The 57,671-nt window shown below is 72.6% G+C and carries 40 protein-coding genes, 1 tRNA gene and 3 pseudogenes (1 of these 44 running past the window's edge); 21 read left to right on the plus strand and 23 right to left on the minus strand.

The genetic code is table 11. The annotated features are described in order from the left end of the window. Window positions 1-565 precede the first annotated feature (565 nt). Together AB0B02_RS30750 and AB0B02_RS30755 are read right to left on the minus strand one after the other, a co-directional pair. Window positions 566-4,456, minus strand: a complete 3,891-nt coding sequence (locus AB0B02_RS30750) for a trypsin-like peptidase domain-containing protein (protein ID WP_357306343.1) — start codon at window positions 4,454-4,456, stop codon at window positions 566-568. Beyond that, window positions 4,443-4,754, minus strand: coding sequence for a trypco2 family protein (locus AB0B02_RS30755; RefSeq protein ID WP_357306346.1), 312 nt, complete (start codon window positions 4,752-4,754; stop codon window positions 4,443-4,445). Before AB0B02_RS30755 ends, AB0B02_RS30750 begins: the two co-directional genes overlap by 14 nt. A gap of 348 nt (window positions 4,755-5,102) precedes the next feature. Between AB0B02_RS30755 and AB0B02_RS30760 the strand changes: the two genes are divergently transcribed. Further along, window positions 5,103-7,094: a GIY-YIG nuclease family protein gene (locus AB0B02_RS30760; RefSeq protein WP_357306349.1), complete on the plus strand. Its 1,992-nt coding sequence runs from the start codon at window positions 5,103-5,105 to the stop codon at window positions 7,092-7,094. Window positions 7,095-7,834: 740 nt separating this feature from the next. On the opposite strand, the gene AB0B02_RS30765 is transcribed toward AB0B02_RS30760, so the two are convergent. After that, a complete protein-coding gene (locus AB0B02_RS30765) occupies window positions 7,835-8,707 on the minus strand; it encodes a hypothetical protein (RefSeq protein WP_357306352.1) in 873 nt (290 codons plus the stop codon). Window positions 8,708-8,897: 190 nt separating this feature from the next. Between AB0B02_RS30765 and AB0B02_RS30770 the strand changes: the two are divergent. From AB0B02_RS30770 to AB0B02_RS30780, 3 genes and pseudogenes are all read left to right on the plus strand, one after another. Continuing rightward, window positions 8,898-9,790 (plus strand): annotated as a pseudogene (locus AB0B02_RS30770) (IS5 family transposase). 18 nt (window positions 9,791-9,808) lie between these two features. Next, a pseudogene (locus tag AB0B02_RS30775) lies at window positions 9,809-10,651 on the plus strand (DNA methyltransferase); the annotation flags it as partial. 279 nt (window positions 10,652-10,930) lie between these two features. After that, the gene (locus AB0B02_RS30780) at window positions 10,931-12,676 is read left to right on the plus strand and encodes a recombinase family protein (RefSeq protein WP_357306355.1); all 1,746 of its coding nucleotides are present in this window, start codon (window positions 10,931-10,933) and stop codon (window positions 12,674-12,676) included. Here the strand turns inward: AB0B02_RS30780 and AB0B02_RS30785 are convergent. Continuing rightward, window positions 12,658-12,741 (minus strand) — tRNA-Leu (locus AB0B02_RS30785). The two genes, AB0B02_RS30780 and AB0B02_RS30785, sit on opposite strands and share 19 nt — an antisense overlap. Window positions 12,742-12,940: 199 nt before the next feature. Here AB0B02_RS30785 and AB0B02_RS30790 point away from each other — a divergent pair. From AB0B02_RS30790 to AB0B02_RS30815, 6 genes and pseudogenes are all read left to right on the plus strand, one after another. Beyond that, window positions 12,941-13,381: pseudogene (locus tag AB0B02_RS30790) on the plus strand (tetratricopeptide repeat protein); the annotation flags it as partial. A 1,704-nt stretch (window positions 13,382-15,085) separates the two neighbouring features. Then, entirely contained in the window at window positions 15,086-15,973 is an 888-nt protein-coding gene (locus AB0B02_RS30795) for a fibronectin type III domain-containing protein (protein WP_357306420.1), read from the plus strand. Between the two features lie 205 nt (window positions 15,974-16,178). Continuing rightward, entirely contained in the window at window positions 16,179-18,743 is a 2,565-nt protein-coding gene (locus tag AB0B02_RS30800) for a fibronectin type III domain-containing protein (protein ID WP_357306424.1), read from the plus strand. A gap of 28 nt (window positions 18,744-18,771) precedes the next feature. Further along, window positions 18,772-19,767, plus strand: coding sequence for a MoxR family ATPase (locus tag AB0B02_RS30805; RefSeq protein ID WP_107156932.1), 996 nt, complete (start codon window positions 18,772-18,774; stop codon window positions 19,765-19,767). 2 nt (window positions 19,768-19,769) lie between these two features. Further along, window positions 19,770-20,924: a DUF58 domain-containing protein gene (locus AB0B02_RS30810; RefSeq protein ID WP_357306359.1), complete on the plus strand. Its 1,155-nt coding sequence runs from the start codon at window positions 19,770-19,772 to the stop codon at window positions 20,922-20,924. Next, window positions 20,918-23,230, plus strand: a complete 2,313-nt coding sequence (locus tag AB0B02_RS30815; RefSeq protein WP_357306362.1) for a DUF3488 and transglutaminase-like domain-containing protein — start codon at window positions 20,918-20,920, stop codon at window positions 23,228-23,230. The genes AB0B02_RS30810 and AB0B02_RS30815 overlap by 7 nt, the downstream gene beginning before the upstream one ends. A 185-nt stretch (window positions 23,231-23,415) precedes the next feature. On the opposite strand, the gene AB0B02_RS30820 is transcribed toward AB0B02_RS30815, so the two are convergent. After that, window positions 23,416-24,216 (minus strand): SDR family oxidoreductase, encoded by an 801-nt coding sequence (locus AB0B02_RS30820; protein WP_357306365.1) that lies wholly within the window; start codon window positions 24,214-24,216, stop codon window positions 23,416-23,418. 1 nt (window position 24,217) lies between these two features. Beyond that, on the minus strand, window positions 24,218-25,198 hold the full coding sequence (locus tag AB0B02_RS30825; protein ID WP_281938854.1) for an LLM class F420-dependent oxidoreductase: 981 nt from the start codon (window positions 25,196-25,198) through the stop codon (window positions 24,218-24,220). A gap of 143 nt (window positions 25,199-25,341) precedes the next feature. On the opposite strand from AB0B02_RS30825, the gene AB0B02_RS30830 reads away from it, so the two are divergent. Continuing rightward, on the plus strand, window positions 25,342-26,553 hold the full coding sequence (locus tag AB0B02_RS30830) for a low temperature requirement protein A (RefSeq protein WP_357306368.1): 1,212 nt from the start codon (window positions 25,342-25,344) through the stop codon (window positions 26,551-26,553). Window positions 26,554-26,659: 106 nt separating this feature from the next. After that, window positions 26,660-27,544 carry a DUF1028 domain-containing protein gene (locus AB0B02_RS30835; protein ID WP_281938850.1) on the plus strand — a complete coding sequence of 295 codons (885 nt, stop codon included), beginning with the start codon at window positions 26,660-26,662 and terminating at the stop codon, window positions 27,542-27,544. A gap of 144 nt (window positions 27,545-27,688) precedes the next feature. Here the strand turns inward: AB0B02_RS30835 and AB0B02_RS30840 are convergent, their stop codons facing one another. From AB0B02_RS30840 to AB0B02_RS30850, 3 genes are all read right to left on the minus strand, one after another. Then, window positions 27,689-28,360, minus strand: a complete 672-nt coding sequence (locus AB0B02_RS30840; protein ID WP_357306372.1) for a maleylpyruvate isomerase N-terminal domain-containing protein — start codon at window positions 28,358-28,360, stop codon at window positions 27,689-27,691. Between the two features lie 9 nt (window positions 28,361-28,369). After that, entirely contained in the window at window positions 28,370-29,251 is an 882-nt protein-coding gene (locus AB0B02_RS30845) for a phosphatase PAP2 family protein (protein WP_281938848.1), read from the minus strand. Window positions 29,252-29,597: 346 nt separating this feature from the next. Continuing rightward, window positions 29,598-32,495: a glycoside hydrolase family 48 protein gene (locus tag AB0B02_RS30850; protein ID WP_357306376.1), complete on the minus strand. Its 2,898-nt coding sequence runs from the start codon at window positions 32,493-32,495 to the stop codon at window positions 29,598-29,600. An 838-nt stretch (window positions 32,496-33,333) separates the two neighbouring features. Here AB0B02_RS30850 and AB0B02_RS30855 point away from each other — a divergent pair. Further along, complete coding sequence (locus AB0B02_RS30855; RefSeq protein WP_357306379.1) at window positions 33,334-34,848, plus strand: GH1 family beta-glucosidase; 1,515 nt, start codon at window positions 33,334-33,336, stop codon at window positions 34,846-34,848. Window positions 34,849-34,941: 93 nt separating this feature from the next. On the opposite strand, the gene AB0B02_RS30860 is transcribed toward AB0B02_RS30855, so the two are convergent. From AB0B02_RS30860 to wrbA, 4 genes are all read right to left on the minus strand, one after another. Further along, window positions 34,942-35,355, minus strand: coding sequence for a roadblock/LC7 domain-containing protein (locus AB0B02_RS30860; RefSeq protein ID WP_217628637.1), 414 nt, complete (start codon window positions 35,353-35,355; stop codon window positions 34,942-34,944). Between the two features lie 5 nt (window positions 35,356-35,360). Further along, window positions 35,361-37,979: a nitrate- and nitrite sensing domain-containing protein gene (locus tag AB0B02_RS30865; protein WP_357306383.1), complete on the minus strand. Its 2,619-nt coding sequence runs from the start codon at window positions 37,977-37,979 to the stop codon at window positions 35,361-35,363. Window positions 37,980-38,080: 101 nt separating this feature from the next. Continuing rightward, entirely contained in the window at window positions 38,081-39,481 is a 1,401-nt protein-coding gene (locus tag AB0B02_RS30870; protein ID WP_357306386.1) for an FGGY family carbohydrate kinase, read from the minus strand. Window positions 39,482-39,640: 159 nt separating this feature from the next. Then, window positions 39,641-40,258: an NAD(P)H:quinone oxidoreductase gene (gene wrbA, locus AB0B02_RS30875; RefSeq protein WP_281938840.1), complete on the minus strand. Its 618-nt coding sequence runs from the start codon at window positions 40,256-40,258 to the stop codon at window positions 39,641-39,643. A gap of 89 nt (window positions 40,259-40,347) precedes the next feature. Between wrbA and AB0B02_RS30880 the strand changes: the two genes are divergently transcribed. Continuing rightward, window positions 40,348-40,839, plus strand: a complete 492-nt coding sequence (locus AB0B02_RS30880; RefSeq protein WP_357306389.1) for a GNAT family N-acetyltransferase — start codon at window positions 40,348-40,350, stop codon at window positions 40,837-40,839. 172 nt (window positions 40,840-41,011) lie between these two features. On the opposite strand, the gene AB0B02_RS30885 is transcribed toward AB0B02_RS30880, so the two are convergent. From AB0B02_RS30885 to AB0B02_RS30895, 3 genes are all read right to left on the minus strand, one after another. Then, window positions 41,012-41,566: a hypothetical protein gene (locus AB0B02_RS30885; protein WP_357306392.1), complete on the minus strand. Its 555-nt coding sequence runs from the start codon at window positions 41,564-41,566 to the stop codon at window positions 41,012-41,014. A 10-nt stretch (window positions 41,567-41,576) separates the two neighbouring features. Continuing rightward, window positions 41,577-45,665: a polymorphic toxin-type HINT domain-containing protein gene (locus AB0B02_RS30890; protein WP_357306395.1), complete on the minus strand. Its 4,089-nt coding sequence runs from the start codon at window positions 45,663-45,665 to the stop codon at window positions 41,577-41,579. 146 nt (window positions 45,666-45,811) lie between these two features. Beyond that, window positions 45,812-46,267, minus strand: coding sequence for a hypothetical protein (locus tag AB0B02_RS30895; protein WP_281938832.1), 456 nt, complete (start codon window positions 46,265-46,267; stop codon window positions 45,812-45,814). A 261-nt stretch (window positions 46,268-46,528) separates the two neighbouring features. Here AB0B02_RS30895 and AB0B02_RS30900 point away from each other — a divergent pair, with 261 nt between their 5' ends. Further along, window positions 46,529-47,632 (plus strand): winged helix DNA-binding domain-containing protein, encoded by a 1,104-nt coding sequence (locus tag AB0B02_RS30900; protein WP_357306398.1) that lies wholly within the window; start codon window positions 46,529-46,531, stop codon window positions 47,630-47,632. Between the two features lie 120 nt (window positions 47,633-47,752). Here AB0B02_RS30900 and ugpC read toward each other — a convergent pair whose 3' ends face one another. From ugpC to AB0B02_RS30920, 4 genes are read right to left on the minus strand one after another with little or no spacing between them, the layout of a single operon-like run. Next, the gene (ugpC, locus tag AB0B02_RS30905) at window positions 47,753-48,961 is read right to left on the minus strand and encodes a sn-glycerol-3-phosphate ABC transporter ATP-binding protein UgpC (RefSeq protein ID WP_281938828.1); all 1,209 of its coding nucleotides are present in this window, start codon (window positions 48,959-48,961) and stop codon (window positions 47,753-47,755) included. A gap of 9 nt (window positions 48,962-48,970) precedes the next feature. Next, the gene (locus AB0B02_RS30910; protein WP_357306401.1) at window positions 48,971-49,807 is read right to left on the minus strand and encodes a carbohydrate ABC transporter permease; all 837 of its coding nucleotides are present in this window, start codon (window positions 49,805-49,807) and stop codon (window positions 48,971-48,973) included. Window position 49,808: 1 nt separating this feature from the next. Beyond that, on the minus strand, window positions 49,809-50,804 hold the full coding sequence (locus AB0B02_RS30915; protein ID WP_107156912.1) for a sugar ABC transporter permease: 996 nt from the start codon (window positions 50,802-50,804) through the stop codon (window positions 49,809-49,811). Beyond that, window positions 50,801-52,084, minus strand: coding sequence for an ABC transporter substrate-binding protein (locus AB0B02_RS30920; RefSeq protein ID WP_281938823.1), 1,284 nt, complete (start codon window positions 52,082-52,084; stop codon window positions 50,801-50,803). Before AB0B02_RS30920 ends, AB0B02_RS30915 begins: the two co-directional genes overlap by 4 nt. 206 nt (window positions 52,085-52,290) lie before the next feature. Between AB0B02_RS30920 and AB0B02_RS30925 the strand changes: the two genes are divergently transcribed. The 5 genes from AB0B02_RS30925 (at window position 52,291) to AB0B02_RS30945 (ending at window position 54,417) form a co-directional block, all read left to right on the plus strand. Next, a complete protein-coding gene (locus AB0B02_RS30925) occupies window positions 52,291-52,869 on the plus strand; it encodes a DsbA family protein (RefSeq protein WP_281938821.1) in 579 nt (192 codons plus the stop codon). Between the two features lie 28 nt (window positions 52,870-52,897). Next, window positions 52,898-53,173, plus strand: coding sequence for a hypothetical protein (locus tag AB0B02_RS30930; protein ID WP_281938818.1), 276 nt, complete (start codon window positions 52,898-52,900; stop codon window positions 53,171-53,173). After that, complete coding sequence (locus tag AB0B02_RS30935; protein ID WP_281938816.1) at window positions 53,170-53,457, plus strand: ribbon-helix-helix domain-containing protein; 288 nt, start codon at window positions 53,170-53,172, stop codon at window positions 53,455-53,457. Before AB0B02_RS30930 ends, AB0B02_RS30935 begins: the two co-directional genes overlap by 4 nt. 205 nt (window positions 53,458-53,662) lie before the next feature. Continuing rightward, complete coding sequence (locus AB0B02_RS30940) at window positions 53,663-54,094, plus strand: hypothetical protein (RefSeq protein WP_281938814.1); 432 nt, start codon at window positions 53,663-53,665, stop codon at window positions 54,092-54,094. Window positions 54,095-54,141: 47 nt separating this feature from the next. Continuing rightward, entirely contained in the window at window positions 54,142-54,417 is a 276-nt protein-coding gene (locus AB0B02_RS30945) for a hypothetical protein (protein WP_281938811.1), read from the plus strand. Window positions 54,418-54,459: 42 nt separating this feature from the next. Here AB0B02_RS30945 and AB0B02_RS30950 read toward each other — a convergent pair whose 3' ends face one another. From AB0B02_RS30950 to AB0B02_RS30960, 3 genes are all read right to left on the minus strand, one after another. Then, window positions 54,460-55,167, minus strand: coding sequence for a hypothetical protein (locus AB0B02_RS30950; protein ID WP_281938810.1), 708 nt, complete (start codon window positions 55,165-55,167; stop codon window positions 54,460-54,462). A gap of 368 nt (window positions 55,168-55,535) precedes the next feature. Continuing rightward, a complete protein-coding gene (locus AB0B02_RS30955) occupies window positions 55,536-56,321 on the minus strand; it encodes a DUF4184 family protein (protein WP_357306408.1) in 786 nt (261 codons plus the stop codon). A gap of 22 nt (window positions 56,322-56,343) precedes the next feature. After that, complete coding sequence (locus tag AB0B02_RS30960) at window positions 56,344-57,027, minus strand: HAD family hydrolase (protein WP_281938807.1); 684 nt, start codon at window positions 57,025-57,027, stop codon at window positions 56,344-56,346. Between the two features lie 148 nt (window positions 57,028-57,175). On the opposite strand from AB0B02_RS30960, the gene AB0B02_RS30965 reads away from it, so the two are divergent. After that, window positions 57,176-57,671, plus strand: the 5' portion of a protein-coding gene (locus tag AB0B02_RS30965; protein ID WP_357306412.1) for a hypothetical protein. The gene runs 833 nt beyond the window's last position; the window shows 496 of its 1,329 coding nt (coding positions 1-496); the start codon lies at window positions 57,176-57,178; its stop codon lies off the right edge, out of view.

Here is a 57,671-nt window from a genome sequence, read left to right on the forward strand (position 1 = left end):
ACACCCCCCGGATCATCCGAACGACAGGGGCAGGAAGTCATACCGGGCCGGGCGACCGAGGGTCCCCGGCTGGGGACGATCAAAAAGGTAACGGGGTGACTCCATACAACCTGCGGCAACGGCGGCAAGTCTGGCCGCGGCTGCGGGTGCCAGCCAGAGACGCCAAGGGGTAGAGGCCCGAGCCAGACGATCAGGCGTCACCCAAAGGCCGAAATCCAATGCGCTAAATCGTCAGGATCGACCTTGCCATCGCCACTGGTCCTCATCACGAGTGTGGCGAACGCAGCCGCAGCGCCTGGAACCGTGGAGGCACGCTGGAGCACCGGCCGCATTCCGTCTCGTGCGTCTTCCCACCTCGCCCTCCAGCTCTCGCGAGCACTCTCAATATCGATTCGCTGGACGACGGCGTCGAGAACCTCAGCGTTCAACTCGTCCGCGACATCTATGAATCGGTCGATTCCGGCCAGGTCGTGTTTCTGCGGCTTGCTGAACGCCGCTAAAAGTTCGTCAGAAATCTGGCCGAGCCATTGCAACGCGGCTTCGCGATCAGTAGCGGTTATGGCCTCTAAGTCTGCGGTGATACGGGCCCACCCTGAGCCGCGTGGAGCATGAACCTCGACGCCCGCCCATTGCGTATCGACTGCACCGCGAGGTCGGGGTAACGCCTGACGAGGATAGAAGGGAGCGGCTTAATCTCGTTCTCGTACTCCGCTAGAAAACCGCGCACGACGGCTTTACCTCGCCCTCCCCATGACAGGTGGTAGAGCCAATAGTCGATAGCTCCGTACGGACTACCTTCCATTCCTCCCTCTTCGCGTGCTTCTCCAACGATACGCAAGAGCCAGTTGCTGGACAACGCAATTGCGATCTCGTCCGTGATGTCCGTCGACAGGTACGCCAGCCAGGCTAAGAGCAAGTCGAGGTTGTGGAGTTGGTGCCTCTTCTTCCGATCCAGCGACCGTGCAGCGGCCCTCCAGTCAACTTCCTTCATTGCTGCGAGGACACTGGCCGCCAGCTCGCGGAGGGCTGGCTCCTTGGCGTTCATGAAGGCGGAGCGAGCAGCGTCCGACTCGTCGGGCTCGCGGTCATGATGATCTTCATCATCATCGCGTGCCGATGGGGCGTCTGCGAGCATCGCCACGATAGTCATCGTGCCGAATACCCAGCTCGCGAAGTTGCTCGCCGCGTCCGCGAGATCACGTTCCATCGCGCCACGTATCTCACCGCCACACGCCTCGAAAGCTATCTTTGCCGTCTGCGGCGCGATGGACGCGAGCGCATTGATAAGCTCGTATACTTCGAAGGGGTGGGAGTGCGAGTCTCGGTCAGACAACCAGCCAATGAGAAGCTCCGCGTCAATTGCGTTCTCGAACTCGTCGCTCCATGCCAGCAGGTCACCGCCTCTCCAGTCCGGGCGGAGCTCCTGGATGATGTGCGTCCAGTCCGACGCTGCCCGGCGGCTCCCAGCAACGGAGAGCCGCTCGGCGATGGCACGGGCCGAGGCAGCATCGCGAATCCGCACGTAGGCCGCTTCGTGTCTTGAGCGGAGCCCGCTCAACGTCCACCGATAGCCGTTGACCTCATCGGACGTCAGGTCAGGGAGCCATCTGATGATGCTGTCTGCGAGCTCATCTGCCGCAGTGTCGGAAAGTTGGCGCAGCCACTCCGAAGCCCAGACCAGATTGAGGGCCACGCCGCGTTCGCTGCCTGGCGCTGCCGCGAGGCACTGGTGGAGAAGGTGCGCCGAGACCGCTTCGTCGACGATAGAGTTCGCCCACTGATAACGATAGACATCCATTCGCTCGAAGACCCGAAAGAGCCAGAACTTGCCCGCGACTTCGATGGCATCGTCGAGCAAGGCTGCTCGCACGCAAGCTCGCACCGTCGGCCCGATTTCGGCCGTTTCGCGTTGTCCAAGATTCTGCAAAGCTCGTTCAGCGATACGGATATGCGCGGCGCGAATCCGGCCGTCATGTTCGCGGATGAGCTTCTCGTTCGTCAGGAGGAACAAGGCGCGGTCGATACGGTTCCGCTGCAAGACACCACCGGGAGCGAACCGAATGCTCGCATGTCGTACCGCAGCCGCCACGAGCTCTTCCCGCGTTACTCCCGCGTCACGGCTTGTCATCTGCGCGATGCAGATGAAAGCGAGCACGAGCGCCGCAGCTACGTCCTCAACCGCCCGATCCAGCGCGCCGATGATGCGGCGCTCACCGCCGGATGCGACGAACATGTAGAGCCAAGGCTCGGTGGCCGTGCGCACCGCGAGATCCAGGCGCTGCTCGGGCGTATCGGAAAATACCGACCATCGGACTCGGTCGTCGAGTTGGGTGAGCAGCGGGCCAACCATCTCGATGTTGGCTCGGCAGTACTCGTGCAGAACTTGCATCGATTGAGCCGCGAGAAGCGTTTCGTCATCCCGCGCCTCGAGCCGCTCGGTCGAGACCAACAGGATGGCGTGGGTGTCGTCAGCGGACGATTCAAAGTCAGCGACCACGCCACGATCGATGGCCTGAGCGTCGTCGACCACTGCAAGCACGGGACCATTCAGGCGCCGGAACTCCTCAACATCGGCCGCTGAAGCGACTCCGGCCTGTTTCAGTTCGATCACCTTCCAGCCCTGACGGTTGAGCCGGCGTGCAGCATGAAAGGCAGTAACGGACTTCCCCGTGCCGCTCGACCCCGACAATGTTGCGAACCGCGAAGCAAGTAGCCGCTCCGCAAGTCTCGGAGCAGCCGGCAACTCTGGGCAGGCCTCCACATCCGTTGGGCGAAGACGTTCTCCTCGCAGTGCTGCCAGAAAACTCCTGCTTTGCAGGAACGCGACGTATTTCCAGGCTTTGAAAGGCTCGGGCGGTGCAAGTTGTGAGGCAAGCGCCGCAAGGGCCGAATCGGCGGTACTTGCGATTGCTCCCTCGCCGGTGGCAGACAATCCGACGCGAACAACGGGCCATCGCTTCTCGAGTGGCGCAAGTAGCGATTCGACGACGGCCGCATCGCGGCCGCCGTACCCAACCACGACAAGCGTTCGTGGTCGATCCGAGAGCTGGACGACTTGGTTGAGCACCTCGGTTGGAACCTGTCCGTCTTCGTCTGGGAGCACCCAGTCGTCGTGATGAGGACGCGCAGCGTCCCCGTGCGGCTTGTGGAGGAGGCCGGCCGGCAATCCCACTCCGTACATCCGCTCGTGTGCTCGTTCAAGGCAGGTGTCCCAGTTGTACGAGACCACCACCTCGACGTGGCCCGTGTTCACGAGGCGGGCCAAGTCGAAATGGGCGCCCGACGGTTCCCGATCGCTGTCAAGCGCCGCGAAGGCTGTTTGGAAGGCGCGCCGCGCGAGCGGGAACTCTCGAACAATCTGCCATCCAACCTGGAGCACGTCAGGCCCGGATGACAGAATCTCCTTCGCGCTCCCGGGGGCGCTCATTCGTGCGCGTAGCTCTGCAAGCGCATCGGGAACATCGTCGATTGCCTGCCAGAGCAGCGGCGGCAACTGCGCTGTCATCGGGTAGCGGCCCGACGAGACTTCTGCGCCGATAACGACAAGAGCGCCGAAGGAACGAACCATTCCTACCGCGTGCGCCAGTTGCGCGTCTACATGGGTGAACGCCGCGTTACGACGTACTGGCGGCAACAGGCGATCCTCGACTGCCAGCGCCGTTAAGAACCCGCCAGAAGGCCTGGCCCGGGACGGCCCCGTAGGGGCCCCCTCGACCAAGGCGAGGACGTCCGCAAGCACTTCCGCACCGTCAGGAAAGCCGAGGATGCTCGCTGGCTCGCTATTCTCGAGTGATTCCAGCCGTACGGCGGTTAGCCGGCTCAGACCTTCCTGACGGTGGTGTGCCGAAACAACGCCTACGATGTGGTCCGCGACCCACACCGCAGTCCCGGACATCGCTTCCCAGGGCGACACAGCCAGATCCGGATCTTCGGCGGGCGGATCAACAGTGATTTCCAGGGTGCCCGACCTGGGATTGGATAGCCCTGCGACAGTACCCACTGCATGATGCGCTTCTCGGATCCGACTGCCATCTGGATACCTGCGCAGCTTCCACCGCGGAAAGCCGACCAGGTGTGCCTCCACACGCTCGGCCCGGCGCGCGAGACGGCCGAACCGCACCGGCACCACCTCGGACGGGCCATCGACCCGCTCCAGTCGCAACAGCACCACGTCTGCCGACGGATCACACCAGGCGACAGTCGTAGGCGCTGACCACTCGCCCGGCTGGTCAGCGTCGAACCGGACCGTCACCTCCATGACATCGCTCACGACATGGGCCGCTGTGAGAACCAGCCGATCACGAACACGGTAGCCCGAACCACGCTGCGCAGATCCGTCCCTGCGGATGCACATCACCTCGGCGACTCGCCGCCCGTCTAGGCCCATCGAGCGCTCGCCGGCTGAGAGCGTTACGCCATCAGTCATCGCGTGCCACGGCCGCTCACCGCTCGCCATCCTCGGAACGCCCTGCGATCAGAGGCGAGCGCTCCGGGGCATCAGCCAACCGTGGATGCAGAGTCAAGTGGATCCGCTGCGTGACCGTCGATGCCCGCCGCCCACCCATCTCCGCCTCCACCACCAGGAACTTGGCCTTCACTCCAGGCTCGGTGGACTTCTCAACTGCCACCGTGAGCTCCAACTCCACCGGCCCAACCTCGAACCGTAGGTCGGTCCGTTCCCCGGCCCACATTGCTCGACTCAGCTCATGCCGTAGTTGCCAGAGCAGGTCAGCTAGCTCGATTCCACCGTCCACGCCGGAGCCCTCCTACGCTATCCATCGCATGCCCACAGCAAGTCAACCTCATTCGCGCCATCACCAGCGTGCCCACTCCCGGAGCAAACGGGCACGAGCAACGAGCTGACGAGCTGACGACGGCGGCAGAAGCCGGGTTTGCCCTAAACATCCATAACCCGTGCGACCGATGGGCATACCTTTTGCGAACGACAACGTGCGCCGCTTCCGAGGGCGAGGCCGTGCGCGCGGTTGACAACCGGGCGAGTGCCGCTGCTGCGGCCGCCGGGCCGAGCATCCCAGCCAAGGAGCGTCACACGCGCCAGGCAGCATGAGCACGAAGCCGGACCACGGACAGAGGAGGACCCGGTGGCCGAGACCGCTGCAGAGGCGACCACCGGCACAGTTTACGTGCTCAAAGACCCCCGCGACCTGCGCGTCTGCTACGTCGGCGCGACCACCGCCCCGCTCGCCACTCGACTCAAGGGGCATCTCACCTCACCTGCATCGGATGCGCTGCGGGCTTGGATCGCCGAACTCAAAACGGTCGGTCTCGTGCCGATGGTCGAACCGCTCCGGAAAAACGTGCCCGTCGCCGGGCTCGCCGCAGCGGAGACTTACGAGATCCACGCCAGGACGCTGCGTCGCGAGCCGCTGCTGAACGTCAACGGTAAGGCCGCGGCACTGAGGATTCTCGCCGAACGCGAGGCGGAGAAGGCTCGTCGGCGCGAGTTGACCCACTGGCGGAGCACCGCCGCTCGGATCCGGGCAGTCACCGGTCCGTTGGCTCCCGGCTTCGACACTGCGGTCATCCTGTCCGACGAGACATGGGAGGCGATCCAGGAAGTCGCCGCTGTTCATGCGGCAATGGAGGAAGCCCAGGCGCAGCCGCCAAAACCTCTACACGAGATTTCTGACCCTGACCGCTACCTGCCGGAGAGCGCGCGGTTGCTCGGGGAGTTCGGCCGCGCGGTCCGGGAGGCCGAAGGTCTCGTCCTGGCCGACGCGTACCACCAGATCGGTCTCGCCGACGCCTGGGGATGCTGGGAGAAGCAGGTCCGGAACTGTTTGGAGGCGGTGGCGGGAATCAAGCACTTCACGAGTCGCTACGAGGCGGGCCGCTACCTCGCTCTCGTCCGGTGGTACCTCGCCGTCATGCCACCGTGGCGACAGCTCGCGTATCGCTGCGGCATTCCTGCGGCCGGCCCCGAGTTTCATGCCTGGGTCACCGATGAGGAGGACGTCCGCGAAGCCCTGCGAATCGCGGAGAAATGTGAGCCCTTCGTCGGCCGTGCCGCCGACGCCATCAACGGCGACAACCCATACGAACCCGGGCTCCTCGACATCCTCGACGCGCTCACCTCCGTGTACAGCCGCCGGCGACTCGAACCCGATGCCGTCGGGCCTGTACTGCGCCTCTTCGCCCGCCGCGGCTGCCTCGACAAGAAGATGGCTAAGGCCCTACTCACCGTTGACCCGCACGCCCTCGACCACATCTACGGACCCGACCACGCCACCCGCATCGACCATGACCTCGACCTGTCTGCCGGGACCGCCGCCCAGGTCATTCGCCACCTCGGCGGAATCTTGGAACACAACGACGGCCTGCGCACCCTCGTCAAACGGGTCGACGCCCAGCTCCCCGTCGCAGTTCTGCCCGACATCGCCGACGACTGCGTCCACACGCCCGGCGCCCGCGCCATCGTCGCCGCCCTCATCACGGCACCTCCGGAGCGGGGCATCTCACCAGTCGCGGTGTTCGAGGAAGCGGCGCTCATGGTCGACCTCCAAGCGGATGGCTGCCTCTGCTGTTCCAACCAGTTCGTCATAGAAAGCCCGCTCTGGCGAACCCTCCGCCAGTGTTGCCGCAACGGCGCGACTCCGGTCGCGCTGCTCGATGTCCTGGGGGAATGGTTCACCAACCGGGCCTCCCCATCCGTCGCTGAGTACAGAGCGGTGAAGGCCGCGACGGACTTCCCGGCGACAACGCTCGCCGTGCTCTTCCGCAGCGCGAAGGACTCGGACGACGAAGTCCGAGTGCACCCAGACGAACGTACGCTGAGCGTGCTCCAGAACTACGCCGAGTGCCCTGATGTGCTGCAGCGAGTTGCTTTCCAGCGCCCGGTCCAGCGTTTCCCGGACGTCGTCGTCGAACGTCACCGCCACCGCCGCGAAGAGCGCTCCACAGTCATCGACGCTAGCGTCGTCGATGTTCTCGGCGACCCAGTCCAGGGCCTCCCACAGGAAGTCGCGGAAGCGCGCGGTACTGCGGAACCGAAGAGTCTCCTGCCATTCGGCCGGCAAGGCACGGTGCCCGTCGGCCTGCTGTTCCGCGTCTGGCTTCGCCCGGCGCTTCAGTAGTCGCATGACCGCCTCGGGTTGCACTGCCGAGAGGCCGGCCAGGAAATCTTGGACCTCGTACTGCTCGATTGTGGCGGATCCGGCTATTCCGGCGAGGAGCTGTTCACGGTCTGCGGCGTCGACATCGTCGTATGACAGATAGCCGTGCTCTCCGAAGGCGGAGAGCACCTCCTCGGCCACGGCCGGCGAGTGCTGGAAGGAGACCGACAGGACAAGGTTCGCGGCGCTGGCCCGGTCGTACTCGCCTATCCAACGCACCGCCTGCAAGGCCAGGCGTCGAGTTGTCTCGTCCTCGTGGTTTAGCAGCTGGCGGAGTGTCGCCTGCTCCCGGGCGTCCATCGGCCCTTGGTGGCCGCGGTAGCGGCTCAGGCCGTTCGCAGTCAGCCGAGTGAGGGTGAGGTGCTCGCAGCGCAGCAGCCTGCTCACCGCTTCCCATCCAGCGTCGGCATCGCTCAGCAGGATTTCGTGTGCAGCAACCGGAAGCAGGCGCGCCAGCGGGCTTTCCGGTTCGCGGATCACCGACGCCACGAGAGCGTGCGCGAGCGAGGGCCGGTTTCGCATCAGGGCACGGGCGAACGGCTCAGGATTCGCCTGCCGTCCGGTCAACGCGGCTTCCTGCTCAGCCAGCAGGCCACCGGCGAGTTCGTCGAGCAACGCTTCCTCCGACGTATTCGCCAGGGCCCGGCACGCGAGGGATTCCAGCTTCTCGGCCAGTACCCGCTGCGCCTCGCGGAAGTCGTTCACGTCAACCAGCAGTTCCCCCCACCCATCGTGCAGAGCCACTGCGATCTCGTACTCGATAGAGTCCGGGAGCGCGTCCAGGACCGATCTCGCTGCTGCCCTAGTTGCGCCGGGGGCAGAACGAGCGTGCCACCTGAGGCTTTGCGGACCGCGATCGCGACAACGGGGTCGAGCGGCCGGGTGGCGACACGGTCGCCGAGCAGGCCAAGCGTTTCCAGGAAGTCGGGTGTCCACTCGTCCCGCTGCTCTGCAGGAACGGTGTATCCGTAGAACCCGTGAGGGTACTGCAGCGCCTTTTGCAGAGTCTCTGCGGCGCGGACGGCTCGCCAGCGATCCGGCGACCACAGTTCGTCTAGAACGAGGTCGACGACCTGCCGTCGTAGTGACGACACCGCCACGGGGTCCAGCTGGAACTGTTTAAGAGTCACCTGGGCCCCATCGGACTCCTTCTCGTCGACCTCCGTGGCCAGCAGTGGCTGGAGAATCTCCAGCGGCGAAACCCGGGGTTTGCTGCCCGGGCTCGCCGCGATCCACCGCTTCGCGGCGTCGACCATTCCAGCGTTGAACTCCAGCGGCTTCCACCGCTTGAACTCGGCCAGGTCTTGCAGGACCTGGACGGGATGATCTGTCTGCCGCTGGTCTGTTCGCCCGTCCTGCCCAGCCAGTTTCCAAAGGAGATCGACCGAATCGGCGAAGGTTTTCCGATCCAGCGCCGCCTTCTCCAGCACGGGCGGCAGCGCGGCCCTGATCTGGTCCCGGCACTCCAGATCGGCGTCAGGTGCCGTACAGCCCTCGTACGCGAGCTGGCAGATCCTCAGCAACGCGGCTGCCTGATAGAAGATTACCCGTCGCAGCCGCCGGAGCAGGGCCAACTTGTCGTCGAGATCTGCCCGGTCGAAGCGCGCGACCAGGGCGTCCCACAGCTCGTCTACTAGGGCCTGTGTCGAAGTCCGGGCCAGGGCTTGAGCTGATTTGAGGATCTTCGCGTGTCGGAGATCGAAAGTAGGCGAGGTCTCCGGTAGATGGTTCAGCGGCCAAGCAGAACCTGAAACCGGAGACCTCGTGGACACCCTAGCGGTGACGAGGCGGTTCGACCTGACCGACGGGCAGTGGGCGGTGCTGGAGCCGTTGCTGCCGGCGGGTAAGCGGCCAGGTCGACCGTCGTCATGGAGTAGACGGCAGTTGATCGATGGGATCCGGTGGCGGATCCGGGTGGGCGCGCCGTGGCGGGACGTGCCACCGCAGTACGGGTCCTGGTCGGCGGTGTATGCCCTGTTCCGCCGCTGGCAGCGCGACGGGACCTGGCAGCAGGTGCTCACCGCGTTGCAGGCCCTCGCCGATGCGGACGGCAGAATCACCTGGGACGTGTCGGTGGACTCGACCAGCGCCCGCGCCCACCAGCATGCGGCTGGGGCGAGGAAAAGGGGGATCTGCAGGCCGAGCCACCCGGCGGCGTCAGCGTTGAGCCGACCGATCATGCGCTCGGCCGCTCCCGCGGTGGGTTGACCACGAAGCTGCACCTGGGCTGCGAACAAGGCCAGAAACCCCTCGCCATGGTGCTGACTGCCGGGCAGCGCGGCGACAGCCCCCAGTTCATCCCGGTTCTGGCCGCGATCCGCGTTCCCCGCCTGATCACCGGCCGACCGAGAACACGACCGGACCGGGTCCTGGCCGACAAGGCGTACACCTCGAAGGCCAACCGGGCCTACCTGCGCCGACGGGGCATCGCCGCGACCATCCCGAGCAAGGCCGACCAGGACGCCAACCGGCGGGCCAAGGGATCCAAAGGCGGCCGGCCACCGGCCTTCGACCCGCACATCTACCAGCAACGCCACGCCGTGGAGTGCGGCATCAACCGCCTCAAACGCAACCGAGCCGTGGCCACCCGCTTCGACAAGCTGGCCGTCCGCTACGAAGCCACCATCCACCTCGCCGCCATCAACGAGTGGCTGTGACCGACTTCGACACAGGCCCTAGCTGAGGGCTACCTCGGTTCGGTCTGGCTTACCGGTCAGATCGCGTCGCGTGACCTGCGGCGCGGCCGGTACACCCCGGAGTCGTTGGCCCACCCCGGCAAGATGCTGCCCACCATCCCCCGGTACGCCATCCGCACCTACACCAACCCCGGCGACGTCGTGTTCGACCCCATGGCTGGTATCGGCACCACCGTCGTCGAGGCCATGCACCTCGGCCGCCACGGCGTCGGCGTGGAGTACGAAGCCGAATGGGTCGCCATGGCGGCGGACAACATCCGTCGCACGGTGCAGGCCGGGGCGCCGGGCCGGGGCGAGATCTACCATGGTGACTCGACCACCCTGCCGACCCTGTTGCCGGCGAGCCTGCACGGCCAGGTCTCCCTCGTGATCACCTCACCGCCCTACGGATCGTCCACCCACGGTCACGTTCGTACCCCTGGCCCGAGACGCGGCGGGGTCCGCAAGATCCATCACAAGTACGGCGACGGGGACAACCTCGCCTACCGCAGCCACGGCCAACTCGCCGACGGGTTCACCGCGATCCTCGCCGGCTGCCGGACGTTGCTGCGGCCCGGCGGACACGTCGTCGTCACTGCCCGGCCCTACCGCCGCCATGGCGAACTCATCGACATCCCCGGCATGGTCGCCGCCGCCGGCATCAACGCCGGCCTCGAACTGGTCGAGGAGTGCATCGCCCTCATCTGCGGCGTCCGCAACGGTGTGATCATTCCCCGCGCCTCGTTCTTTCAGCAGAAGAACATCCGAGACGCGATCGCTGCCGGCGATCCGCAGTGGCTCGTCCAGCACGAAGACGTGGTGATCATGAGGGCTTCCTCATGAGCGACCGCCCGCCGGGGAAGCCGGCTACGCCACCCGGGGCAAGACCAGCGCCGACCATCGAATTCCGTACCGACCCGGAGCTGACCGACGCCGTGGCCCGCGCGCTGCTTACGTTGCTGCAACGCTCGTCCGCCAGTAGTCGCCAGGGGCCGGTCGAGTCCACGGAAGCTTGATCTCTTCATCCCCGTATGCGTGGATCTGGTCGATGGCGCGTCCGGCGCTACCCAACCCCGGATGGTCAGCGGATGCGCACCCCTCAACACCCGGAAGGCACGTTCTGTGACCGTCGACGTACACCGAATCGAAGAAGCTGCCGCTACCTTGCTCGCCGGCCATGCACACCGGCAGTTTGCTTTCTACGGCCGCGTCTCCACCGAGGATCAGCAGGATCCCGTAGCGTCGAGGAACTGGCAACGCTCACGCGCTACCGGCCTCATCGAACCGGCTGGCGGCATCGTCGTCGCCGTGTTCTTCGACATCGGTCTGTCCCGCTCCCTGCCATGGAAGCGGCGGCCCCAAGCGGCCAGGCTGCTCGACGCCCTCGCCGACCCGAACCGAGGCTTCGACGCCGTCGTGATCGGCGAACCCCAACGCGCGTTCTACGGCAACCAGTACAGCCTGACCATGCCGGTCTTTTCGCACTACGGCGTCGGCCTGTGGGTGCCGGAGGTGGGCGGCGCGATCGATCCCGAGTCCGAAGCGCATGACCTGATCATGAGCGTGTTCGGCGGCATGTCCAAGGGCGAACGCACCCGGGTGAAGGTCCGCGTCCGCACGGCGATGACCTCGCAGGCGAAGATCGAAGGCCGGTTCCTCGGCGGGCGCCCGCCCTATGGATACCGCCTCGCCGACGCCGGACCTCACCCCAACCCGGGCAAGGCCGCCGACGGCCGCCGCCTGCACAAGCTCGAACCCGACCCGGCCACCGCGCCCGTCGTACGGCGGATCTTCGCCTTGTACCTCGCCAACAACGGCTACTTCGCCATCGCCGAGGCCCTCACCCGCGACGGCATCCCGTCACCATCAGCCGCCGATCCTGCCCGCAACCCCCACCGCACCGGCGAAGGCTGGGCCAAGAGCGCCGTCAAGAACATCCTGTCCAACCCCCGCTACACCGGCCGGCAAGTGTGGAACAAACAGCGCAAGGACGAGGTACTCCTCGATGTCAACGACGTCGCCCTCGGCTACGAAACCCGGATGCGCTGGAACGACAAGACCTCATGGGTATGGTCCGACACCATCGCGCATCCGCCGCTCGTCACCGTCAACGACTTCGAGCTTGTTCAGACGATCATGGCGGCCAGCGGTCGAGGTCGCACCGGCACCCGGCAACGAAAGACGCGCCGCCACTACATCCTTCGCGGTCTCATGCTCTGCGGACTGTGCGGACGCAAGATGCAAAGCCACCAGGCACACGAGACCGCCTACTACCGGTGCCGCTACCCCAACGAGTACGCCCTGGCCAACCATGTCCAGCACCCCCGCAACGTCTACGTCGCGGAACGAGACATCGTCCCCGCGCTCGACAACTGGCTGCTCAAGGTGTTCGCCCCGCATCGGCTGACCGATACGATCCGCCGGCTGCACGCCGCTCAACCCGACGCCCGCCCCGGCAGCATGGCGCCAGAGATCACCGCCGCCAACAAGATCATTGCCGCATGCGATGCCAAACTCGCCCAATACCGCGCCATCGCAGACGCCGGAGGCGACCCCGCCACCGTCGCCGGCTGGATGGCCGAGGTCAACGCCCAACGCGCCGCCGCCCTCACCCAACGCAACGCGGCAACGGCAGCACAAGCGCAGGCTCCCCGTCGCCTCACCGAGGACGACATCCGGCGCCTCGTCGGCAGCTTTGACGACCTCCGCACCACCCTGCGCGACGCCCGCAGCGAGGACAAGAGCACCGTTTACCGCGAGCTACGGCTCGCTCTCACCTACAACCCCGGTGAAAACAAAATCAGCGTCGAGGCTAAGCCTGACGCTGATTACTGTGGGGTAACTGTACGTGTCCGAGGGGGGACTTGAACCCCCACGCCCTATACGGGCACTAGCACCTCAAGCTAGCGCGTCTGCCATTCCGCCACCCGGACCTGCTTGCTCAGCCTACCTGGTCGGCCGCGGTGACGTTCACACCGGTTCGGCCGGCCCCGAGGGCCGCACGGGGCATTACTGTACACGGGTCGAAACGATCATGCACATCACCTCCGACGCCGCACGTCTTCGCAGGTCAACGCCGCCCACGGTCGGGCGGGTAGCGCGGAACCGGCGATTCCGGGCAGCATTGCTCACGTGTCCCACCCCTCCCCGCTGACCGCCGCGCAGCACCAGGCCCTCGCGCTCCGCGCCGCGGGAGATCTGACCGGCGCCCGTCGCCTGCTCGACGACGCGATCGCCGCGGCCCGGCCGGCGTACGGCGAGGACCACCAGGACGTGCTGGCCACCGGCCATCTGCTGGCCCGACTGCACCGGGAGGCCGACGACCCGGCCGCTGCCCGTCGCGTCCTCGAAGAGGCGTACGCCGCTGGTGAGCGCCGTCGCGGCGACGCCGACCCGCTGATGCTCGCGCTCAGCTTCGACCTCGCGGGGGTCGCGGAGGAACTGGGCAACCGGCACGAGGCCCGCCGCAACTACGGCCGCGTCGCCACCGCCGGGCCCGCCGTGCTCGGTCCGGATCACCCCGCGGTACGCGCGGCGCGCCACTACCTCGGCGGCTCCGCCGCCGCTCCCGCCGGTTCCGGTCCACTCCCCGGCGGCTCCGCCGCCGCTGCCGGCGGGCACCCCGATCCGGCGCTGGCCGGGCCCACCGTGTCGCTGCCGGCGGTCGCGCCGGCGCAGCCGTCCCGGGCCGCCCCGCCGTCCTCGACCGTCCCCGTACCGCCTGGTGTCACGCCCGTGCCCGGCGCCGAATGGGCACCGCAACCGGCCCCGGAGTTCCGGGCACCCGAAGCCACGTCCGGCGCCGGAGCGCATCTTGTTCCACCCCCGCACCCGTCGCCCCGGTCCGCCCCGGGGTCGGCCCCGCTGCCGCCGCCGGTGGTCCCGTCCCCGCTCCCGCGCACCGGGGCTGACCGGCCGGCAAGCCCCTGGGCGCCCCCGCCACCCCGACCGGGCCTCTCGGCCACGCCGGCCACGCCGGCTCCGCCGGAAACGGGCCCGGACACCGCGCCCTCTCCGCCCGACGCCGATGGCCCGCCGGCCCCACCGAGCCACGGAGCACCGCCGATCCCGACGCCCCGCGGGGCACCACCGATCCCCGCGGCGCTTGGGGCTCCACCGATCCCGACGACCCACGGCGCACCGCCGGTCCCGACGCCCCGCGCGGCGCCGCCGATCCCGCCGCCCCACGGGACACCGCCGATCCCGGCGGGCCACGGGACTCCACCGATCCCCGCGGGCCACGGCGCTCCGCCGATCCCGGCGGGCCACAGCGCTCCGGCGATCCCGGCGAGCCACCGGGTGACGCCGGTACCGCCCGCTCCCGGGGTGACGCCGGTACCGTCCCGGGCACCGGTCGCCCCGCTTCCGCCTCCCGATCCGGCGGCGTCGACCACCGGCGCCGCCGCACCACCACCGCCGCCGGTCATCCCCCCGCCTCGCCGGCCGTCGCCCCGCTCCCCCTGGGCGAGCACCGGCGCACTTCCGGATGCCTCCGTCCCGCCGCCGGCGCCCGCCACGGAGGCTGATGCGACACCGACCTCTCCGTCCACCCTGGCACGCGTCACCGGGGAGGAACGCGAGGCCGGCACACCCGTACCGCCGACGCCACGGGTCCCGGAGCCCGGGTCCGGGTCGCCAGCCCTCGACACCACGTCGGCGGGGACACCCCCTACGCCGTCGTCGACCGCCACGCCGGCCCACCGGCCCGACGAGCCGGCCGGGGCGACGGCGGACGGACACCGATCCGGGCCGGGCTGGGACAAGCCGACCGTTCAGGTGCGGCAGATCGGCCCGTTGCTGCGCGAGGAGGCGGAGCGGCAGGCCGCCGCCATGCCCTCGGCCGACGCCGTCCCGACGAGTGGGCAGCCGGCCGGCCCGCGTTCCGTCAGCGGGGCGCCGACGAGCACCCACTTCCCGGCGAGCCCGCAACCGACGAGCGTGGCACCGGGCGGACACCTGCCGGACGGACCGCCGTCGGACGGACCGCCGCCGGTTGCGGGCTCGCCGAGCGCACATCGGCCGGAGACAGCCCCGGTGAGCGGCCCACCAGCGCGCCCACCAGCGCCCCGTGCACTCCCGGGGAGCGATCCGTCCGCACCGGTACGTCCGACCGCCGGACCGGTGGCACCGGGGTACCCGCCGGTCCCGCCGGGAAGTGAGGCGTTCGTGCACACCGGCGGCGGGTCACCGACCCGACCCGTGAGCGGACCGCCCGGCCACCCGGTGAGCGGGCCGCCGGAATATCCGGTCAGCGGCCCGCCCGTGAGCGGCCCGCCCGTGAGCGGCCCACCCGTCAGCGGCCCACCCGTCAGCGCCGCACCCGTCAGCGGCACGCCGGCGCCGCCGTGGGGGATGACCGCGCCGCCCTGGAGCAGCGTGGCACCGTCCCAGCCGGTTGCCGGGCCCGACCCCGAACCGGCGCCGGACACCGTCGATGCCCCCGAGGCGGGACCGAACGTCGCCGAGGAGCGGCGCGGTGCCGTCGCGGAGCACCGGAGTACAGAGCACCGGAGGACGGAGCACCGGAGTACGGACCGGCACGACCGGGACGTCGACGGCGGTGCGCCGGACCGGGGGTGGCCGCTGCCGGTCGACGACGGGCTGCCGGACTTCCCGGAGGCGGAGCGGCCGGACCCGGCGGCGTACCCGGAGCAGGGTTCCTGGCCGGCGGTGCCGTCGGCGTTCCACCAGCCGGCCGCGTACCCGGCTGCGGTGGAGCCCGAGTCGCGCGGCCGGAACCGGACGGTGCCGGCCCTGGTGGTCGGCGGCGCGGTACTCGCACTGGTGGCGGTGGTCGCCGGGGGCGCGGTGTGGCTGAACCGGGACGCGGCGCCGCCCGCTCCCTCTCCCGGCGCGGTGAAACCGAAGGTGACCGGCCCGCCCCCGGGTGACCTGCGGCTGCGGGACGACACCACCACGATCACGGTGACCTGGACCGACCCGACGGACGGCGGGGTGCCGTTCGTGGTGGCCGGCGGCCGGGCCGGGCAGAAGCTCGGCGTGATGGCCACCGTGGACGCCGGGCAGACCCGGTACACCGTGAACGGGTTGAGCGCGCGGCTGGACTACTGCTTCACGGTGCTGGCGGTCTACTCGACCGACTCGTACGCCACGTCGGGCCAGGTGTGCACGGACCGGGAGGGCGGCGGCGCCACGCCGAACTGACCGGCCACCGAGGACACGCTCGGTGTCCACAGGAGGACGGTGCGGGTTTCACCTGCCCCGGCCGGCCCCTATGATGGCTCCGGCTCTGGGGAGGGCCGGCCGGGCGCGGCGCCCTCCTCCACCGACGGGAAGGCAGCCGGCTGTGACCACCATCGAGGACGTCACGAGCACCGCCGGGCCGGAGACGGCCCGCCCCCGGAAGCGGATGCGCGGCGGGCTGGTGACCATCGGCACCGTGGCCGCGTTGCTGGCGGCGATGGGGTTGACGGTGCTCGGGCTGGGCGCGGCCGACAACGCGGTGGCCAACTTCGACTCGTCGTCCTGGCTGTGGAGCACCACGCGCAGCGAGTTGGCCCGGGTGAACGGCATCACCGCCCGGGTGGACACCCGGATGGAGGTGCCCGGCGGACGGCGGCACCAGACGCAGGTTTCCCAGACCGACCGGCTGCTGATCCTGCGGGACCTGAACACCGGCCAGGTCAGCTCGCTGGATCTGGCCACGTTGCAGATCACCGCCACCACGCCGACCGCGCCGGGGCTCGGGGTGAGCGTCGCGTTGCACGACGACGAGGCGTTCGTGGTGGACGCGGTGCAGGGCATCGTCCGGCAGCTCGACCCACGGGCGTTGACGCCGGTGGGCGAGCCGGTCCGCTACCCGCCGGGCATCACCGGCGGGACGTTCGACGGCGCGGGCAAGCTGTGGATCGCGGTGCCGAGCGAGGGCACCGTCTCGGCGGTCACCGCCGCCGACCTGCCGGCCACGCCGGGTGACGCGCCGGCCGGCGGGCTCAGCCCGAAGCGGGTCGAGACGTACGAGGTGGCGGAGCCGGCGCACGAGCTGGTGGTGTCCACCCTGGACGAGGGGGTGGCGGTGCTGGACCGCACCTCCGCGTCGCTGGTGACGGTCAGCGGCGGCCGGACGCGGCGGGCCGGCCTGACCATGACCGCGCCGGGCAGCCTGCCGACGCGGACCAGCGGGCCGCAGGTGCCGGTCACGGTCCCCGGCGACCGGTCGGTGCACGTGGTGCGCGACGGGGCCGAGGTGAAGCGGTTCACGGTGCCCGGCGAGGGCCCCCGGCTCAGCCCGGCGGTCGCCTGGGCGGGTCGGTTCTACGTCGCCGACGAGGGCACCGGCACGGTCTACTCGTTCGACGCCGGCGGGCAGCTGGTGGAGACGATCAAGGGCGCCGGCCGGCCGGGCCCGGTGGAGCTGGAGGTCCGCGAGAACCACCTGTTCATCAACCCGCCGGACTCGTCGACCGCGCAGGTGGTCGACGACCACAACCGGGTGCGCGAGGTGGACAAGTACGCCAACGACGTGCTCGGCGGCGACCCACCGCCGGCGCCCCCGCCGCCGCCCCCGCCGAAGAAGCCGAAGGTGAGCCGGCCGGGCGCGCCGAAGGCGGTCACCGCCGCCGCCGGCGACGCGTCGGCGCGGGTGAGCTGGCAGGCCGCCGCGTCCAACGGCGCCGAGATCACCAGGTACGTGGTGGAGGGCGCCGGCCAGACGCACGAGGTGGGCGCGAACCAGCGCGCGCTGGAGATCACCGGCCTGACCAACGGCGAGACGTACACGTTCTCGGTGCACGCGGTGAACGCCAAGGGCGACGGTCCGGCGCGCCGCAGCAACCCGGTCGTGCCGACCGCCGAGGTGCCGGACCCGCCGACCGCGGTGACCGCCGAGGCGCGCCCGGACGGCACGGTCCGGGTGAGCTGGCCCGAGGCCAACGGCCAGGGCAACAAGGTCGCCAGGTACGCGGTGACCGCGACCTCGGCCGGCGCGAGCGCCCCGGCGGGCGAGTCGCCGAAGCCGGAGCTGGTGCTGCCGGCCGGCCAGTTGGAGTACGGCACCCAGTACGCGTTCACGGTGACCGCGGTCAGCGACAAGGGCGCCGGGTCGAAGGCGTCGCCGGTGAGCAACACGGTGGTGCCCTTCACCGCGCCCAAGGCGCCGACCGAGCTGCGCGCGTCCACGGTGGCCGATCAGCCCGGCACGGTCGCGGTGCAGTGGTCGCCGGCGGTGGAGAACGGTCGCCCGGTGACGAAGTACGTGGTGGAGGCCGGCGGGAAGACGGTCGAGGTGACCGACGTGCGGGCCACCGTGGGCGGGCTCGGCAACGGCCAGAACGTCACGGTCAAGGTCAAGGCAGTGAACGAGGCCGGCCCCGGCGCGGAGGCCAGCACCACGGCGCGCACCGTGGCCGCGCCCCGGATCACGGTGACCGGCTCGTCGGCGGACGCCACGTCGGTGACGGTGACGTTCACCGTGGACGCCGGCGGCGGAAGGGCCACCTGCACGGCCGCGACCGGCGGCAAGACGGCCACCGGGAGCTGCGCGAGCCTGCGGGTGACCGGGCTGACGCCGGGCACGGCGTACTCGGTGGCGCTGACCGCGAGCAACGCGGCCGGTAAGGGCACGGCCACCCGCGCCCAGACCACCGACCCGCTCTACGGCGTCGCCACCTGCAAGAACGGTCCGGACGGCGACCAGCGGACGTACTGCGACAAGGACGTCTCGGGCCGCAACGGCAACGAGATCTTCGAGGTCACCCGGCAGGACGACGACCGCCAGGCGGGCTGGGTGCCGGACGGCCACCGGCTGCGCGCGTACTGCAAGGCGAAGGGCGAGAACGTGGACGCCTGGATCTACAACAAGAACAAGCAGAGCAACTGGTGGATCCAGGTCGACTACAAGGGCCGGACCTACATCCCGTGGGCCTGGCTCAACCTGGAGGGCGGCGACAACCTCAACCTGCTGCCCGCCTGCTGACCGCGATCTCTTCCTCGAAAGGCGCCCCGTGAACACGCACGAACCGCTCAGCCAGCCGGAGGTGCAGGGCTTCGCCGCCCTGGCCGCCCGGCTGGCCGACAACGTCAACGCGGTCGTGCTGGGCAAGCCGCAGGTGGTCCGGCTGGCGCTGACCGCGCTGTTCGCGCAGGGGCACGTGTTGCTGGAGGACGTGCCCGGGGTCGGCAAGACCACGCTCGCCCGGGCGGTCGCGGCCACCGTGCAGGGCGAGTGGCGACGGATCCAGTTCACCCCGGACCTGCTCCCCTCGGACGTGTCCGGGGTGACCATCTTCAACCAGGCCAGCCGCGGCTTCGAGTTCCACCCGGGGCCGGTGTTCGCGAACATCGTGATCGCCGACGAGATCAACCGGGCGTCCCCGAAGACCCAGTCGGCGCTGCTGGAGGTGATGGAGGAACGCACCGTCACGGTGGACGGCGTACGCCACCCGGTGCCGCAGCCGTTCCTGGTGGTGGCCACGCAGAACCCGGTCGAGATGGACGGCACCTACCGGCTGCCGGAGGCGCAGCTCGACCGGTTCCTGGTGAAGCTCTCCGTCGGCTATCCCGACGAGGCGGTCGAGGTGGAGGTGCTGCGCGGTGCCACGGTCCGCTCCCCCGACTCGCTGAGCGCGGTCACCGACACCGCCACGGTCGGCGAGATGGTGCAGATGGCCCGGCGGGTGCACATCGCCGAGCCGCTGTACGCGTACGCGGTGCGGCTGGCCGCGGCGACCCGTACCCATCCGCAGGTGCGGGTCGGGGTGAGTCCGCGCGGGGTGATCGCGTTGACGCGGGCGGCGTGCGCGTACGCGCTGATCGACGGTCGGGGCTGGATCATGCCGGAGGATCTGAAGGCGCTTGTCGAGCCGGTCTTCGCGCACCGGCTGCTGCTCACCCCGGACGCGCAGGTGCGGGGCGTCACGCCGGCCGAGGTGCTGCGCCAGGCGGTCGCCTCGGTGCCGGTGCCGCTGCCGTCGGGCCAGCCCGCCCCGGTGCACGGCTGAGCGTGGGGATCACCGCCCGGGGGATCGGGTTGCTCGTCGCCGCCCTGGTGCTGCTCGGCGTCGGCTTCCGGTACGCGTACCCGGAGCTGACCGTGCTCGGCGCGGCGGCCGGCGTCGCGGTCGGCTACGCCGGGGTGACCGCCGCCTGGCGGCCCCGGTTGACGGTGGCGCGGCGGGCCGACCCGGACCGGGTGGCCCGGGGCGAGCCGGCGGCGATGGAGCTGACCGTGCGCAACACCGGCCGGCTGCGGGCGGCGAACCTGGTCGCCGAGGACCGCTGCGCCGGCGCGCCGGTGCCGGTGCCGCTGCTGCGGTTGCGCCCGGGGCGGGACACGGTGGTGCGCTACCCGGTGCCGACGCACCGCCGGGGGGTGGTGCCGGTCGGTCCGCTGCGGGTGGTGCGCCGGGACCCGCTCGGACTGGTGGCGCTGGCCCGTGGCTACGGCGGCACGGTCGGAGTGTGGGTGCACCCGCGCATCCACCCGATGTCCGCGGTGCCCACCGGCGCCGGGCGCAGCCTGGACGGGCGCACCGACAGCGTGCCGCACGGGTCGATCACGTTCGACTCGCTGCGTGAGTACGTGGTCGGTGACGAGCTGCGCCGGGTGCACTGGCGGACCAGCGCCCGGGTGGGTGAGCTGATGGTGCGCGAGAACGTCGACACCAGCCTGCCGCGCCTCGTGGTGGTGCTGGACAACCGGGCAGCCGCGCATCCGGGGCGGGTGGCCGGGGTGGCGGAGTCGTTCGAGTCGGCGTGCGAGGCGGCGGCGTCGGTGGTGGCCGCGGCGGTGCGGGAGTCCCTCCCGGTGCACCTGCTGCTGGTCGCGCCGGCCGAGGCCGAGCCCGCCGGGGTGGCCGGGCCGCTGGATCGCCTCGCCGCGACCGAGCTGGCCGGCGGCGGGCCGGAGGTGCTGTCGGCGGCGACGGGCCGGCTGCGCCAGGACCGGCTCGGCGACACGCTGGTCTTCCTCACCGGGCCGGGCGCCGCCGACGAGCTGGGGCACGTGGGCGCGCTGCGCGGCGCGTACCCGTCGGTGGTGGTGGGGATGTTCGGCGCGGCGGCGCCGACGGCGGCCGGCGCGGCGGGCCTGGTGGTGCTGGACGCGGCCGACGGCGCGGCGTTCGCCGCCGAGTGGGACGGGATCCGCCGGTGGTGACCGGGACGCCGGCCCGGGAGTGGGCGGTCCGGGCGCTGCGGGCGGCGCCGGTGCCGGTGGCGCTGGTGGTGCTGGTCGCGCTCGCCGGCGTGGTGCTCGGCCGGGTGTACGCGGATCCGCTGCTGACCCGGCTGATGGTCGGCGCGGCGGTCGGTTCGGTGGCGGTCAGCGTGGCCGCCCGACGGTTGGCGTCGTGGCTGGTGGCGCCGCTGTCGGTGGCCGCGCTGGCCGGCTGGACGCTGCTGTCGCTGCGGCTGGCGGCGAGCCACGCGGCGCTGCCCGGCGGGCTGGGCGAGGTGGCCGCCGACGCCGCCCGCAACGCGATCCCCCGGCTGCTGACCGCGATGATCCCGGTGCAGCCGACGCCGGACACCGTGCTGGTCCCGGTGGTGGCCGCCTGGCTGGCCGGGCTGACCGCCGCCGAGGTGGCCCTGCGCGCCGGCCGGGTGCTGGCCGGGTACCTGCCGCCGGCGCTGCTCTACGCCGGCGCGCTCTACGTGGTCGGGCCGAACGCGGAGCCGGCGGTCGGCCCGACGGTGCTGTTCGCGGCCGTCGCGGCGGTCGGCCTGGCCGCGCCGGGACGCCGGCCCGGCCCGGCGGCGGACGCCGACCCGGTCGCCGGGCTCACCCCGGCGGTACGCGCGGCGGTGCGGCTGCGGCTGGCCGCGGCGAGCGCGGCCGGCCTGGCCCTGGTGGTGGCGCTGGCCGCGCTGCTCGCGCCGGTGGTCGCCGGTCAGGTCGACGCGCGTCCGGTCGACCCGCGCCGCTACGTGGAGCCGCCGCAGGTCGAGTCGCTGGACGAGAACCCGCTGATCCGGATCTCGGGTTGGGCGTTGAACCCGGACCAGCGGCTGCTCGACGTGCGCACGGTCGTCGGGCCGGCCGAGGGTGGGCCGCCCCGGATCCGGTTGGCGGTGCTCAGCGACTACGACGGGGTGACCTGGCGGGTCGGGGCCACGTACCGCAACGCGGGGCGGATCCTGCCGGCGGTCGAGCCCGCGCCGGGGGCCACCACCGAGGCGGTGCGCCAGGAGATAACTGTGGGCGACCTGACCGGGCGGCTGCTGCCGGCGGTGCCGACGCCGCGCGAGGTGGGTGGCGCGCGGGTGGCGTACGACCCGGCGAGCGGGACGCTGATCCGCCCGGAGGGGCTCGTGCCGGGGCTGCGGTACGAGGTGTCCTCGGTGCGGGAGCGCCCGGATGTGAACCTGGTGAGCACCGCGAACGTGCCGGCCGGCGACGCGGTGGCGCGGGTGCTGCGGGTGCCGGACGGGGCGCCGGAGCAGTTGCGCCGGCTGGCCGCCCAGCTCGCCGAGGCCAACGGCGCCCCGTACGCGCGGGCCGACGCGATCGCCACGTTCCTCGCCGAGCACTACCGGTTGACCGCGGACGCGCCCAGCGGGCACGCGTACCCGAATCTGACGTTCTTCCTGTTCGGGCCGCGTAACGGCGGCGGGCAGCGGGGCACCTCGGAGCAGTTCGCCGCCGCGTTCGCGGTGCTCGGCCGGCTCGCCGGGCTGCCCACCCGGGTGGTGGTGGGGTTCGCGCCGAACGCGGACGGACCGGTGCGGGCCGCCGACGCGTACGCCTGGCCGGAGGTGCTGTTCGACGGCGTCGGCTGGGTGTCGTTCGATCCGATGCCGCGCCCGGACTCCGCGCCCCGCCCGGTGGAGGAGGACTTCCGGCCGCAGCCGGAGGAGCCGCCGCCGTCGGAGGTGCCGGCACCGACCGAGCAGCCCTCGGCCTCTCCCCCGGCCGCAGCGTCCGCGCCGGACCGGGCCCGCGGCGGCCCGGGTACGCCGGTGCTGGTGGGCGGCGGCGTCGGCGGTCTGCTGCTGGTGGTCGGCGCGGTGTTGGCGGCCCTGGCGGCGACGCGCCGCCGGTTGAGCCGGTCCCGGCTGGAGCGGGGTGCTCCCGGCGAGCGGGTCGCCGGCGCCTGGCGGGAGCTGACCGACGCGCTGCGGCTGGCCGGCCGCCCGGCCGGGTCGGACCTGGCGGCGGCGGAGGTCGCCGAGCGGGCCCGGAGGGCGCTGGCCGAGGCCCGCGCGGCGACCGGTGTGTCGCCGGCCGGCGACCGGGCTTCCGGCGACGAGGCTTCCGGCGACGAGGCGTCCGGTGGCGACGTCGGCGAGCTGGCCGGGTTGGTCAACCAGGTGGCCTTCGCCCCGGGCAGCACCACCGGGCAGCAGGCGGACCGGGCGGCGACGCTCGTCACCGCGTACGGGGAGGCGCTGCGCGACGCCCGGCCACGCTGGCGGCGGCTGTGGTGGCGGGTCCACCCGGGTCCGCTGCGCTGGCGGCGCTGACGCCCCGCGCACGCCGCGGGACCCGAGTGGTCGACGGCACGACGGGCAGGTCGGTGTCGGTGCGGACGCCCTTTCGAGCTGATAGCACAAACGACTCACGTCGGACGTGACCGGCTCCGGACGGGCAACACGGCGACGGCAGGCGACGGGCGGCGACGGACCGGGCCGGGCCCGGCGGCGGCTGGTCAGGAGTCGGCGGCGCGCAGCTTGCGAACGAGTTTGCGCAGGCCGGCCTGCCAGCCGTCCGGGTCCTCGGCGCGGCGGCGGGCGTAGTCGGCGACCTCCCGGTGGGGCAGGATGAGGAACCGTTCCTCGGCCAGCCCGGCGACGACCGCGTCGGCGACCTGGTCGGAGGTGAGGATCGCGCCGGACGCGGCGATCACCCGGGCGCCGAGGTGTCCCTCGGCGAGCCCGTCGGCGAGCATCGGGGTGTCCACACCCTGCGGGCAGAGCGCGCTGACCCGGATGCCGGCGTCCCGGTAGGTGATGGCCAGCCAGTCGGCGAGACCGACCGCCGCGTGCTTGGTGGCGGTGTAGGGCGCGTCCCCGACGGCGGTCAGCAGGCCGGCGGCCGAGCAGGTGAGCAGCAGGTGGCCCTGGCCCCGGCGCAGCATCCCGGGCAGCACCGCCCGGGCGCTGTGCAGGTGGCCGAGCACGTTGACCCGCCAGGCCCGATCCCAGTCGGCGTCGGGCGCGTCGAGGCCGCCGCCGGTGGCGACGCCCGCGTTGGCGCAGAACAGGTCGATCCGGCCGTGGCGGCGTTCGGTCTCGTCGACGAGCGCGCGGACCGCCACCTCGTCGGTGACGTCCAGCCCGACGCCGGCGGCCACCGGGCCGATCGCGTCGGCCGCCGCGCGGGCCGCGTCGGCGGCCAGGTCGGCGAGCACCACGGCGGCAGCGCCCTCGGCGGCGAAGCGGCGGCCCAGCGCCGCGCCGATGCCACCGGCCCCGCCGGTGATCACCACCACCCGGTCGGTCAGGTTCATCTCAGCTCCCGTCCTCGGCGCCGGCCCCGAGCCGGGGCAGCAGGTCGGCCCAGGCCGTCGCGCCGCCCTCGGTCGTCTCCGGGGTGGGCAGCACCGCCAGCACCGGCACGTCGACGCCGTGCGCGGCGTACCGGCGGGCGGCGGCCACGCACCGCTCGGGTGAGCCGTGCAGGATCAGTGCGTCGACCACGTCGTCGGGCACCGCGGCGGCGGCCCCGCGCCGGTCCCCGGCCGCCCAGGCCCGCCACATCTCGCCGAGCGTCTCCTGCCGGCCCAGCCAGCGGTGGAAGGCGGCGTACGCGGGCACGGTGAGATAGGCGGTGATCAGGCGGCGGCCCAGCGCGCGGGCGTACGCGGCGTCCTCGGTGGGGCAGACGAAGATCCGGGCGGCGACCTCGAAGCCGGGGCGGCGCTCCCCCAGCTCGGCGAGCGCGGTCGGCACGTCGTCGGCGGCGAGCCAGTTCAGGATCACCCCGTCGGCCTCGGCGGCGGCGAGCCGCAGCATGCCGGGGCGCAGCCCGGCCAGCAGCACCGGCGGTGGCACGGCCGGCGGGCGTTCCAGGGTGAACCGTCGGACCGTGAACGTGTCGTACGCCCCGTCGACGGTCTCGCCGCGCAGCGCCGCCCGCAGGAAGCGCAGCACGTCCCGGGTCCGCCGGTACGGCTCGTCGAACGGCACCGCGTTCCAGTCCCGCACCAGCACCGGCGAGGACGCGCCGACGCCCAGCGCGAAGCGGCCCGGCGCGGCCTCGGCCAGCGCGGCGGCGCTCATCGCCAGCAGCGCCGGCCCCCGGGTGAAGACCGGGGTGATCGCGGTGCCGAGGCGCAGCCGGGGCGTCCAGGCGGCGGCGAGCGCGAGCGGGGTGAACGCGTCCGTCCCGGCCACCTCCGACGACCAGACGTCGGTGAACCCGGCCCGGTCCAGCGTCGCGTAGACCTCGGCGTGGTCGGCGAGCGGCACGCCGCCCAGCGGCACGGTCATACCCCATCGTTTCGTCACCCGTCGATCGTGCCCGCCCGGCACCGCCGGAGCAAGATCGGGGGCGATCCGACCGATCCGCGCCGCCGCGGCCGGTGGGGGTGTTACGACTGCCGGGTGGACGCGATCGTGGACGGGGCACGGCGGTGAGGGTCGCCGAGCCCGCCGCGCTGCGCTCGGACGACGGCGACGGCGACCGGGCCACGTTCCTGGAGCTGTTCTTCGACCTGGTCTACGTGTTCGCGCTGACCCGGATCTCCGCGCGCGCCTTCGAGGACCTGGCGCTGGAGGGCGGCAAGACCACCTGGTCGGCGGTGACCGGCGGCGGGAAGACGTTGCTGCTGCTGATCGCGCTCTGGATGCTCTGGCAGGGCACCGCGTGGACCACCAGCCGCTACGACCCGTACCACCTGTGGTTGCAGGTCATCGTGATCACCGCCCTGGTGTCGGCGATGGTGATGGGGGTGGCGATCCCCCGCGCGTTCACCGGGAGCGGCCTGGCGTTCGCCGTCGCCTACGTGGTGGCGAACGTCGGCCGTTCGGCGATCCTGATGCTGGTGCTGCGCCGGCTCCAGTACCGCCGGCTGAAGCTGCGGATGCTGATCACGTACGTCGTCTCCGGGGTGCTCTGGCTGGTCGGCGCGGTGCTGCCCACCAACGCCCGGGTGGTGCTCTGGAGCGCCGCGCTGGTGGTGGAGTATCTGGGCAACCGGTTCGGCTGGCCGGTGCCCGGGCTGGGCCGCTCGACCATCTCGCGGTGGGACATCCACGGCCGGCACCTGGCCGAGCGGTACCAGCAGATCTACCTGGTGGCGATCGGCGAGACGATCCTGGTCGCCGGCCTGACCTACACCCGCGCGCCGAGCGGCTGGTCCAACATCGCCGCGTTCACCGCCGCGCTGGCCACCTCCGTGCTGCTGTGGCGGATCTACGTGCAGCGGGCCGGGCAGATCCTGGGCGAGGCGGTGACCGGGGCCGAGCACCCGGCCACCATCGGCCGCTCCGCCGCCGACACCCACCTGGTCATGGTGATCGGCGTGGTGGCCACCGCGATCGGCTACGAGCTGGCCGTCGAGCACCCCAGCGGGCACAACGAGCTGGCGTGGCTCGCCATGGTGCTGGGCGGGCCGGCGCTGTTCCTGGCCGGCCGGGCCCGCTTCGAGTACGAGGTGTTCGGCCGGGTCTCCCCGTCCCGGCTGGTGGCGATCGTCGCGCTGCTGCTGCCCGTGCCGTTGCTGGTGCACGTCCCGCTGCTCGTGGCGGCCGGGTACACGGTCGTGGTGCTGGCGGCGGTGGCGGTGGCCGACCTCCGGCGCGCCTGGGGCCGCCCGCCGGAGGCGCCCGCACCGCCGTTCTGACCGCGCCCGCACCGCTGTCCGACCGCCCGCGTCACCGTGCCGGCCGCGTCCGCCGCCTCCCGCCGGTGTGCCGACGCCGCGCCCGCCGCCGGGCTACGATCCGCGCGTGACGTTCTCGCTCGTCGCCCGCTCCGCCGACGGGCACCTGCACGGCGTGGCCGTGGCCAGCCGGTTCCTCGCCGCCGGGGCGCTGGTGCCGGCCGCCGAGGCACGGGTCGGGGCGGTCGCCACCCAGGCGCACGCCAACCTCGCCTACCGGGCGCAGGCGCTCGCGCTGCTACGCACCGGCGTCACCGCCGCCGACACGGTGGCCGGCCTGGTCGCCGCCGACCCGGGGCGTGACGACCGGCAGCTCGCCGTGGTCGGCGCCGCCGGGGCCGGGGCCACCTGGACCGGGCCGCGCTGTCATCCCTGGGCGGGTGGCCAGGCCGGCGACGGCTGGGCCGCGCAGGGCAACATCCTGAGCGGCCCGCAGGTGATCGACGCGCTGCGCGACGCCTGGCTCACCGGCGTCGATCTGCCGTTCCCGCAGCGGCTGCTGGCCGCGTTGACCGCCGGCGACCGGGCCGGCGGCGACCGGCGCGGCCGGCAGAGCGCCGCGTTGCTGGTGGTGCAGCGCCACGGCGGGTACGCCGGCACCGGCGACGAACTGGTGGACCTGCGGGTGGACGACCACCCGGACCCGGTCGCCGAGCTGCGCCGCCTGCTCGGCCTGCACACCATGATCTTCGGCCGGCCCGACCCGGCCACTCTGCGCGACCTCACCGGGCCGCTCGCCGTCGAGGTGGCGGAGTTGCTCGCCGCCGCCGGGCACCCGGTCGGCCCGGCCGGCCTGGACGACGCGCTCGCCGCCTGGTCCGGCCTGGAGAACCTGGAGGAGCGCTTCGTGCCGGGCCGGATCGACCCGATCGTGCTGGACCACCTGCGGCGCGGCGCGGCCGACCGGTCGGGTGCCGACGGAACCGCCGGGCCGGCGCCCGCAACCGGCTGAGCCGGCCCGCCCGCAACCGGCCGACCCGGCCCGCCCGCGACCGGCTGACCCGGCCGCCCGGCCGCCCGGCCGCCCGGCCGCCGACGGAACCGGCCGACCGGCGTCGGCGATCCGGCGACCGGCGTCGGCGATCGGGCGACCGGCTCAGCCGCCGAAGGCGAGTCGACGGATGCCGGCCGCCGCCAGCGCCGCCCGCTCCGCGTCGGTCAGCGGCAGCCGGCCGGTGGCCTTGCGCAGCACCGTGAGCGCGTCCCAGCCGAGCCGCTCGGGCACCGGCCGCCCGGCGGTGAGCACGTCGACCGTCACGGCCGCCGCGGTCGGGGCCGTCCAGGGCGGCCGGTCCAGCGCGTCGGCCAGGTCCAGGCCGTGCACCGCGAGCTCCACCACGCGGGTACGCAGGAACTCGGTCACCGCCATCGCGTCACCGTGCCGGGTGCGGACCACCCGGTCGGGCGGCTCGGCGGCCACCGCCGCGTCCGTGGCCCGCCAGGCCCGGCCGAACTCCCGTGCCCCGTCGGCCGCGCCGGGCAGTTCCCGGGCCGCCGCTCGGGCCCCGTCGATCCGGTCCCGGTCGACCGCGGGCGCGAACTTGGCCGCGTCGAAGTACCCGGCGGCGGTCACCTCGGCCCGGGGCGGCGCGGGCTCGGCCAGCATCCCGGCCAGACGGCCGGCGCCGGTGCGTACGTGGGCCAGCAGGTCCCGGACCCGCCACGGCGGGCACGGGGTGGGCCGGTCCAGCGCCGTCTCGTCGAGCCCGTGCAGGACCCGTTCCAGCCGCTCGCACTCGTCGCGGAACGCGGCCCGTACCGGCTCCATCCGGCCGCCTCAGCCCTTCCAGCGGGGCACCAGCCGGTGCACCAGGGCGAGCACCAGCGCGGCCACCACGGCGATCGTGCCGACGATGCCGGCCGCGCTGCCCGCGTACCCGATGAACAGCGGACGGCGGCCGAGTTCCTCGACGGCGACGGTGGACCGGTCCACCAGCCAGGACAACGCCAACGCGGAGGCCAGCAGCGCCACCGCGCCGCCGACCCCGAGCACGGCGGCGGCCAGCCGGTGCGCGTCGCCGGGCTCCACCACGGCCCGCTCCCGCTGGAAGACCAGCAGCACCAGCCCGGCCACCGCGGCCCAGGCACCGACCAGCAGGTACGCGGCGACCGCGTCGCTGGGTCGGTGCCAGCCGGCGGAGAGCGTGGCCACCCCGGCGGCGGCGGCGTAACCGGCGCCGAGGAACGCGCCCGCGACCCGCAACTGCCGGGGCAGCACCAGGATCAGCGCGACCGCCACCGAGGCCGCGATCGTGGTGTGCCCGCTGGGCAGGCTGTTGCCGGCGGCGGCCCGCTCCGGGTCGACACCGAACTCCGGTCGGGTGAGAACGTACTTGAGCACCTGGGTGCTGACGTTCGCGCCGGCGATCAGCAGCGTGGCGGTGACGGCGAGCGCCTTACGGCCCCGGATCAGCGCGATGAAGCCGATCACCGCGGTCGCGGCCAGCAGCGACACCACCGACATGGCGTTGAGGATGGTGTCCACCGGCCCGTCGACCCGGTCCTGGCCGATCTGGTTGCCGGTCAGGGCGACCGTGTCGAGCCACTGCCCCAACTCGGTGTGCACGGCGAACCGCCACACCACCAGAAACGCGGCCGTCTGGACCAAGGCCAGTACGACCAACCAGACCGCCGTCCAACCCCTCGCCGTCTCCCGCACCCGGACAACTTAGCGGTCGGGCCGGTGCGGCGCGCGGTGGAGGCCGGGCAAAAAAATAGTGGAGAGGCCGCCACGGGGGGAGCGGCCTCTCCGACAAATACGTTACTCCGTCCGCGCCACGGATGTGATCCCGTGGGGCGCTGATTTTTCGGTGCCTTTTCGCGCCATGGGTCGCCCCGGGCGGAGTGGTGGGCCGGTCCGTCCGCTGCGTCGGCCGGACGGCCGGCCCACCCGGCCTGACCGTGGGCGTCAGGCCGTCCGCCGACCCGGCCGCTCCGTTCCCCCATCGGCCGGGTCGGCCTCCTCCGTGGGCGGGGCCTCACCCGCCCACGGAGGAGTCGTCATCTCATCCCTGCGGGAAGTAGGTCCCGTAGTCGGCGTACGCCATGGCGACGTCCGCCTGCGCCCAGAACCGGTGGTAGTTGAAGACCGGCTCGGCGCCACCGTCCAGGTACGCCTGCACCTTCGGCCAGTCCGGGTCCTTCTTGTAGAAGGACCGGATGTCCAGGAAGCTCTTGCCGGCGGCGATCGCGTCACCGTTCGGCATCTTCCCGGTCCAGCCCGGCGGGACGTAGAGACCCTGACCGTCGGTGGCGTTGTAGACGTCGTCGAAGCGCTTGTAGTCGCCGCGCTTCTCCGGCATCGAGACGCCCTTGCTGTCGGCCGCCGCCGAGAGCGCGTCCAGCAGGCCCTTGGCGGTGTTCTTCGCCGCGGTGTTGCCGGACTTGGCCGCGTACGCGATGAGCGTGCGGGCGTAGGCGGCGGCGACGCCGACGTCCTGGCCCTTGACCGTCACCTCGACGTGCAGGTTGGTGTTCGGCTGCGGGCTGCTCGGGTTCCAGTTGGCCGGCTGACCGGTCCACTTCATGTCCGACGGGATGGACCAGTTGGCGCCCGTGGTGGTGTTGGCGATCGCCCACGGGACCCACTTGTCCAGCAGCGCCTTGGCCTTGGCGTTGCCGGTCTGCAGGTACAGCTCGGCGATGCGCTGCATCGACCAGGCCTGCATGCCGAACCACTGGTTCGACGGCGGGTCGTTGTAGACCGGGTCGACGTCGTAGAACATGCCGTAGAAGGTGGCGGTGCCGGCCGGCGGGGTGCCGTAGTTGCCGTCCCAGCTGTTGGTGGCGCCACCGGCGATGCCGCCCTCGGCGGACTGGAGCCAGGTGTAGAACTCCAGCTGCCGGTCCATGCTCTTCTGCCAGTCGGAGACCGCGGTCGGCGACTTCGGCTTCAGCTCCGACACGTTGGTCATCGCCCAGGCCGCGAACGGGTTCTGGTAGCCGAAGTGGCTGTGGCTGGAGCCGATCCGCCACGACCAGTTCTGCGACGTGTCGTACGCGCCACCCCAGGCGTAGTACCAGGAGAGCAGGTAGTGCGCCGAGTCACGACCGCTGCCGGCCGGGCAGGTGCTGGCCCCGACGCAGTTGCCGATCTTCTTGAAGTACTTGTCGAACAACGCGTAGCGCAGGTAGTCGCCCATCTTGGCGGCCTTGGCCACGGTGGCCGCCACGTCGGCCTCCTTGCCCTGCGCCTTGGCCCAGGTCAGGGCCCAGTACGCGGCCTGCACGGCGCGCGCGTCGGCGTCCGGCGCGTTGGTGTACTTCCACTGCTTGGCCGGGGCGTTGGACTCCTTGACGAACAGGTCGAGGTAGCCGTACTGGCCGCCGTGCTTGAACGTGTCGCAGGACGGCTGCGGCACGGTCTCCCACACCGACTCCTGGGTGCCCCGCTGGAACGTGTTGATGTAGGCCGGCTTGGTGGTGCCGTCGCCGCAGCGGCCGAAGCCGTAGGTGTTGTCCACGTCCATCAGCCAGTGCATGCCGTAGATGTCACCGGTGCCGTAGGTGGACTGGAGCTCCGAGCGCAGCGGGTCCTGGCCGACCGGGACGCTGGCCTCCAGCGCCGACGGGTACTGGCTGGGCAGGTTGTGCTCGGCGGCGTACTGCGGGGTGCCCGGCGCGCCGGCCGTGGGCTGATCCGCGTGCGACGGAATGATGTACTTCTCCATCACCGTCCACGAGTTGTTGAACGGGCTCCAGTTCTGGGTGACGCGGCCGTACTGGGCCTCCAGCCAGATCCAGAAGCTGAACGCCTCGGAGGTGGTCTCGTGCCCGTGGTCGGGCGCCTCCACGATCAGCGTCTCGACCGAGTGGTACGGCACGCCCTCGGGGCTGAAGTAGCCCGAGTTCTTGATCTTGCCGTACTGGTCGAGGAACTTCTTGATGTAGGCGTTGTCGCCGCCCGGGGAGTCGTTGTCGATCTCGGTGGCGACCACCGAGACCCCCGCGGCACCGGTCGCCGACGCGGCGATGGTGGCGGTGCCGCCGACCGTGTCCGCGTCCTCCGCCGCCGAGACGGTGGCGGTGACGCCGGTGCTCCAGTTGCTCGGGGTGAGCGTCAGCGAGGCCGGCGAGACGGTGATGTCGCTGTCCCCGGTGACCGCGAGCGTCACCGGCACGTTGGCGGTGGGCGCCGAGCTGAGCGTGTACCGCACCGTGGCGCTGCCGCCCTCGTCGACGCTGACCGCCGACGGGGTGGCGACCAGCCTCGGCCCGGTGGCCGCGCCGACCGTGAACGACTTCTCCGCGATCGCGGTGCCGCCGGCGTTGTCGTACGCCTTGGCCTGCACGGTGTAGCTGCCGGCCGGCAGGCTCAGCAGGTCGTAGCCGTACGGGGCGGTGGTGTCGGTGTTGACCAGCAGGCCGTTGCGGTAGAACTCGACCTTGCTGATGGTGCCGTCGGCGTCGCTCGCGGTGGCGGTCAGCGGAACGTCCGCCGGCGCCGTGAACGGACCCGCCGGAACGCCGAGGGAGACCGACGGCGGCTGGTTGCTGGAAGCGCCGTTGCAGGCGACCCCGTTGAGCGTGAACGCGGTCGGCTTCGGGTTGCTGCCGCTGAAACTGCCGTTGAAGCCGATGCTGGTGGACGCGCCGGTGGGCAGGCTGCCGTTCCACGACTCGTTGGTCGCGGTCACGTCGCTGCCGCTCTGGCTCCACTTGGCCGACCAGCCCTGCGTCACGCGCTGGCTGCTGTTCGGGAACGCGAACTTCAGCGACCAGTTGTTCAGCGCGTCACCCAGGTTCTTGATGGTGACGGTGGCGGTGAACCCGGTGCTCCACTCGCTGGTCGCGTAGGTCACGTCGCAGGCGGGAGCGGCCTGGGCGGCGCTCGCGGGCAGGGTCACCCCGCCGATGGCGAGGGCGGTGGCGGCGAGCATCGCCGTGCGGCGACGTCTGGCCATGAGTCTCATGTGGGCGGTGTCTCCTCGGACCGGGCCGGGGCCGGGGCCCCGGCGGGGCGCCTCCACGCGTCGACGGGCGTACGCGGGGGGACGGAGGCGTCCGGAAAAGTGGTCGTCCCGGTCGTGCCGGGAATCGGGGCGCCGCACCGGATGTCCGGGTGCCCTCGGCGGCCCGCGCTCGCGAGAGTTGGCTCCACGTCGCGTGACGAGAGTGTGCCATGGAAGCGCTCCCACCACAATGTCCAGGGCAGATACCCACGTCCATGTTTCGATCTCGTTTAGGGGCTTTCACAAAGCCGTGACGGGCGTTACAGTCGCAGCATCGCCGATGGGAGCGCTTCCATCGACGGACATGTAAGTTACTGAATCGCCGGGGACACCCGTGCCCGGCTACCGGCCCAGTGGCCGGCGGCGAACCAGCCCGGACGCCGCCGCCGGCCCTCACCCGCCAAACGGAGGGAGGTGGAACCAGAGCCACTCGCGTGGCCCGGCTCCCGCGCGACACGCACGACGGACGCCAATTCCCAATCGTGCGTGTGTGCATCTCGGTGGGGACGGGGGTTGCCCTCCCCCGTCCCCACACTAAACCCCCGTTGTCGACGGCAAAAGAGGCCGACGGGACAGGCGTGACACGCCACCCGGACGGCCTTTCTCGCTATCTGCCCCACTCTCGCCGCTCGCCCCCAGCCCCCGAGCGACACCCGCCCACCCCATTCCGGCCGCCCGCCGGCCGCGCCGCCGCCCGCGCCGCGACCGCCGGATTCAAGGCCGGCCGCCTCCGGCCTATGCTGGGAGCGCTCCCGGCCCCGGGCGGCCCGTCACTTCGAGGAGAAGCCTCATGTCGTTACTCACCCGACGGCGCCTGCTCCGCCGCGCCGCCCTGTCCGCGAGCGCCGCCGGCGCGGCCCGGACCGGGCTCGCCGGTGCCACCGCGGCCGGGCTCGCCGGTGCCACCGCGGCCGGGGTCGCCGCCACCACCGCCCTCGGCGGCTGCGACAGCCCACCCGAGCGGCGCACCGACCCGGAGCCGGACCGCGGGCTGCGCTTCCCGCCCAACTTCGGCTGGGGCGCGGCGACCTCCGCGTACCAGATCGAGGGGGCCGCCAAGGAGGACGGGCGGGGTGAGTCCGTCTGGGACACCTTCAGCCGCACCCCGGGACGCACCCGCAACGGCGACACCGGCGACGTCGCGGCCGACCACTACCACCGGTACGCCCAGGACCTCGACCTGATGCGCGACCTGGGGCTGCGCAGCTACCGGTTCTCCATCTCCTGGCCGCGCATCCAGGCCGACGGCTCCGGCCGCCCGAACCAGCGTGGCCTCGACTTCTACCGCCGGATCGTGGACGGCCTGCACGAGCGCGGCATCGCGCCGATGGCCACGCTGTTCCACTGGGACCTCCCCCAGGCGCTCCAGGACGACGGCGGCTGGGAGAACCGCGACACCGCCGAGCGCTTCGCCGACTACGCCGACGCGGTGTTCCGCGCGCTCGGCGAGCGGGTGCCGGTCTGGCTGACCATCAACGAGCCGAAGACCGTGGTGCAGAACGGCTACCTCACCGGCCACCACGCCCCCGGCCACCGGGACCCGGCGGCGGCGTACCTGGTCGCCCACCACCTCCAGCTCGCCCACGGCCTCGCCGTGCAGGCGCTGCGCGCCTCCGGCGTGCCCGGACGCATCGGCCCCGCGCTCAACCTGCACCCCTGCTACCCGGCCGACGAGACCGCCGAGGCGGCCGCCGCGACCCGGCTCCACGACGGCTACGAGAACCGCCTCTATCTCGACTCCGTCTTCAAGGGCGAGTACCCGCGGGACGTGCTGGCCGACCTGGGGCCGGACAGCCGGATGGTCCGGGGCATCCGGGACGGCGATCTGAAGATCATCTCCAGCCCGGTGGACCTGCTCGCGGTGCAGTACTACACCCCGCTCTACGTCACCGGCAGCGGCGACACGATCCAGAAGTGGCCCACCTCCGAGGCCGGCTGGCAGCAGATCTACCCCGAGGGCCTGTACGACACGCTGACCCGGGTCACCCGCGACTACGGCCGGGTGCCGATCACCATCACCGAGAACGGCCTGCCCTGCCCGGACGCCCCCGGCCCGGACGGCACCATCGACGACGCCGGCCGGGTCGCCTTCCTGCGCGACCACTTCGCCGTCGCCCACCGCGCCATCCGGGACGGGGTGCCGCTGGAGAGCTACCACGTCTGGTCGCTGATGGACAACTTCGAGTGGAACGAGGGGTACGAGGAGCGCTGGGGCCTGATCTACGTGGACTACCCGACCCAGCGTCGGGTGTTCAAGCGCAGCGCCCACTGGTACCGCGACGTGATCCGCCGCAACGGACTCTAGTCGGGTGTGGCCCGGCCGGCGGCGTCGCCGGCCGGGTGCCCGGTCAACGCGGCAGCGCCTGGTTCGGCTCAGCGCGGCAGCGCCTGGTTCGGCTCAGCGCGGCAGCGCCTGTTGCAGCTCGGCCCGCAGCGCCGGGGTGAGCATCTCACCGGCCTGCTTGGCCAGCCGCGCCATCTCGTAGCCGACCACACCGATGTCGGCGTCACCGCCGGCCAGCGTGGCCAGGATCGAACCGTCCCGAATCTGCATCACCAGGAAGTAGCCGCGACCCATCTCGACCACGGTCTGCTTGACGACGTCACCGTCGAACATCTGGGCCGCGCCCGCGGTGATGCTCATCAGGCCCGACGTCACCGCGGCGAGCTTGTCCGCGTGGTCCCGCGGCAGGTGCGCGGAGATCGCCACCAGCAGCCCGTCGGAGGACACCACCACGGCGTGCGCCACACCCGGAACCCGCTCGGCGAACGCGTTCACCAACCAGCTCAGGTCCCGTGCCTCCTGGCTCAACGTCGTCACTGTCGTCGTCCCCCTTCGTCACGCGGCAGGTACATCTCGGTCGTCTCCTCGGCCTCGGCCCGGCGCACCCCGCCGTAGAAGCGGGACAGCATACCGCCGACCGCCTCCGGGTCCGGCTCGTGCCGTACCGCCGCGCGGTCCGGCCCGGCCGGCGAGGAGACCGCGGCGAGCTGGGCCATCGGCACGCGTACCGGCAGGCCGCGCTCGTTGGTCCCCCCGGTGACCGGCGTCCGGGCCGGCGCCGGCGTCACACCGAGCACCGACGACGTCGGTCCCTGGCGGGTGAACCAGCCGCCGCCGGCCGCCGCCCCGACGGCCGGGGCCAGCACGTCCTCGGCCCGGCCGGGCACCGGCCGGGGCCGCGGGGCCACGCGGGGCGGGCCGGCGGGCGCACCCGCCGGCGCGGCGGCGGGTGCCGGCTCCGCCACGTCGCCGAGCGGCCGGCCGGTCAACGGCGACACCGGCAGCGCCGGCTGCGGCGACTGGCCCGAGTGCGGCGACGGACCCGGCTGCGGCCGGAGCAGCGGCGACACCGGGTGCCGACCGGCCACCGGCAGCTCGGCGGTCGCCGCGCCGAGCGCGCGGGACGCCGCGGCGGCCTGGCCGGTCAGCATCCGCGCCGGCACCGGCGGGTCCAGCCCTGGCGCGGGCGCCTCGGCCAGCAGGTGGCCCGGGATCCGGACCTGGGTCACCAGGCCCTCCCCGCCGGCGCGCAACCGCACCCGCACCCCGTGCCGGGCGCCCAGGTGGCTCACCACGAACAGGCCCATCCGCTCGGAGGCGGACACGTCGGCCGCCGGCGGCGCGGCCAGCACCGCGTTCGCCTCGGCCAGCGCGGCCTGGCTCATGCCGAGCCCCTGGTCCACGATCTCCACCAACGCGCCCGGTCCGTCCGGCCCGACCACGACCCGCACCGCCGTGTCCGGGCGGGAGAACGCGGTGGCGTTCTCCAGCAGCTCCGCGAACAGGTGCACCAGGTCACCCACGGCGTGCCCGACCACGTGCAGGCCGGCACGGTTCTCGTGGCGCACCCGCTGGTACTGCTCGATCTCGGCGCTCGCCGCCAGCAGCACCGCGCCGAGCCCCACCGGGCGGTTCCACCGCCGGGTCGACTCGGAGCCGGCGAGCACCAGCAGGCTCTCGTCGTTGCGGCGCATGCGGGCGGCGAGGTGGTCCAGCTTGAACAGGTTCTCCAACTGGTCCGGGTCGCTCTCCTCACGCTCCAGGTCGTCCAGCAGCTCCAACTGCCGCTCGACGAGCACCTGACTGCGCCGGGCCAGGTTGACGAACATGGCGTTCACGTTGCGGCGCATCATCGCCTGCTCGACCGCGACGTCCACCGCGCTGCGGTGCACCGCCACGAACGCCTCCGCCAGTTCGCCCAGCTCGTCCTGCGAGTCGATCACCGCCGGCGGCACGTCGATGCGGTTCACCGGACGGTCCACCACCCGCAGCCGCTCCAGCGTCATCGGCAGCTCCACCTGCGCGATGCGCAACGCCTGGCCGCGCAACTGGCGCATGGCCCGGGCCACCGACCGGCCCACCAGCAGGGAGATGAGCACGGCGACCAGGAGCACCGCGACGATGCCGCCGGCCACCAGCAGCGTCTCGCGCAACTGCCGGGCGCTCGCGTCGTCGGCCCGGCCCACCGCGTCGTCGACGATCTCGCTCTCCAACTGGCGGAACAGCTCCTGCCGCTGCTCGGTGGCCGCCCACCACTGCGGCGCGGACAGCAGCGCCGGCGTCGCCTCGCCGGTCGGCAGCGTCCGCTCCTCCAACCGGGTGGCCGTGACGAAGGCCGGATCGACCGACGTCCGGTCGTAGCGGCGGATCTGGTCGGCGGTCGCCGCCACCCGGAACGCGCCCAACGCGGTGAGCTGCTGGGCCCGCAGGTCGCTGAGCGTCACCTGGGCGTCCGGCTCGTACCGGCCGGCGCGGGCGGCAGCGTACAGCTCGGCGCGGATCCGCGAGGACAGCTCCTTGACCCGGGCCAGCTGCACGTACCGCAGCACCGCCTCGGTCAGCGCCCGCCGCCCGTCCCCCGGCGACGGTTCGGCCAGCAGGTTGAGCAGCGCCGCGACGGCCCGGTGGTAGTTGCCGAGCACGGTGTCGCCGGAGAGCACCGCGGGCGGCACCGCGGCCCGGATGTTCACCACCTGGTCGTACGCCTCCAGCGCCTCCGAGTAGGAGACCCGCCAGGCGGCGTCCGCGTCGGCCAGCGGCTCGGCCGCGGTCCGCAGCTCGTCCACCGCCCGGTCGGTGGCCTCCTGCAACGGCCGCAGCGCGGCGACCGCGGCGTCCCGGTCGGCGCCGGTGCCGGACCGGCGCAACGCGGCCAGCTCACCGGCGGAGCGGTCCCGCTCCTGCTGGAGCCGGTCGACCACGGCGGTGATCTGCCGGCCGATGCCGACCTGCTCGGCGAAGTCGCTCAACGTCGTGGTCCGCCCCACCAGCCCCCGGGTCTGCACGCCGGCCAGCACCAGGAACGCCACCGAGGGGATCACCAGTACCGTGGCGAGCTTGGTGCTCAGCCGCCAGTCCCGCAGCCGCAACCCGGAGCGCCGCCGGTGCGGCGGTGGGGCCGCGCCGCGCACCGGGTCCGGACCTGCGCCCACGATTGCCTCCTCGTCCGACTCCACCACGCCGGGGAGCGGGCTCCATCAAACCAGGCCGACGGGCGGTGTCAACGCCCGCCCGGACGGCATGAGCAGGACGGTCAGCGCGTCGGGGCGGCGCCCGGGTCGCCGGCGTCCGGCCGGCCGACACCGCCGACGCCGCCGATGCGGGCCGCCCCCGCGACCCGGCCCAGGGCCACCAGCGCGGCGCCGGTCGCGCCGATCTCCGGGTTGCGCTGCCACCGCACCGTACGCGGGACGAGCGCCTCGGCGAAGGCCGCCCGCCACCACGGCGAGGCGGTCAGCGCCCCGCCGCCGAGCACCACCTCCATCGGGTCGGCGACACCGGCCTCCAGCAGCGCGAGGTCGTCGGCGACGAGCCGGCACAGCCCACCCATCAGGCCGGCGAGGAGTTCGACGGCGGTGGTGCCGAAGCTCAACCCGCCCAACTCGCCCGACCCGGCCGGCGCCGTGCCCGGCGGCCGGTCGCCGCCGAAGCGGGGATTGACCCGCAGCGTCCGGGCGTCGCCGGCACGGCGCAGCGCGGCCTCCAACTCGTCGCCCTCCGGCAGCCGCAACTCGCGGTTCGCCCAGGCGAACAGGTTCCCGCCGCTGGAGTACGCCGCCCCGGTCACCACGTGGTCGTGGTCGACCCGGTACCGCCAGAGCTGGTCCGGCAGCGGCGGCAGCTCCGCGCCGGCCGGCACGGCCTGGATCACCCGGACCGCGGCGGACGTGCCGACGGTGACCGCGGCGCGGGACCCGTCGACGCAGCCGGAGCCCACGTTGGACGCCGCGCCGTCGCCCACCGGCGCCGCCCACCGCGCCTCGGCCAGTTGCGGCCAGCGCCGCGCGTGCTCCGGGTTCAACCGGCCGTGCCAGCCCGCCGGGGCCAGCGACGGCAGCCGTTCCGGGCGTACGCCGGCCAGCGCGCACGCCTCCGCGTCCCAGTCCAGGCGGCGCAGGTCGAGCAGGCCGGTGCCGGAGGCCAGCGATACCGACATGGGCGCGTCGTCGAGCAGCGCGCCGAAGACGTACTCGGCCAAGCCGACGAAGCGCGGGGACACGTCGCCCGCACGTTCCCGCAGCCACGGCAGTCGTACCGGCCAGTAGCAGCGGTGCCACCAGGTGCCGGTGCGCCGATGGTAGTCGTCCGGGTCGGCCGGGCCGGCGACCCCGACGGGCGGCGTCGGCCGGGTGTCCAGCCAGGTCAGCACCGGACCCGACGGGGTGCCGTCGGCGGCCAGCGGCAGCACCGAGTGCCACTGCGCGGACGTCGCCACCAGCCCGACCTCCCGCAGGTGCCCGCCGGCGGCCAGCTCGTCGAGGCACTCCACCAGGCAGGCCAGGTAGCGGGCGCCGTCCAGCGTCCCGGCGCCGTCGTCGCCGGTGGCCAGGCGCACCTTGCGACGGGCCAGCGCGCCCGGACGCGGTTCCGCGTCCGCGTCCAGCACCAGCCCGCGTACCGACGAGGTGCCCAGGTCCAGAGCGAGAATGTCCATCGCCGGTCAACCTACCCGGCGCCGGCGACGACTCCGATCGGGTTCCGCCGCCCGAGCGCGCATGGCGGGGCCGATCGCGGGTAGGCCGAAGGACGACCGGTGGTCCGGACGGGTTCGAGAGCCCCCGTCCGGCCACCGGTCACCCGCGTGCCGGGCCGGTCAGCCGGCCATCCCCCGCTTCAGCGCGGCCCCCATCAGCACGGCCCGCTTGGCGGTGAGCGCGGTGGCGGCCAACGCGACGTGGTCCGGGGCGACCTCACCGTTGTTGCTGGTGTGCGACGCGCCGTACGGGTTGCCGGCGACGAACTGGCTCTGGTCGGTGTAGCCGGGCGTCACCACGACGCCGCCCCAGTGGTAGAAGACGGTGTAGAGCGACAGCAGCGTCGCCTCCTGACCGCCGTGCGAGGTCGCGGTCGAGGTGAAGCCGGTGTAGACCTTGTCGGCCAGCGCGCCGTTGGCCCACAGCGGTCCGGTGGTGTCGATGAACTGCTTGAGCTGGGCGGCGATCATGCCGTACCGGGTGGGCGAGCCCATGATCACGACGTCGGCCCAGGACAGGTCGTCCGGCTCGGCCTCCATCACGTCCTGGGTCTCCAGCCGGTGCGCCTGCCAGCCCGAGTTCGACCGGATCGCCTCGTCCGGCGCCAGCTCACGCACCTTGCGCAGGCGCACCTCGGCACCGGCTTCCTCGGCCGCCTCGACCGCCGCCCGGGCCATCTGGTAGGTGATGCCGGTCGCGCTGTAGTAGATCACCGCGACCTTGACCTGGCCATCCATCAGAGCTTCTCCTTCGCGAGTTCGCCGGTGAGCTTCGGCGACTACCCGTTGGTTGCCACGTCAAACGTCGCGCGTGCCATGCTCGACCGGTGGAGATCCGTACCGCGACGGCAGCCGACTGGCCGCTGATCTGGCCGTTCCTGCACGACATCGTGGCCGCCGGGGAGACGTACACCTGGCCGCGTGACGTCAGCGAGGAGCAGGCCCGCCGGCAGTGGATGGCGACGCCGCCCGGGCGGACCCTGGTCGCGGTCGACCCGGACGGCACGGTGCTCGGCACCGCCCGGCTGGCGCCGAACCAGGCCGGCCCGGGCGACCACGTGGCCAACGCCGGGTTCATGGTCGCCCCCGCCGCCGGGGGCCGCGGCGTCGGCCGGGCGCTCGCCGAACACGTGCTGGACGCGGCCCGCGCGGACGGCTACCGGGCCATGCAGTTCAACGCCGTGGTGGCCAGCAACACCCGCGCGGTACGGCTGTGGCGGTCGTTGGGCTTCGACGTGGTCGGTCGGGTGCCGGAGGGGTTCCGCCACCCGACCGACGGGTACGTCGACCTGCTGGTGATGCACCGCCGGCTGGACTGACCACGGCTCAAGATTTGCGCAAGTTCGGCGGGCAACCGCTCTCCCGGCCGGCCGCGCCGGGGATCCTGGTCAGACCGGCGCCGGCCGACCGCCGCCCCGCGCCGGGAGCCTGAACGGGGGATCGCGCTCCGTCGGCAACGACGCCGGCGCAGCGCGATCAGGGGTGCCGTGGTCAGCGCCGGCGCAGCCGGGTACGGCTGAGGACCAGGTCCGCCGCGGCGGTGAACGATTCGACGGGTGACGTCACCCGGAGCTGGTAGAGAAGCGCCTCCGGCGAGTTCGTCCGGGTCCTCGCGAGATAGCCGTACTCGTCCACCACCTCGCTGTCGGCGCATTCGGCGAACGCGACGCAGGCGGCGATGCTCAGCACGTGGGAGGCGGGATCGTGCTGCGACGTCACCCAGACGAACACCCCGGCCTCCGGGTCGTCGACGCCCGGCAGGAACTCGCTGAGGCTCAGCAGCGCGCCGGCGCGCCACTCGGGAATCTCGAGAAAGAAGTCGATGTCGGCGCCGATGCCGGCGGGTTCGGCGACGCGGTCCAGGGCGTCCGCCGCCAGCGGCACCCCGGGCCCGCCGCGGCGGCGCTCCGCGGACGCCTCGACGACGCGGACGGGCGGCGGGGCGTCCGGCTGGCCGAGCAGGTCGGCCAGCCGGACGCTGGTGAGATCGACGGCCTCGTGGAGGGTGAACCGACGGTTCACCCGCAGGTGCCACTCGATCGCCATGTCGCAAACCCTAGCTACAGGACCCGGCGAGGCAGTGGATCCAGCCGGTGGCGGTCTTGATGTAGACCTCCTTCACGATGCCCTGCCGGGTGATGTCCCTGATCGCCGGCCCACCTTCGATGAAGCTCTGCAACCGGGCATGGTCGAGCTTGTCCGCCCGGACGTAGACGATCGCGTCGCGGTAGTTCGCGTTGCGCAGCTGGGACTCGGCCTTCGACAGGTGCTTGAGCACCGCGCTCGGGCTGACGCTGTCGGTGGCCTTCAGGCTGGTCGGTACGCCGTCCAGCCAGCCGTCGATGCCGGGGGTGTCCCGCACCGGCTGCCCCACGAACTCCTTGCCGCCGACGTGGTTGCCCAGCTCGTGCGCCTGGGCGATCTCCACGTCGTTCATCTTGCCGGTGTTGGTGACCTTGCAGGCGCTGGTGTTGTGCACCAGCGCCGACGTCCGGCCGACCCCGACGTAGTAGGTGTGCAGGTCGGCGACGGTCAGGTTGTGCACCCGCGTCGTCACCGTACGGCGGCTGACCTGCTCGACCTGCACCGACGTGCCCGCCGCCGTGCGCAGCCACTGGCCCCGGTGCAGCTCACCGGCGGACACCCAGGCGTTGCGCGCGGGCACCCAGAAGGGGTGGTTCTCGGTCGCGGTGACCGTCGCGGTCGCCCGGCCGGCGGCCCCGTCGACGTCCAACCGGACCCGGACGAGGTTCTTCTCCCCCTCGCTCTGGATGGTCCGGGTGATCTCCCTGGCCCCGGTCACCCGCCCGACCGGGTCGGTGGCCAGCACCCGGTCACCGATCCGCAGCTTCTCGATCGGTTTCCGGCTGCCGTCGGCCAGCAGCACCGGCGTGCCGGGCAGGAAGCTGCTCGCCTTCTTGCACGCCTTGCTGCCGAACTGGTACAGCTCGCGCAGCAGGTCCACGCCGCGTTTGCCGCCGCCGACCCAGCCGACCACCGGAATCATCCCGGCAAGCGACAGCAGCGCGCCCTCCGTGTCGCCTTCGAGATAGGCGATGAGCGCGTCCACCGCGTCGCACGGCTCCCCCACCACGGGGATGAACCCGCAGATCGTCAGCACGAGCTGCCCGACGAGCTTGCCCTCCTCGGCGTCCTTCTGGTCGAAGTACTTGACCACGCCCTCGCAGAGCGGACCGTGGCCCCACTGGATCGTGCACCAGTTGTCCTCGCGTTCGAGCGCGCCGAGCAACGGGTTGTGGCACATCCGGTTCAGGTGCATGTAGAGGTTGCACTCGACGCTGCCCGGGTCCGTCTGACCGGCCGTACGCCGGGCCTCGGCCTCCTGACGTTGCAGCGCCACCACGGCCTGGAACGCCTCGGTCGCCGCCTGCCGCGCCTCGGCCGCGCTCCGGCCGGCCTCCTCGGCCGACGCCTTCGCCCGCGCCGCGGACTGCTGCGCCGCCGCGGCGTAGTTGGCCGCACGCCGTTCCGACACGGTGGCCGCCGCCGCGGACTGCTGCGCGGCCTGCGCGTCACTGCGGGCCCGGGCCGCCGCGGCCTGGGCGGTCGCCGCCGACTGCGCGGCGGCGGCAGCGGACTGCTGGGCCGCCAGCGCGGACTGCTGCGCCTGGTCGGCGTAGCCCTGCGCCGCCGCGGCCGACAGCTCCGCCTGCCGGGCGTACTCCGCCGCCTCGGCCGCCGCCGACCGGGCCCGGGCCGCGGCCTCGGCCGCCCGGGCCGCGTCGACCCGCGCGGTGGCCGCGTTACGTGCCGCGTCGGCGACGAGCGCCCGGACCTTGGCCACGTGCGCCGCCGTCTCCTCGTCCCGGAGACGGGCCTTGTACTGGCCGGCGTCGATGAAGTGCCGGAGCGCCGCCCGAGGGCCGGAGAGCGCGATGGTCGCCGCGGCCTTCACCTCCGGGCCACCCGCGGTCATGATCTGACCGACCCGGATCCGGTCGTCCTGCTCCGCCGCGTCGTAGCGGCCGGACCGGAGGAACTCGTGCCGGTCCTGGTCGGTCCCGTTCAGCGCGGCCTGGGCGGCCGTCTTCATGGTGGACCCACCGGTGGTGATCAACTGACCGATGAGGATCCGGTCGTCGTCGGCCTTGCCCGGGTACGCCCGGGTGCGGAGGAACTCGCGCACCTGCGCGTCGTCACCGGCCAGGGCGGCCACCGCGGCGGTCTTCGCCGCCGGCTTCGTCGCGGTGTCCGCGAGGTGGCCGACCACCGCCCGGTCGTCCTGGCCGGCGGCCAGCGGCAGCTCGGTCGTCAGGAACGCCCGGACGTCCAGCTCCGAACCGGTGAGCGCGCGCTCGGCGGCTGCCCGGGTCCAGGTCCCCCCGGTGGCCAGCAGCCGGACGGCGACCCGGCGGCCGTTGGTCAGCACCACGTCGGCCGGCGCGTTCGGCGCGGTGGCCTCGGCCAGCCAGCGGCGGGTCTCCTCGTCCCGCTGGGTCTCCTGCGCCTCGTCCCAGGCCGCCTGCGCCAGGCGGGTCTCCTCCTCCTTGCGCTCGACCTCGGCGGCCATCACCCCCTCGGCCGTCATGGCCGCCAGCCGCTCGACGTCCGCCTGACGGGCCGCCGTCTCGACGTCCCGTGCCTGGTTGGCGTAGCTCTCCGCGGCCTCCGCGGCCTTCATCGCGTTGACCGCGTGCTGCGTGGCCATCGTCGCCGCGTAGGCCGCCTCCCCGGCGTGCGCGGCGGCGTCCTCGGCCGCCGCGGCGGCGTTGTCCGCGTGGGTGGCCGCCGCTCGCGCGGCGGACGTCGCCTGGCCGGCCGCGGTCGCCGCGCGCCGTGCCTCGGCGCTGGCCGCGTTCGCCGCCCGCTGGGACTCCTCCGCCTTGGCGCGGGCCCGGGCAGCCGCCTCCCGCGCCCGCGCCGCCTCGGCGGCGGACACGTTCGACTGGCCGGCCGCCTGCTCGGCCGCGTCGGCCGCCAGCTTCGCGTTGGCCGCCGCGCTCGCCGCCGCGGTGCCGGCGTTGCCGGCGGCGACGGAGGCACGCTGGGACGCCTCGGACGCGTCCGCCGCCTTCCGCGCCTGCTTCGCCGCGTCCCGGGCGATCCGGGCGGCGTCGCGGGCCTGTTGTGCCTTGGTGGCGTCCCCCGCCGCCTTCGAGGCCGCCGTGTTGGCGCGGGAGGCGGCGTTCCCGGCGAGCGCCGCCGCCTGCGCGGCACGGGCGGCGGACGCCGAGGCGACCTTCGCCGCGGAACTCGCGGCGTTCGCGGCGCCGATCGCGCGTTGCGCCGCCGCGGCGGCACGACCGGCGGCGGACGCGGCCCGCGCAGCCGCCGCCGCCGCGTCCTCCGCGGAGTCCTTCGCCGCCGCGGTCTCGGCCGCGGCACGCTGCGCGGCCTCCTTCGCGAGCCGGGCGGACTCCACCGCACGGTCGGCCGCCTGCTCGGCCTGGAGCGTCTCCTGCGCGGCGAGCCGGCCGGCCTCCTGGGACAGGTCGGCGAGCTGGGTGACGGTGAGCATCTCCTGGTCACGCGCGCGGGCCACGTGCTGCCCGTACAGCAGGAACTCCCGGATGTCCTCGGCCGTGCCGTTCAGCGCGGCCTGTGCGCCGGCCCTGACGTAGGGACCACCGCCGGTGAGGATCTGCCCGATCCGGATCCGGTCGTCGACTTCCCGGGCCTCGTACTGGCCGGTGCGGAGGAACTCGGTGATCGCGTCGTCGGTGCTGTTCAGCGCCGCCTGGCCGGCGCGCTTCACCTCGTTCCCACCGGCGTTGACGACCTGCCCGAGGCGGATGCGCTCGTCGACGGCGAAGGCGGCCTCCCATCCGCCGTTGAGGAACGCGCGGCGGTCCTCGACGGAACCGCTCAGCGCGGCCACCGCCGCCTGCTTCATCGTCGGGCCGCCCAGGCCCGCGTACTCCTCGACCCGGACCAGGTCGTCCTGCTGGCGAGCCGTGAAGTAGCCCTCGTCGAGGAAGTCGGCGACCGCGTCGTCGTCCCCGACGAGCGCCTCCGCCGCCGCTCGCTCCACACTCGAGCCGCCCGACTTCAGCAGGAGCAGCGCCCGGAGCCGGAGTTCACCCGGCTCCGTCTCGTCCGCCGCGTACGACGGGCCGGGCACGACGAGAAACGCGGCGAGCAGCGTCAGGACGAGGCTGACCGCCAGCCCCGCCCGCCTTCGCACCGCACTTGTCCGCCGGATGACACTGGGTCTTGCCGACACGGTCCCTCCCCTGGAACTGACGCGTCAGAGCAGCGAGCGCACGTCGCTGCGGATGGCGAAAAGGAGAGAGCCGACCTCGGCGTGCGAGGTCGGCTCCCGGTGGTGCGTCAGTTGGCGGTGGGGAAGCGAAGCTCGAGCACGGTCGCCGTGCCCCGGGCCTGTCCCTCGCCGACGGGCTGCCACTCGCCCGGGTCGACCTGCTCGGTCTCGACCACGGTCGGGTCGTCCTTGACTTCGACCTTCGCGTCGACGGTGTTGGTCGAGTCACCCCGGACGAAGTAGACCATGGGGATCTCCATGGTGAGGTAACCGCTGGCGCCCTTCGCCTTGAAGCAGAAGTTCTTGCCGGCGGGCAGGCTGAAATCGTTGCTCTGCACCAGGATCAGGTCGGCCGGCGGGTTGTTGGGAGTCGCGCCGCAGTCGGCCAGCACGATGTGCCCGTCGCCCTTCAGCAGCTTGATCCCCCGCTGGGTGAGCACCTGCGCGGCGCCCGGGTAGGTGAAGTCCTCCTCCAGGGAGGGCTGGGTGTCGACCGCGGCCGACGAGGACTGCTGCAGGGCCACAACGGCCAGACCGAGTGAGAGCGTTGCCGCGACGGCACCCGCCTTGAACGTGCGAGACGACACTCGCCATACCCCCGTATCGAGTGGAACAACAGCGGCGAGGCGACCACAGGTCGCCGCATCACCGAATGTCACCGCCAGCACACCTGGTGCCATCGGCGGCGGTGTCATCATTCCACAGGCCCATCGATGTGTGGGGGCGCCTCCGACGGGGGTCCGGCGTCCTAAGCTGACCGTCCACCTGTCGACGGGAGGCCCGCCGTGACCGTACGCCTCACCCGCGCCGAGGCGCTCGCGCTGCGCATGACCGGCCTGCTGCTGCGTCCGCACCCGGTCGCCCGGCCGGAGCGGGTGGCCGACGTGGTCGAGTGGTTCGGCGCCATGCAGGCCCAGGACGCGGCCAGCGGCCTGTGGTCGCTCGGCGTACGCCTGCCCGGCCGCACCCGCGACGACGTCCACGCGGCGCTGGAGCGGCGCGAGGCGTTGCGCACCTGGCCGATGCGCGGCACGGTGCACCTGGTGCCGGCGCGGGACGCGCACTGGATGCTGGCGGTGACCGGGGTCCGCGCCCTGGCCGGGTTGGCGGCCCGGTGGCGGCAGCTCGGGCTGACGCTCGCCGACGGGGACCATGCCGGCGACGTGCTCGGCGCGGCGCTGGGCGGGGGCGGCCGGCTCACCCGCAGCGAGTGCCTGGCCGCGTTGCGCGCCGCCGGGCTGGACACCACCGGTCAGCGCGGCTACCACCTGCTCTGGTACGCGAGCCAGCGCGGCATCACCTGCATCGCCCCGCACGTCGGCACCGAGCAGACGTTCGCGCTGCTCGACGAGTGGGTGCCCGACCCGCACCGCCCGGAGCGGGACGAGGCGCTGGCGTTGCTGGCCCACCGTTACGTGCGTGGGCACGGGCCGGTGACCCGGCACGAGCTGGCCCGTTGGAGCGGCCTGACCGTCACCGACGCGACCCGGGCCGTGGCGCTGGCCGGTGACCTCCTCGCCCCGGTCGAGGTCGACGGTGAACCCGCCGTGGTCGACGCCGCGCTGCTCGACACCCCCCGTGACCCGGTCGACGACCTGCACACGCTGCCCGGCTTCGACGAGTACCTGCTGGGCTACCGGGACCGTTCGCTGATGCTCGACCCGGCACACGCCGCCGCCGTGGTGCCGGGCAACAACGGCATGTTCCAGTCCACCGTGGTGCGTGGCGGCCGGGTGGTCGGCACCTGGCGGCGGACGCTGGGGGCGACCACGGTGACCGTGACGGTGCGGCAGCTCGTCCCGTTCGACGCCGAACTGCGCGCCCGGGTGGACGCGGCCCTGGCCCGCTACGCCCGCTTCCTCGGGCTGGCGCTGCGTCACTCCTGGTGACGCCGCGCGGTGCGGGCCGTCCGCCGCGACCGGCGGGCACGGTGTGCCGGCACGGCACGTCCGCCCGGAGACGGTGGAGGGGCCGACGGCACCCGCCCCCGGCCCCTCCACGCGGAGCGCTCAGTCGGCGAGCGCGCCGGCCGCCCGCCCCTCGTGCAGCGTCAGGTTGCGCCCGCTGCCCGGGTCGAACAGGTGGATCTTCTCCAGGTTGAACCACACCCGGCGGGACTCGCCCTCCCGCGCCGGCGACTCCGCCGACAACCGGGTGACCAGGCTGGAACCCGCGCCGGCGAAGTCGGCGGCGCCGGCGTCCGCGGCCAGCTCCTCCAGCTCGGCGGCGGTGGCCCGCTCCCCCTCCACGGTGAAGTAGACGTACTTGTCCGAGCCCATCGACTCGACGATGTCGACAGGCGCCTCGAACTCCAGGCCCCGGCGGCGGGTCTCGTCGTCGATCAACGCGGCGTCCTCGAAGTGCTCCGGCCGGATGCCGAGGATCAGCTCGCGGGGCGCGTCACCGGCCTCCAGCTCGCGGCGGACCCGCTCGCCGATCGGCACGTCGCCCAGCGCGGTCCGCAGCTTCCCGTCCTCCACCGCGGCGTGCACGAAGTTCATCGACGGCGAGCCGATGAACCCGGCGACGAAGAGGTTGCGCGGGTGGTCGTACAGCTCCTGCGGCGGGCCGACCTGCTGCACCGCGCCGCCCCGCATGATGACCACCCGGTCGCCGAGCGTCATCGCCTCGGTCTGGTCGTGGGTCACGTAGACGGTGGTGGTGCCGAGCTGCTTCTGCAACCGGGACACCACGGTGCGCATCTGCACCCGGAGCTTGGCGTCCAGGTTGGACAACGGCTCGTCCATCAGGAACGCCTTCGGCTGGCGCACGATCGCCCGACCCATCGCCACCCGCTGCCGCTGGCCGCCGGAGAGGTTGGCCGGCTTGCGGTCCAGCAGCGCGGTCAGCTCCAGCACCTTGGCGGCCTCGTCCACCTTCTGGTTGATGGTCTCCTTGTCCATCTTCGCCAGGCGCAGCGGGAAGGCCATGTTCTCCCGGACCGTCATGTTCGGGTAGAGCGCGTACGACTGGAAGACCATGGCGATGTCCCGGTCCCGGGGCGCCTTGTCGTTGACCCGCTCGCCGCCGATGCGCAGCTCGCCGTCGCTGATGTCCTCCAGCCCGGCGATCATGTTCAGGGTGGTGGACTTCCCGCAGCCGGACGGGCCGACCAGGATGACGAACTCGCCGTCGGCGATCTCCAGGTCGACGTCCCGCACCGCGGTGGTCCCGTCCGGGAACCGCTTGCTCACCTTGTCCAGCACGATGTCAGCCATTGTTGTCACCTATCCCTTGACTGCGCCGGAGGTCAGGCCGGAGACGATGCGGCGCTGGAAGAAGAGCACGAACAGGATGATCGGTACGGTGATCACCACGGCGGCGGCGCAGATCGCCCCGGTGGGGTCCTCGAACTGCGACTCGCCGGTGAAGAACTGGAGGGCCACCGGGACCGTGCGGGACCGCTCGGTCGAGGTGAGCGTGATCGCGAACAGGAAGTCGTTCCAGCAGAAGATGAAGACCAGGATGGCCGTGGTGAACACGCCCGGCGCGGCCAGCGGGGCGATCACCCGCCGGAACGCCTGCCCCTGGGTCGCGCCGTCCATCTTCGCCGCCTTCTCCAGGTCCCACGGGATCTGCTTGAAGAACGCCGACAGCGTGTAGATCGCCAGCGGCAACGCGAACGTGATGTACGGCAGGATCAGGCCGGGCCAGGTGTCGAAGAGGCCGAGCTGCCGTTCGATCTCGAACAGCGGCGACACCAGCGACACCTGCGGGAACATCGCGATCAGCAGGGAGACCCCGACCAGCAGCTTCTTGCCCGGGAAGTCCAACCGGGAGATCGCGTACGCGGCCATCGTGCCGAGCACCACCGCGATCGCGGTGGCGATCAGCGCGATGCCGATCGAGTTGACCAGGGCCCGGACGAACTGGTCGGTGTCGAAGATCGTCCGGTAGTTGTCGAGCGTCCACTCCCGCGGCCAGAAGTTGCCGTCCGTGAGCGTGCCCGGGGTCTTGAACGACAGCGAGGCGATCCAGAGCACCGGCACCAGCGCGAAGACGACGACCACGACGTCCAGCACGCCCCAGCGCAGCTTCGCCCGCGTGGTGGTTTCCACGGACATGTCAGCGCCTCTCCCCATCGTCGCTGCCGGGGGCAGCGGTGCCGAACAGCTTCACGAAGACGAACGCGATGATCGCCACGGTGATGAAGATCAGCACCGACATCGTGGAGCCGATGCCGAGGTTCAGGCCCCGGATCAGGTTGTTGTAGGCCAGCATCGACACCGACGAGGTCTCGTTGCCGCCGTTGGTGAGCACGAAGATGTTGTCGAAGACCCGGAACGCGTCGAGCGTGCGGAACAGCAACGCGACCAGGATCGCCGGCTTCATCACCGGCAGCATCACCTTGGTGAACCGCTGCCACGCCGTCGCGCCGTCGGTGGAGGCCGCCTTCAGCAGGTCCTCCGGCACCAGCGCCAGCCCGGCCATCAGCAGCAGCGCCATGAACGGGGTGGTCTTCCAGATCTCCGCCAGCATGATGATCGCCAGCGAGCTGGCCCGCTCGGTGAGCGGCGCGCTGCCGTCGAACAGGTTCGCCAGGTAGCCGGTGCCCGGCGTCCAGGCGTACCGCCAGGAGAACGCCGCGACCACCGTGACGATGCCGTACGGGATCAGCGCCGCGGTGCGGACGATGCCCCGGCCGACAAGCGTCCGATGCATGATCATCGCCAGGCCCATGCCGAGCACCAGCTCGATCGCCACGGTGACCACCGTGATCAGCATGGTCACCCCGAACGCGGTCCACCAGAAGTCGTTCGTCAGCACGGTGACGTAGTTCTCCAGCCCGACGAACTGGCGCTCGTCGGGGAAGCGCAGGTCGTAGCGCTGCAACGACAGCCAGATCGAGTACAGGATCGGGTACGCGGTGACCAGCACCATGACCAGCGCGGCCGGCGCGCACAGCAGCCAGCCGAGGCGACGCTCGGCCCGCTTGTTGTCGCTCAGCGGAGCGCGGGCGCCACGGCGGGCCCGCTGGGCGGGCACCGCGGCGTGCCTGGCGGCCGGCTGCTCCGCCTCGGCGGCGGCCTCCGCGCCGGCCGGAGTGGCGTTCACGCTCATGGCAGGACACCCTTCGACTCCAGCGCGTCGGCGATCGCCTTGCGCAGCTCGTCCGCGGTCCGCTCGGGGTTGATCCCCGAGGGCGGCGACAGGATCGCCGACATCACCGTGGAGATGCTCTGGTACGCCGGCGTCAGCGGTCGCACCGCCGGCTCCTTCAGCTCCTCCAGGATGGTCTCCTTCATCGGGTACGCCTCGGCCATCTCCGGGTCGTCGTAGACCGCCTCGATGGTCGGCGGCACGCCGTCGTTGACCGCGGAGAACTTCTGGTGCTCCGCGTTGCGGATGCACCGGGCCGCCTCGAACGACTCGGTCGGGTGCTTCGAGTACTTGCTCACCGCCAGGTTGACCCCGCCGATGGTCACCTTGCTCGGGGTGTTCGCGTCGATGCCGGGCACCCGCGCCCACTTGACGTCCTTGGCCAGCTCCGGGTTGGCCTCCTGCATCGCCGGGTACACGAACGGCCAGTTGACCTGGAACGCGCCGCCGCCGGACTGGAACTCCAACCGGACCGGGTCCTCGACCGCGTTGCTGAACGACGGTGAGGTCACGCCCGACGTGGCGAGCGTCTTGAGCTGCTCCAGCGCGCGTACGGTGCCGGCGTCCATGACCGCCTTCTTGCCGTCGTCGCTGAGGATCTTGCCGCCGGCGCTCTCGGCGAGCGTGTTGTAGAGCACCACCAGGCCCTCGTACTGGGCGCCCATGGTGAGCACCCGGTAGGGCTTGTTCTGCTCCTTGAGCTGCTGGGCCGCCGAGATCATCTCGTCCCAGGTCTTCGGCGGCTGCGACACCAGGTCGGCGCGGTACCAGAGCAGTTGCACGTTGGTGTTCTTCGGCGCTCCGTAGAGCTTGTCCTCGTACTTGGCGGTGTCCAGCGGGCCGGCGAGCGTGCCCTGCTCCACCTCGGCCTTGTCTTGGCCGGTCCACTCCCGGATCCAGTCCGCGCTGGCGAACTCCTGCGTCCAGGTGACGTCCAGGCCGAGCACGTCCATGCCGCTGTCCTGCGCCGCGAGCCGTCGCACCATCTGCACCCGCTGCTCGTCGGCCTCGCGCGGCAGCACCCGGTAGCTGATCCGGTAGCGCCCCTGGGCCTGCGCGTTGCAGTCGTCGACCACCTTCTGGAGGTTCTGCTCCGGCGGGTAGTACAGGTTGATCGTCGGCGTGCCACCGTCGCCGCCGGACCCGCAGGCGGCCAGCGGGGCCACCAACGCGAGCGCGGCGGCCGCCGCCGCCGCGCGTCCGGCCGGCCGCCGTGCGGCCGTGTCGGGGACTGTCGTCATCACCCTCCCCCTCTCTTCGGCGAGAGCCGGGGAGGTCACCCGTGCCCCGGCGCACGGCGAGACGGTCGAGGCACCGGCCCTGCGCCCGACGCCCCGGGCGTTTCGTGCGGCAGAACGTGCCCGACCTGCGACGAAGCGAAACATCACGGTCACGTGACGAGGACCGCCGCGCTGCGCGCCGACCCGTCCGCCCCTAGGTTGGGGGGATGGACGCCACCTTCTTCTTCGACCCGGTCTGCCCGTGGACCTGGCGCACCTCCCGCTGGCTCGTCGCCGTCGCCCAGGCCCGCGGGCTGACCGTCGAGTGGCGGGCGTTCAGCCTGGCCATCCTCAACGACGGGCGGATCGCCCCCGAGTACGCCGAGGCGATGGCCGCCTCCGGCCGGGTGCTGCGGCTGGTGGAGGCGCTGCGGGCGCAGGGCCGGCACGAGGACGCGGGGCGCCTCTACACCGAGCTGGGGGCGCGCAGCCACGACGCCGGGGACCCGCTCGGCGACCGGACCGTCGCGGCGGCGGTGGAGGCCGCCGGCGTGACGGACGCGGCGCCCGCGCTGGACGAGGAGCGCTGGGACGAGGCGGTCCGCGAGTCGCACGCGCTGGCGTACGGCTCGGCCGGCCCGGACATCGGCTCGCCGGTGCTCATGGTGCCGGACGCCGGCCGGGGCATCCACGGGCCGATCATCACCGAGGTCCCGGGCACCGAGGACGCGCTGGTCATCTGGGACTCGATGCTGCCGCTGCTGCGCCTGGACACGTTCCACGAGCTCAAGCGCGCCCGCCGCTGACGCGTTTTACGCGTTGTACGCTGAGCGGGTGACGGAGCGGGAGTACGCGTGGACCGACGCCGGCAAGGCCAGCGCGGCCCGGCACGACGTGTCCGAGCAGGAGGCGATCGACGCGCTCTATTCCCCGCAGCGGATCGAGAACCACATCGGGACGCTCCTCCTCGCCGTCGCCGGCCTGGCCGAGAGCGCCCGGGTGGTCATGGTGCTCTGCGAACGGATCGGAAAGGTCAGCAGTTACGCGATCCTGGCCGTGCGCCCCGCCACGCCCGATGAGGTCAAGCAGTGGATGGAGGGAACGCGATGAGCGCTGGCCGTGATCCGCGGGCGATGAGCCGCGAGGAGTTGGTCGCCTACTTCGACCGGGGCGGCGACATCTCCGAGTTGCTGCGGGACGCGACCCGGGGGCCCGACCTCGGGCCGACGCCCGCGCCGGAGAGCGTCCCGATGGTGGTGACCGGAGTCAGGCTTCCCTCGACGATCGTCCGGCAGCTCGACGAACTCGCCGGCAGCGACAAGGGCGGCCGGTCCGGTCTCATCCGCCGGGCGATCGACGAGTACCTGGCCCGACACGCCGGTGAGGCGGCCTGACCGGCGTCCCACCAGGTGAACGGCGAGACTACCGGGCGTGACCGGACTGGACTAGCGTTTCCCTAGCTCCGTGGCCCCGCGCGTCGCCACCGCCGTCGACCGCCGCCGGCTGTCCCCCACAGCCTGCTCGATCGGTGGGTTCTCCCGGGAACCGCCGCACCCGTGCGTGCCGGTTGGGCAGGATTCGCCCCGAGGAGGTGCCGTCGTGCAGGACACCCGCGCTCTCGCCCTGTCGTTCGAGGTGAGCGGCCTGCCCCCGGTCAAGACCGAGGCCCTGTCCATCTTCGCCGCCGGACACCGGCAGGCGACGAGGGTCCGCACCCTGCTCCAGGCCGCCTGCACGGCGGCCCAGCGCACCGGGTGGACCCCGCTCGCCGGGCCGGTCGAGGTGGACCTGACCCTGCGCTGCCCGCCCGGGCACCGGACCTCCGACGCCAGCACCCTGCTGGGCGGTGTGTGCGCGGTGCTCCAGGACAAGAAGCGGGTCTCCACCATCGGCCTCGCCCACCTCGGGGTGCTGGTCGACGTCGCACTCTGGTCCGACGACCGGCAGATCCGCCGGCTGTCGTACGTCGAGGAGCCGGCGGAGGACTTCTCGTACCTGGTCCGGGTGGCGGCCGTACCGACGATGGTTTGACCGACGGACGCGGTGGGGTACCGCGGACGCCGACGAAGGGAGCGCCGATGTCGGAGCCACATGTCACGCTCGACCCGAGCGGGCTCGATCCGGTGCAGCAGAAGCTGCGCGGCCCGTTGGAGGATCAGCTGACCTCGGCCCTGCAGGCGGCCACCGAACGGATCCGCGCCGGCTACGCGGGCGAGCCCGTGGAGGACGTCTGCCGGCGGCTGCTCGACGAGACCCGGTCCGGCCTACACCCCGACATCGCGGCCGGGTTCCAGCCGGACATGGACGAGTTCTGTCGGGTGGCGGTGGCGATCGTCCGGGGCGAGGCCGGCTGAGCCCGGCCCGCGCCGCCCCGACACGGGCGACGCGGCCGGTGGTCAGCCGCGCCGGACGTCGACGGAGACGACGTGGGCGCCGTCCGGGCGGGTGGACTCGCCCAACCGCACCGGCACCCGTGCGCCGCCCGGGGCACGCAGGCCGAGCCCGAAGCTCAGGTGGCCCTCGAAGTCGCCGGCCGCGGCCCAGCCGAGCAACGTCGGGTAGCCGACCGCGGCCGGCGGCACGTCGGCGGTCCGGCCGCCCCGCGCGTCGTGCGCCTGCGCCGGGAAGAACCGCACCGACAGGTAGCTCGTGCCGGGCAACTCGACCGGGGCGCCGCGGCCCTCGGTCACCACCTGCGGCACGTACCCGACCCGGTAGGACGGGACGGGCCCGCGGAACGCGAACGTGATCCGGCTGAACCCCTCGGCGGGGTGGTCGCCGACCTGCACCGACACCAGGACGGGCAGCGACCCGCCGGGCGCCGCGGTGACCGGTACCCGCACCGGGTGGGTGACCCGGGCGGACGTGCCGGGCACCCCCCAGCCCCAGGTCACCCGCCAGGGCCCGGCGGTCCCCTCGTCGGTCGACGTCGGTCGGGTGGCGGCCGGGGGCGGTGCGGCGGCCGTCGTGGCGGCCGGGGCCGACGTGCTGGCCGGGGCGGTGGTCGGTGGCGCCGGGGGCGCGCCGTCGTGGCCGGTCGTCGTGCAGGCCGCCGCGAGCAGCACGACCAGGCCGGCGAGCAGCGGTACGCGCTGGATAGTCATGGTTCAGTGTCGCTCCGTGACCGGCCGGCGCACCAGGGGTGTGCCGCAGCGGCCCGGACGGGTCAGGACCGGGTCCGCAACTCCCCGGCCCTGACCCCGGTCGTCCGGAAGTGGTAACGGCGCACGCCGCGGGAACACGGCGGGCGCGGCACGACGCCCACGCCGGGCTCCAGACGGCGAGCCGCTCTGCCCGCACTCAGCTCCACGGTGCTCTTACCACCGGACTCCGGTGCGCCCCCGACTCACCCCGACGAGGCGTGGACGCCGGCTCAGGTTAGGCGCGTCCGCGCAGGTCGAACAAGCTTCGACCGGGGCGACCGGCTGTGATTGATGTCTATGTCGAAACGCGGCATGTCGACGTAACAGGGTCAGCCGGGCCGACGCTGTTCGTCTTCGAGACGCCGGTCGCGCTCGGCCCCGCGAACCGGCGCGGACCGGGCCGCCGCCGCGCCGGCGATGAGCGCCAACCCGCCGACGTGCAGCGCGCGTACGCCGGCCGGCCCCGGCACGGTGGCCGCCGGCAACCCGGGCAGCGACAGCGCTCCCAGACCGGTGACCGTCAGGGCGACCCGCCAGAACACCAGCGGGTTCGTCGCCGGGGCGGGCGGGGCTTCGCCGTCGAAGATCTCGCCGTCACGGGCCGCGCGGATCGCCAGCGCCACCACCAGCAGTCCGCCGCCGCCACTGGCGAACACGTCCGCGAACTGGAACCAGTACAGCCCGGTCAGGCCGTGGAAGTCGGCGATGCCGAGCAGCCGCGGCAGGCGCTCGCTGTGGCTGACCCGGTCCCACCCGACGTGGCTGAACGCGCCGATCAGCGCGGAGCAGACCGTGACCTGCCAGGGGTGCCGAACGCCGGCCAGCCCGACGTACCGGGGCCAGCCGAACAGCCGGGGCGCGGGCAGGTGCACGGCGATGCCGGCGACCACCCGGCGGGCGATCCAGGCGTACCCGAGAGCGACCGGCAGACACCACCAGAGCAGCCCGCCGAGCGTGTGGGTGCGCATCCCGAGGTCAAACCGGGTGCCGGTGAACAGGTAGCCGACGTCCGGCGCGACCGCGCCGGTGGCCAACGCCACCCCGTCGAACCAGCGCGGTCGCCACAGCTTCAGCGGCAGCACCGGCGCCAGGTGCGACGGGAACGTGAGCGGCACGGTCCGGACGTTACCGGCCGGCTCAGAAGTGCCGGGCCAGGTCGGGAAAGGCGGCGAGTCGGATCACCCGGGGGTCGGACGGGTCCAACTCCTCGTGCTCCAGCACCCAGGTGTTCTCGTTCGGGATGAAGACCGCGTTCATGCCGGCGGCCCGCGCGGGCAGGATGTCCGAGCGCGGCGAGTTGCCGATCATCCAGGCGACCGCCGGGTCGAACGCGTGTTCGCGGGCCAGCCAACGGTAGGTGGCGACGTCCTTCTCCGGCACGATGTGCGCCGCCCGGAAGTGGTGCAGCAGCCCACAGGCGTCGAGCTTGCGCTGCTGCTCCTCGCGCTCGCCCTTGGTGAGCAGCAGCAACTCGTGGCGGGTGGCGAGGTCGTCGAGCGTCTCCGCCACGCCCGGCATCAGCTCGACCTGGTGGCCGACCAGCGCGGCGGCGAGCTGCTCGATCTCGCGGCGTTCCCGTTCGGTGGCGGGGCGCTCCCGTAGCTTCTCCAGGCACTCGCCGAGACTGCGCAGGAAGACCTTGCTGCCGTAGCCGTGCGCCACCGCGTTGGCCCGTTCCACGTCGTCGAGCACGGCCCGGAGCTGCGCCCGGCCCAGCGTCGGGTGGTCCAACCAGGTGAGGAAGTCCTCGATCACGCGCTCGAACAGGACGTTGTTCTCCCAGAGCGTGTCGTCGGCGTCGAAGACCAGCACCGATCGCATCGCACCTCCCCCGTCGCGGCCCCGCACACCCTACGTGCAAGGCGGGGCCCGCCTCCCGCCGGACGGACCGCGCGGACCGGCCGATCGTCGACCGGCGCGGAGCGGCTGCCCGACTGTGGATCGCCTGCTCCGGCGGGATGCTTCGACCATGACTCCCGCACCCGCCCCACCCCCTGCGCAGCGGGTCCGGCACCGGCGACGCACCGCCGTCGTCGTGGCGGCCACGCTCGCCGCCGGCGGCGCGCTGCCGACGGCTCCGGCCCTCGCCGTCAACGCCACGCACACCACCGTGGTCAGCGCCCGGCCGGCGGCCTGGACGCCGCACGCGCTCGACGGCACCGTGTACCGGATCCTCCAGATCGGCGACCGGGTCTACCTGGCCGGCTCGTTCACCAAGGTGCGCAACGCGAACACCACCGCGCAGCTCGCGATGCCCCGGCTGGTGGCGTTCCACGCCGAGACCGGCCGGATCGACACCACGTTCAAGCCGGTGGTCAACGGCACGGTCAAGGCGCTCGCCGCCTCGGCGGACGGCCGCTCGCTCTATCTCGGCGGCGCGTTCACCACGGTCAACGGCGTGGCCGCGCCGCGGGTGGCCCGGATCGACGCGGCCACCGGCGCGCGCGTCGCCGGGTTCGCCCCGG

The sequence above is a fragment of the Micromonospora sp. NPDC049240 genome, assembly GCF_040647835.1.
Taxonomy (GTDB): Bacteria; Actinomycetota; Actinomycetes; order Mycobacteriales; family Micromonosporaceae; genus Micromonospora.

Bases quoted from the DNA above. Each gene is read 5' to 3' on its own strand.
- AB0B02_RS30750 (WP_357306343.1), bottom strand. From the start codon at position 4,456: ATGGCGAGCGGTGAGCGGCCGTGGCACGCGATGACTGATGGCGTAACG.
- AB0B02_RS30800 (WP_357306424.1), top strand. From the start codon at position 16,179: ATGCGCGGCGGGCTGGTGACCATCGGCACCGTGGCCGCGTTGCTGGCG.
- AB0B02_RS30820 (WP_357306365.1), bottom strand. From the start codon at position 24,216: ATGAACCTGACCGACCGGGTGGTGGTGATCACCGGCGGGGCCGGTGGC.
- AB0B02_RS30825 (WP_281938854.1), bottom strand. From the start codon at position 25,198: ATGACCGTGCCGCTGGGCGGCGTGCCGCTCGCCGACCACGCCGAGGTC.
- AB0B02_RS30840 (WP_357306372.1), bottom strand. From the start codon at position 28,360: ATGGAGCCGGTACGGGCCGCGTTCCGCGACGAGTGCGAGCGGCTGGAA.
- AB0B02_RS30850 (WP_357306376.1), bottom strand. From the start codon at position 32,495: ATGGCCAGACGTCGCCGCACGGCGATGCTCGCCGCCACCGCCCTCGCC.
- AB0B02_RS30855 (WP_357306379.1), top strand. From the start codon at position 33,334: ATGTCGTTACTCACCCGACGGCGCCTGCTCCGCCGCGCCGCCCTGTCC.
- AB0B02_RS30870 (WP_357306386.1), bottom strand. From the start codon at position 39,481: ATGGACATTCTCGCTCTGGACCTGGGCACCTCGTCGGTACGCGGGCTG.
- wrbA (WP_281938840.1), bottom strand. From the start codon at position 40,258: ATGGATGGCCAGGTCAAGGTCGCGGTGATCTACTACAGCGCGACCGGC.
- AB0B02_RS30885 (WP_357306392.1), bottom strand. From the start codon at position 41,566: ATGGCGATCGAGTGGCACCTGCGGGTGAACCGTCGGTTCACCCTCCAC.
- ugpC (WP_281938828.1), bottom strand. From the start codon at position 48,961: ATGGCTGACATCGTGCTGGACAAGGTGAGCAAGCGGTTCCCGGACGGG.
- AB0B02_RS30910 (WP_357306401.1), bottom strand. From the start codon at position 49,807: ATGTCCGTGGAAACCACCACGCGGGCGAAGCTGCGCTGGGGCGTGCTG.
- AB0B02_RS30915 (WP_107156912.1), bottom strand. From the start codon at position 50,804: ATGAGCGTGAACGCCACTCCGGCCGGCGCGGAGGCCGCCGCCGAGGCG.
- AB0B02_RS30920 (WP_281938823.1), bottom strand. From the start codon at position 52,084: ATGACGACAGTCCCCGACACGGCCGCACGGCGGCCGGCCGGACGCGCG.
- AB0B02_RS30925 (WP_281938821.1), top strand. From the start codon at position 52,291: ATGGACGCCACCTTCTTCTTCGACCCGGTCTGCCCGTGGACCTGGCGC.
- AB0B02_RS30935 (WP_281938816.1), top strand. From the start codon at position 53,170: ATGAGCGCTGGCCGTGATCCGCGGGCGATGAGCCGCGAGGAGTTGGTC.
- AB0B02_RS30945 (WP_281938811.1), top strand. From the start codon at position 54,142: ATGTCGGAGCCACATGTCACGCTCGACCCGAGCGGGCTCGATCCGGTG.
- AB0B02_RS30950 (WP_281938810.1), bottom strand. From the start codon at position 55,167: ATGACTATCCAGCGCGTACCGCTGCTCGCCGGCCTGGTCGTGCTGCTC.
- AB0B02_RS30960 (WP_281938807.1), bottom strand. From the start codon at position 57,027: ATGCGATCGGTGCTGGTCTTCGACGCCGACGACACGCTCTGGGAGAAC.